At 68.7% G+C, this 54908-nt stretch carries 53 protein-coding genes (2 of these 53 only partly in view); 31 read left to right on the top strand and 22 right to left on the bottom strand.

The genetic code is table 11. The features are described 5' to 3' along the window. The 5 genes from AC5Y2S_RS15730 to AC5Y2S_RS15710 form a co-directional block, all read right to left on the bottom strand. On the bottom strand, window positions 1-1217 hold the 5' portion of the coding sequence (locus tag AC5Y2S_RS15730; protein ID WP_499956996.1) for a TetR/AcrR family transcriptional regulator. 88 nt of this gene lie to the left of the window's left edge; the window shows 1217 of its 1305 coding nt (coding positions 1-1217); it begins with the start codon at window positions 1215-1217; its stop codon lies beyond the left edge, outside the window. Between the two features lie 99 nt (window positions 1218-1316). Further along, entirely contained in the window at window positions 1317-1964 is a 648-nt protein-coding gene (locus AC5Y2S_RS15725; protein WP_499956995.1) for a nitroreductase family protein, read from the bottom strand. After that, complete coding sequence (locus AC5Y2S_RS15720; RefSeq protein WP_499956994.1) at window positions 1964-3049, bottom strand: acyl-CoA dehydrogenase family protein; 1086 nt, start codon at window positions 3047-3049, stop codon at window positions 1964-1966. The genes AC5Y2S_RS15725 and AC5Y2S_RS15720 overlap by 1 nt, the downstream gene beginning before the upstream one ends. After that, window positions 3046-4191, bottom strand: a complete 1146-nt coding sequence (locus tag AC5Y2S_RS15715; RefSeq protein WP_499956993.1) for an acyl-CoA dehydrogenase family protein — start codon at window positions 4189-4191, stop codon at window positions 3046-3048. The genes AC5Y2S_RS15720 and AC5Y2S_RS15715 overlap by 4 nt, the downstream gene beginning before the upstream one ends. A 45-nt stretch (window positions 4192-4236) precedes the next feature. Further along, a complete protein-coding gene (locus AC5Y2S_RS15710) occupies window positions 4237-5211 on the bottom strand; it encodes an SDR family NAD(P)-dependent oxidoreductase (RefSeq protein ID WP_499956992.1) in 975 nt (324 codons plus the stop codon). Between the two features lie 113 nt (window positions 5212-5324). Between AC5Y2S_RS15710 and AC5Y2S_RS15705 the strand changes: the two genes are divergently transcribed. The 7 genes from AC5Y2S_RS15705 to AC5Y2S_RS15675 all read left to right on the top strand — a co-directional run bounded on the left by AC5Y2S_RS15705 (window position 5325) and on the right by AC5Y2S_RS15675 (window position 14023). Continuing rightward, window positions 5325-7034, top strand: coding sequence for a nitric oxide reductase activation protein NorD (locus AC5Y2S_RS15705; protein ID WP_499956991.1), 1710 nt, complete (start codon window positions 5325-5327; stop codon window positions 7032-7034). Between the two features lie 27 nt (window positions 7035-7061). Then, window positions 7062-7913 carry a CbbQ/NirQ/NorQ/GpvN family protein gene (locus tag AC5Y2S_RS15700; RefSeq protein ID WP_499957072.1) on the top strand — a complete coding sequence of 284 codons (852 nt, stop codon included), beginning with the start codon at window positions 7062-7064 and terminating at the stop codon, window positions 7911-7913. An 83-nt stretch (window positions 7914-7996) separates the two neighbouring features. Then, window positions 7997-9115, top strand: coding sequence for an ABC transporter substrate-binding protein (locus tag AC5Y2S_RS15695; RefSeq protein WP_499956990.1), 1119 nt, complete (start codon window positions 7997-7999; stop codon window positions 9113-9115). Next, window positions 9115-10257, top strand: a complete 1143-nt coding sequence (locus AC5Y2S_RS15690) for a spirocyclase AveC family protein (RefSeq protein WP_499956989.1) — start codon at window positions 9115-9117, stop codon at window positions 10255-10257. Before AC5Y2S_RS15695 ends, AC5Y2S_RS15690 begins: the two co-directional genes overlap by 1 nt. After that, entirely contained in the window at window positions 10250-11221 is a 972-nt protein-coding gene (locus AC5Y2S_RS15685) for an SDR family NAD(P)-dependent oxidoreductase (RefSeq protein ID WP_499956988.1), read from the top strand. The genes AC5Y2S_RS15690 and AC5Y2S_RS15685 overlap by 8 nt, the downstream gene beginning before the upstream one ends. An 8-nt stretch (window positions 11222-11229) precedes the next feature. Beyond that, window positions 11230-12447 carry a cytochrome P450 gene (locus AC5Y2S_RS15680; protein WP_499956987.1) on the top strand — a complete coding sequence of 406 codons (1218 nt, stop codon included), beginning with the start codon at window positions 11230-11232 and terminating at the stop codon, window positions 12445-12447. Between the two features lie 91 nt (window positions 12448-12538). Then, window positions 12539-14023, top strand: coding sequence for an aldehyde dehydrogenase family protein (locus AC5Y2S_RS15675; protein ID WP_499956986.1), 1485 nt, complete (start codon window positions 12539-12541; stop codon window positions 14021-14023). Between the two features lie 9 nt (window positions 14024-14032). On the opposite strand, the gene AC5Y2S_RS15670 is transcribed toward AC5Y2S_RS15675, so the two are convergent. Beyond that, window positions 14033-15829, bottom strand: a complete 1797-nt coding sequence (locus tag AC5Y2S_RS15670) for a GH12 family glycosyl hydrolase domain-containing protein (RefSeq protein ID WP_499956985.1) — start codon at window positions 15827-15829, stop codon at window positions 14033-14035. Between AC5Y2S_RS15670 and AC5Y2S_RS15665 the strand changes: the two genes are divergently transcribed. Beyond that, window positions 15813-16958 (top strand): thiolase family protein, encoded by a 1146-nt coding sequence (locus AC5Y2S_RS15665; RefSeq protein WP_499956984.1) that lies wholly within the window; start codon window positions 15813-15815, stop codon window positions 16956-16958. The genes AC5Y2S_RS15670 and AC5Y2S_RS15665 overlap by 17 nt on opposite strands. Continuing rightward, on the top strand, window positions 16955-17758 hold the full coding sequence (locus AC5Y2S_RS15660; protein WP_499956983.1) for a crotonase/enoyl-CoA hydratase family protein: 804 nt from the start codon (window positions 16955-16957) through the stop codon (window positions 17756-17758). Before AC5Y2S_RS15665 ends, AC5Y2S_RS15660 begins: the two co-directional genes overlap by 4 nt. 5 nt (window positions 17759-17763) lie before the next feature. Here AC5Y2S_RS15660 and AC5Y2S_RS15655 read toward each other — a convergent pair whose 3' ends face one another. From AC5Y2S_RS15655 to AC5Y2S_RS15645, 3 genes are read right to left on the bottom strand one after another with little or no spacing between them, the layout of a single operon-like run. After that, the gene (locus AC5Y2S_RS15655) at window positions 17764-18780 is read right to left on the bottom strand and encodes an NAD(P)/FAD-dependent oxidoreductase (protein ID WP_499956982.1); all 1017 of its coding nucleotides are present in this window, start codon (window positions 18778-18780) and stop codon (window positions 17764-17766) included. After that, entirely contained in the window at window positions 18777-19295 is a 519-nt protein-coding gene (locus AC5Y2S_RS15650; protein ID WP_499957071.1) for an isoprenylcysteine carboxyl methyltransferase family protein, read from the bottom strand. Before AC5Y2S_RS15650 ends, AC5Y2S_RS15655 begins: the two co-directional genes overlap by 4 nt. Before the next feature lie 14 nt (window positions 19296-19309). Continuing rightward, window positions 19310-20413, bottom strand: coding sequence for a type III polyketide synthase (locus AC5Y2S_RS15645; RefSeq protein WP_499956981.1), 1104 nt, complete (start codon window positions 20411-20413; stop codon window positions 19310-19312). Window positions 20414-20869: 456 nt separating this feature from the next. Here AC5Y2S_RS15645 and AC5Y2S_RS15640 point away from each other — a divergent pair, with 456 nt between their 5' ends. Beyond that, window positions 20870-22018, top strand: coding sequence for an NAD(P)H-binding protein (locus AC5Y2S_RS15640; protein ID WP_499956980.1), 1149 nt, complete (start codon window positions 20870-20872; stop codon window positions 22016-22018). Then, window positions 22015-22737, top strand: a complete 723-nt coding sequence (locus AC5Y2S_RS15635; protein WP_499956979.1) for a CPBP family intramembrane glutamic endopeptidase — start codon at window positions 22015-22017, stop codon at window positions 22735-22737. Before AC5Y2S_RS15640 ends, AC5Y2S_RS15635 begins: the two co-directional genes overlap by 4 nt. Here the strand turns inward: AC5Y2S_RS15635 and AC5Y2S_RS15630 are convergent. Both AC5Y2S_RS15630 and AC5Y2S_RS15625 read right to left on the bottom strand, forming a co-directional pair. Beyond that, complete coding sequence (locus AC5Y2S_RS15630) at window positions 22700-24067, bottom strand: DUF2867 domain-containing protein (protein WP_499956978.1); 1368 nt, start codon at window positions 24065-24067, stop codon at window positions 22700-22702. The two genes, AC5Y2S_RS15635 and AC5Y2S_RS15630, sit on opposite strands and share 38 nt — an antisense overlap. 76 nt (window positions 24068-24143) lie before the next feature. Next, complete coding sequence (locus AC5Y2S_RS15625) at window positions 24144-24956, bottom strand: enoyl-CoA hydratase (RefSeq protein ID WP_499956977.1); 813 nt, start codon at window positions 24954-24956, stop codon at window positions 24144-24146. Between the two features lie 95 nt (window positions 24957-25051). Here AC5Y2S_RS15625 and AC5Y2S_RS15620 point away from each other — a divergent pair, with 95 nt between their 5' ends. Both AC5Y2S_RS15620 and AC5Y2S_RS15615 read left to right on the top strand, forming a co-directional pair. Further along, window positions 25052-26134 carry a CaiB/BaiF CoA transferase family protein gene (locus AC5Y2S_RS15620; protein WP_499956976.1) on the top strand — a complete coding sequence of 361 codons (1083 nt, stop codon included), beginning with the start codon at window positions 25052-25054 and terminating at the stop codon, window positions 26132-26134. A gap of 43 nt (window positions 26135-26177) precedes the next feature. Beyond that, complete coding sequence (locus AC5Y2S_RS15615) at window positions 26178-26930, top strand: 3-hydroxyacyl-CoA dehydrogenase (protein WP_499904756.1); 753 nt, start codon at window positions 26178-26180, stop codon at window positions 26928-26930. 131 nt (window positions 26931-27061) lie between these two features. Here AC5Y2S_RS15615 and AC5Y2S_RS15610 read toward each other — a convergent pair whose 3' ends face one another. Then, window positions 27062-27193 carry a hypothetical protein gene (locus AC5Y2S_RS15610; protein ID WP_142282293.1) on the bottom strand — a complete coding sequence of 44 codons (132 nt, stop codon included), beginning with the start codon at window positions 27191-27193 and terminating at the stop codon, window positions 27062-27064. A 253-nt stretch (window positions 27194-27446) separates the two neighbouring features. On the opposite strand from AC5Y2S_RS15610, the gene AC5Y2S_RS15605 reads away from it, so the two are divergent. Genes AC5Y2S_RS15605 through AC5Y2S_RS15595 form a run of 3 tightly spaced genes read left to right on the top strand, consistent with a single transcriptional unit; the run spans window position 27447 to window position 31109 of the window. Further along, on the top strand, window positions 27447-29771 hold the full coding sequence (locus tag AC5Y2S_RS15605) for an MMPL family transporter (protein WP_499956975.1): 2325 nt from the start codon (window positions 27447-27449) through the stop codon (window positions 29769-29771). Further along, complete coding sequence (locus AC5Y2S_RS15600) at window positions 29764-30471, top strand: TetR/AcrR family transcriptional regulator (protein WP_499956974.1); 708 nt, start codon at window positions 29764-29766, stop codon at window positions 30469-30471. Before AC5Y2S_RS15605 ends, AC5Y2S_RS15600 begins: the two co-directional genes overlap by 8 nt. Then, window positions 30468-31109 (top strand): class I SAM-dependent methyltransferase, encoded by a 642-nt coding sequence (locus AC5Y2S_RS15595; RefSeq protein WP_499956973.1) that lies wholly within the window; start codon window positions 30468-30470, stop codon window positions 31107-31109. Before AC5Y2S_RS15600 ends, AC5Y2S_RS15595 begins: the two co-directional genes overlap by 4 nt. Before the next feature lie 26 nt (window positions 31110-31135). Here AC5Y2S_RS15595 and AC5Y2S_RS15590 read toward each other — a convergent pair whose 3' ends face one another. Next, window positions 31136-31849, bottom strand: a complete 714-nt coding sequence (locus AC5Y2S_RS15590; RefSeq protein ID WP_499956972.1) for an NAD-dependent deacylase — start codon at window positions 31847-31849, stop codon at window positions 31136-31138. A gap of 37 nt (window positions 31850-31886) precedes the next feature. On the opposite strand from AC5Y2S_RS15590, the gene AC5Y2S_RS15585 reads away from it, so the two are divergent. Continuing rightward, window positions 31887-32252 (top strand): Rv1152 family transcriptional regulator, encoded by a 366-nt coding sequence (locus AC5Y2S_RS15585; protein WP_499956971.1) that lies wholly within the window; start codon window positions 31887-31889, stop codon window positions 32250-32252. Window positions 32253-32270: 18 nt separating this feature from the next. Here AC5Y2S_RS15585 and AC5Y2S_RS15580 read toward each other — a convergent pair whose 3' ends face one another. Further along, a complete protein-coding gene (locus tag AC5Y2S_RS15580) occupies window positions 32271-32786 on the bottom strand; it encodes a DUF1697 domain-containing protein (protein ID WP_499956970.1) in 516 nt (171 codons plus the stop codon). 32 nt (window positions 32787-32818) lie between these two features. Between AC5Y2S_RS15580 and AC5Y2S_RS15575 the strand changes: the two genes are divergently transcribed. Further along, the gene (locus AC5Y2S_RS15575; RefSeq protein WP_499956969.1) at window positions 32819-33262 is read left to right on the top strand and encodes a PPOX class F420-dependent oxidoreductase; all 444 of its coding nucleotides are present in this window, start codon (window positions 32819-32821) and stop codon (window positions 33260-33262) included. A gap of 41 nt (window positions 33263-33303) precedes the next feature. Beyond that, window positions 33304-33480: a DUF5302 domain-containing protein gene (locus AC5Y2S_RS15570; RefSeq protein ID WP_499883646.1), complete on the top strand. Its 177-nt coding sequence runs from the start codon at window positions 33304-33306 to the stop codon at window positions 33478-33480. On the opposite strand, the gene AC5Y2S_RS15565 is transcribed toward AC5Y2S_RS15570, so the two are convergent. Both AC5Y2S_RS15565 and AC5Y2S_RS15560 read right to left on the bottom strand, forming a co-directional pair. Next, on the bottom strand, window positions 33477-33629 hold the full coding sequence (locus tag AC5Y2S_RS15565) for a hypothetical protein (RefSeq protein ID WP_499956968.1): 153 nt from the start codon (window positions 33627-33629) through the stop codon (window positions 33477-33479). The genes AC5Y2S_RS15570 and AC5Y2S_RS15565 overlap by 4 nt on opposite strands. 235 nt (window positions 33630-33864) lie before the next feature. Beyond that, entirely contained in the window at window positions 33865-34392 is a 528-nt protein-coding gene (locus AC5Y2S_RS15560) for a nuclear transport factor 2 family protein (RefSeq protein WP_499956967.1), read from the bottom strand. A 31-nt stretch (window positions 34393-34423) separates the two neighbouring features. Between AC5Y2S_RS15560 and AC5Y2S_RS15555 the strand changes: the two genes are divergently transcribed. Together AC5Y2S_RS15555 and AC5Y2S_RS15550 are read left to right on the top strand one after the other, a co-directional pair. Then, complete coding sequence (locus AC5Y2S_RS15555; protein WP_499956966.1) at window positions 34424-35005, top strand: HhH-GPD-type base excision DNA repair protein; 582 nt, start codon at window positions 34424-34426, stop codon at window positions 35003-35005. Beyond that, window positions 35002-35148, top strand: coding sequence for a DUF1059 domain-containing protein (locus AC5Y2S_RS15550; RefSeq protein WP_068103058.1), 147 nt, complete (start codon window positions 35002-35004; stop codon window positions 35146-35148). The genes AC5Y2S_RS15555 and AC5Y2S_RS15550 overlap by 4 nt, the downstream gene beginning before the upstream one ends. On the opposite strand, the gene AC5Y2S_RS15545 is transcribed toward AC5Y2S_RS15550, so the two are convergent. Further along, window positions 35149-35577 (bottom strand): MarR family winged helix-turn-helix transcriptional regulator, encoded by a 429-nt coding sequence (locus AC5Y2S_RS15545; protein WP_499956965.1) that lies wholly within the window; start codon window positions 35575-35577, stop codon window positions 35149-35151. It lies immediately after the preceding gene. Between the two features lie 50 nt (window positions 35578-35627). Between AC5Y2S_RS15545 and AC5Y2S_RS15540 the strand changes: the two genes are divergently transcribed. Beyond that, window positions 35628-36242: a TIGR03086 family metal-binding protein gene (locus AC5Y2S_RS15540; RefSeq protein ID WP_499956964.1), complete on the top strand. Its 615-nt coding sequence runs from the start codon at window positions 35628-35630 to the stop codon at window positions 36240-36242. Here AC5Y2S_RS15540 and AC5Y2S_RS15535 read toward each other — a convergent pair. Next, on the bottom strand, window positions 36239-37273 hold the full coding sequence (locus AC5Y2S_RS15535) for an Rv1157c family protein (protein ID WP_499956963.1): 1035 nt from the start codon (window positions 37271-37273) through the stop codon (window positions 36239-36241). The two genes, AC5Y2S_RS15540 and AC5Y2S_RS15535, sit on opposite strands and share 4 nt — an antisense overlap. Window positions 37274-37319: 46 nt before the next feature. After that, window positions 37320-37985: a hypothetical protein gene (locus AC5Y2S_RS15530; RefSeq protein ID WP_499956962.1), complete on the bottom strand. Its 666-nt coding sequence runs from the start codon at window positions 37983-37985 to the stop codon at window positions 37320-37322. Between the two features lie 141 nt (window positions 37986-38126). Between AC5Y2S_RS15530 and AC5Y2S_RS15525 the strand changes: the two genes are divergently transcribed. Then, window positions 38127-39365, top strand: a complete 1239-nt coding sequence (locus AC5Y2S_RS15525) for a mannosyltransferase (protein ID WP_499956961.1) — start codon at window positions 38127-38129, stop codon at window positions 39363-39365. Here AC5Y2S_RS15525 and AC5Y2S_RS15520 read toward each other — a convergent pair. Both AC5Y2S_RS15520 and AC5Y2S_RS15515 read right to left on the bottom strand, forming a co-directional pair. Next, window positions 39362-39646, bottom strand: a complete 285-nt coding sequence (locus tag AC5Y2S_RS15520; protein WP_499904732.1) for a 4a-hydroxytetrahydrobiopterin dehydratase — start codon at window positions 39644-39646, stop codon at window positions 39362-39364. The genes AC5Y2S_RS15525 and AC5Y2S_RS15520 overlap by 4 nt on opposite strands. Before the next feature lie 36 nt (window positions 39647-39682). Then, window positions 39683-40459 carry a DivIVA domain-containing protein gene (locus tag AC5Y2S_RS15515; protein ID WP_499956960.1) on the bottom strand — a complete coding sequence of 259 codons (777 nt, stop codon included), beginning with the start codon at window positions 40457-40459 and terminating at the stop codon, window positions 39683-39685. A 200-nt stretch (window positions 40460-40659) separates the two neighbouring features. Between AC5Y2S_RS15515 and AC5Y2S_RS15510 the strand changes: the two genes are divergently transcribed. The 8 genes from AC5Y2S_RS15510 to AC5Y2S_RS15475 all read left to right on the top strand — a co-directional run bounded on the left by AC5Y2S_RS15510 (window position 40660) and on the right by AC5Y2S_RS15475 (window position 54574). Then, window positions 40660-41052: a (deoxy)nucleoside triphosphate pyrophosphohydrolase gene (locus AC5Y2S_RS15510; protein WP_499956959.1), complete on the top strand. Its 393-nt coding sequence runs from the start codon at window positions 40660-40662 to the stop codon at window positions 41050-41052. A gap of 300 nt (window positions 41053-41352) precedes the next feature. Continuing rightward, complete coding sequence (locus tag AC5Y2S_RS15505; protein WP_499956958.1) at window positions 41353-45003, top strand: nitrate reductase subunit alpha; 3651 nt, start codon at window positions 41353-41355, stop codon at window positions 45001-45003. A gap of 3 nt (window positions 45004-45006) precedes the next feature. Then, window positions 45007-46647, top strand: coding sequence for a nitrate reductase subunit beta (narH, locus tag AC5Y2S_RS15500; RefSeq protein ID WP_499956957.1), 1641 nt, complete (start codon window positions 45007-45009; stop codon window positions 46645-46647). After that, complete coding sequence (gene narJ, locus AC5Y2S_RS15495) at window positions 46644-47309, top strand: nitrate reductase molybdenum cofactor assembly chaperone (RefSeq protein WP_499956956.1); 666 nt, start codon at window positions 46644-46646, stop codon at window positions 47307-47309. Before narH ends, narJ begins: the two co-directional genes overlap by 4 nt. Window positions 47310-47311: 2 nt before the next feature. Then, window positions 47312-48052, top strand: a complete 741-nt coding sequence (narI, locus tag AC5Y2S_RS15490) for a respiratory nitrate reductase subunit gamma (protein WP_499904722.1) — start codon at window positions 47312-47314, stop codon at window positions 48050-48052. A gap of 164 nt (window positions 48053-48216) precedes the next feature. Then, the gene (typA, locus tag AC5Y2S_RS15485; protein ID WP_499956955.1) at window positions 48217-50106 is read left to right on the top strand and encodes a translational GTPase TypA; all 1890 of its coding nucleotides are present in this window, start codon (window positions 48217-48219) and stop codon (window positions 50104-50106) included. A gap of 67 nt (window positions 50107-50173) precedes the next feature. After that, entirely contained in the window at window positions 50174-52063 is a 1890-nt protein-coding gene (locus AC5Y2S_RS15480) for an ABC transporter family substrate-binding protein (protein WP_499956954.1), read from the top strand. A 234-nt stretch (window positions 52064-52297) separates the two neighbouring features. Next, window positions 52298-54574 carry a PE domain-containing protein gene (locus AC5Y2S_RS15475; RefSeq protein ID WP_499956953.1) on the top strand — a complete coding sequence of 759 codons (2277 nt, stop codon included), beginning with the start codon at window positions 52298-52300 and terminating at the stop codon, window positions 54572-54574. Here AC5Y2S_RS15475 and AC5Y2S_RS15470 read toward each other — a convergent pair. Beyond that, window positions 54571-54908 carry the 3' portion of a TetR/AcrR family transcriptional regulator gene (locus AC5Y2S_RS15470; RefSeq protein ID WP_499956952.1) on the bottom strand. The gene runs 274 nt beyond the window's last position, so only the last 338 of its 612 coding nucleotides appear in the window; its start codon lies off the right edge, out of view; it ends in the stop codon at window positions 54571-54573. The genes AC5Y2S_RS15475 and AC5Y2S_RS15470 overlap by 4 nt on opposite strands.

The following is a 54908-nucleotide window of genomic DNA, read 5'->3' as shown; positions in this document are numbered from 1 at the left end:
TCCGGTATCCACTGCAGGCCGATGACGCACCGCGCCAGCATCGCCGTGGACGGGGCGTCGATGCGGATTTGTCCCGACTGGATCCCCTCCGAGAGCAGCGATTTCATCTGCCGAAGCCGCGTGGCGTACAACCAGCCCGGGTTCGGCGTGTTCGGAGGCGACTGGCGCATCCACGCGAGCTGAATCCTGAACTCGTCGGAAAACCGATCGAGCGCGTTGACGTTGACCCAGGACAGCGCGTCCAGCTTCTCGACCGCCGTGGCGTCCGAGCGCAGGACGCTCACCCAGCCGGCCTCCACCTTCCTGCCGAAGGACTCCATGATCGACGCGAGGAGTTCGTCCTTGGACCCGATCACCCGATAGACGGTCCCGGTGCCCAGCCCCGCCGCGGATGCGATGTCCCGGATGGTGGTGACCTCATACCCCTTGCGGCCGAACTCCGTTCGCGCCACCGCGAGGACGTGGGCCGCCTTGTCGTCGGGATCCGCGTCGCCGTCGTCGGCCCACGTGTCGATGACGGCGTTTGCCGCCGCGAAGGCTTTGCTTTGATTCAACGCCGCGTCGGTGGGGGGCCGGGCCGCCAAGCCCTCCAAGATGATTCGGCACAACAGCCCGGCGACCTGGTCGGCCGGGGAATTGTGGCGCATGACGGCGAGCCCGACCTGCAGCATCGTCTGGCAGATTCGGTCGGCCAGCGTGGGCAGGTCGATGTCGGGTTTGATGTAGCCGCTCCACCTGCCGGCGCGCAGCGTTTGCAGCATCGCCTGCTGGACCGCCGTGGGCGCCTGCTGCGTCAGCTTCATCAGCTCGGGATCGTCGCCCGGGCCCTCGTAGAACGACATCTGCAGGGCGGCCCCGTGCCGCACCGCGCAGTTGGCGATCGCCGATCCCAGCTCGACGATCTGCTCCGCGGCCGGTCGCGAACCGGGCTCGTCCAGCCGGGCCTGGGCGGCCTGCCCGATCCGGGTCAGGTCCTCCTGATAGCGGCGGGTCAGCTCGACCAGGATCGCCTCTTTGGACTCGAAGTGGTGATAGAGGCTGCCGGGGAGAATGCCGGCCGCGTCCGCGATCTCCTGCAGCGAGGTTCGCAACCCCGAGGACGCGATCAACGACGCCGCGGTCTGCAGGATTTCGGTTCGGCGGGTGCCGGAGTCGTCGGCGCTCGGCCGCTCGGCCACGGGCGAGCGGGCTTTGGCCGGATTCGCGGCCCTGCGCATTCGTCCTCCCGCCCGAACCAAATCTTTGTTAGAGGTTATCAGACCGGGCAGGGCAAACGCGCTGCACAGAGCCCCGACGCTGCCCTCTAGGGGCCCATCCTAAAGCCGCGGGCCGTCCCACGCGTCGCGCGCAACCACCTCGTCGACGGGGCGCCGACGAGCCGGCCGGAAACTGTGGCCGGCCCGAAGGCGGCCCACCGGCAGCAGACACCCCTGCGTGTAGGTCGGGGGAATGCCCAGCAGCCGGCCGATCTCGGCCTCGCGGTGCAGGTGCAGCGTCGTGATGCAGGTTCCGTAACCGCGGGTGTGCAGCGCGAGCTGAAAGTTCCACACGGCCGGGAAGATCGAGCGGTACAGCGTGGCCCGGTGGAACGATTCGTCGCCGTCGATGAGGGGCAGGTAGGGCTGGTAGCACGGGATCACCAACACCGGCACCCGGGCCATGTTCTCGACCAGCCATTCCGTCGACGACATGAGCCGGCCCTCCGGTGTGCCGGCGGGCAGCAGGTCGGCCAGCAGCTGCCCGCCGACGCGAAGCAGGTACGACTCGCGGTACAGCTCGGTGATCTTGTCCCGCGTCGCGGGGTCGCTCACCACCAGCCACCGCCAGGACTGCTGATTCGAGCCGTTGGCGGCCTGCATGGCGATGCGCAGGCACTCCCGGATTTCTGCGAGGTCGACCGGCGCATCGAGGTCGAGCGACTTGCGGGCCGACCGGGTTGCGGTGAGCAGGTATTCGATGTCCATCACGGGCCTCGTTTGGCAAGGCGCGCACCGATTTCGGTCAGATAGCGGTCGGGCCCGCCCAGGAGTTCGCTCCAGCCCAGCAGGCGCTTGAGATAAAGATGGGCGTCGTGCTCCCACGTGTAGCCGATGCCGCCGAACACCTGGATGGCGGTGTCGCCCACGGTGGCCAGTCGCCCGGCGAACGCCTTGGCCCGCAGCGCGGCGAGATGGCGTTCCTCGACGCCGGCGTTGTCGGCGGCCCACAGCGCGTGGATCACGCCGCTGCGGGCCAGCTCAACGGACTCGTACATGTCGACGCACAGGTGTTGGACCGCCTGGAACGAGCCGATGACCTGACCGAATTGCTTTCTCACCTTTGCGTATTCGACGGCCAGCTGCATCACCGCCCGTGCGGCGCCCAGCGCGTCGGCGGCGGTGGCGATGAGGACGTCGTCGATCACCGCGCCAACGTCGTCCGGCGCGGCCGCGGCCAGCCGGTGCGCGGACGCCCCGTCCAGCTCGACGCGAAAACGTTTGCGGGTCGGGTCGATACCGCGCTCGGGTGTCACAGAAATCCCGGGCGAGCCGGTTTTCAGCGCGTAAAGACCGATGCCGGCCGGGTCCTCGGCGAGCACCAGCAAGGTGTCGGCCGCCGCGGCGTCGGGCACGCCGGCGATCTCGCCCCGCAGGACCTGCCCGGCCGCCTCGACCGGGGCGCCCTCGAACGGAAAGCCAACGGTGGCGACGGTGCTGCCGTCGGCGATGCCGGCCAAAATCGTTGCGGCAGGGCCGTTGCCGCCGAGCCGGGCCAGCGCGCGCGCCGCCGCCACCGCGCTGGACAACCACGGCCCCGGGTGCAGGGCCGCGCCGAGCTCCTCGGCGACCACGCCCGCCTCGACCATCGTCATCCCGGCCCCGCCGTGTTCGTCCGGCACCAGTAGGCCGGTCACGCCGAGGTCGGCCAGGCCGCGCCAGACCGCCTCGTCGACGCCGGTCGGGTCGTCGAGCAGCGCGCGCACGTGCCCCGAAATCGGTGCCTTCTCGGCGAGAAAGCGCCGCGTGGTGTCGCGCAGCGCGACCTGCTCGTCGGTGAATTCGAGGTTCATCGGCGCGGCAATCCCAGCACGCGCTGCGCGGTGATGTTCTTGTTGATCTGGGTCGTTCCGCCCGCGATGGTCAGCGAGCGCGACGTGAGGCGGTAGTTCGCCCACGGGGCGCCGGCGCCGTGGCTGCCGAGCACGTCGAAAGCCAGGGCGGCCATGTCCTGCCCGATCTCCCCCCATACCGTCTTGGCCAGGCTGGCCGACGCGAACGGGTCGCCGCCGTGCAGCGTCGCCGAGATCGACCGCTGGCAGAGCACCTCGAGATACTTGATGCGGACGGCGATTTCGCCGAGGCGCCGCAGTATCACCGGGTCTTCGAGCGCGTCGCTTTGCGCGGCGAAGTCGTCGACCAGCTCTTCCAGCCGCACCTGCATCTCGGCGTACAGCCGGGCCGCCCCGGCGCGTTCGTGGCTGAGCGTGGTGGTGGCCACCTGCCAGCCGGCGTTCAGCGGCCCGAGCAACGCGTCGGCCGGCACGCGGACGTCGCGAAAAAACACCTCGGCGAAATCGGCGTCTCCGTTGAGCGTTACGAGCGGGCGGACCTCGATGCCGGGCAGCGACATGTCGACGATGAGGCAGGAGATCCCCTTGTGCTTCGGGGCGTCGGGATCGGTGCGCACGTACAGCTGACACCAGTGGGCGCGATGCCCGAGCGAGGTCCAGATCTTCTGGCCGTTGACGACGAAGTCGTCGCCGTCGCGCACGGCGCGGGTACGCAGCGCGGCGAGATCGGATCCGGCTTCGGGCTCCGACATGCCCTGGCACCAGATGTCGTCGGCGCGCATCATGCGGGGGAGCAGCGTCCTCTTCTGCTCTTCGGTGCCATACTGCATGATCGCGGGGGCGATGTTGTTCATCCCAATGACGTTGAGCGGCATGGGCGCCCGCGCGCGGGTGGTTTCCTCGGTGTAGACCAGCTGCTCGAGAACGGTCGCACCGCGGCCACCGTATTCGCGCGGCCAGGACACGGCGGCCCACCCGGCGTCGGCCATCGTCGCGCTCCAGCCCCGCAACAACTCGATCCCCGCGTCGTCGCGCCCGGCCGGGCGGCGGGCCGCCACCAGCTCGTCGGTCAGATTCGCCGCCAGCCAGTCCCGCAGCTCGGTGCGGAACCGTTCCACTTCGGCGGGGTAGGAGAAGTCCATTTTTCCGGACACTACGTTGGAGCAGATATTAGGTCAACTATGCAGTCAGCCCCCGCGAGGTTCGGGGAACGCGACGTCGGCGTTGCCGGGCATCGCGCTGATGCCGCGCCGTTCACACACTTCCAGCACCTCGTCGACGATCGACGTGGGCACCATGAACCTATCCGTGGACGACATCTGCTCGAGGTGGGCCTCGACGTCCTCGGCGGTCGGTCGGCTCTCGGCGTCCGCCAGCCAGCCCTCGCTGAGGCCGACGAACACCCGCGCGTAGCGCCCGGCGGCGGCCGAATAGTTGCGGTGGGTGAACGTGCAGGCGGTGCTGGCGAGGAACGTCACCAGCGGCACGACGAGTTCGGGCCGGATGGCCCGCATGAAGCCGGACTCGGCGAGGAACCTCTCGTCGCCCACGGTCTCGGTGACCATGCGCGAGAAGCCGGTCGGCATAACGGAGTTGGCGAAGATTCCGTGCGCTGCGCCCTCGATGGCGATGACGTTGGTCAACCCGACCAGGCCGGCCTTCGCCGCGGCGTAGTGGGCCTCCATCGGCTGACCGAAGATGCCGGCGGAGGACGAGATGAACACGAATCGTCCGCCCCCGTTGTCCTTCATCACCCGATACGCGGGCTGGGACAGGTAGAAGCCGCCGTCGAGATGCACGCGCAGCATCCGCGTCCACTCTTCGGGGGAAAGGTCTTCGAACGGCACGGTCCCGAAGATTCCCGCGTTGCTGATGACCGCGTCGAGCCGCCCGAACGCGCCCACGGCGGCGTCGATGATCGCCTGCCCGCCCGCGGGACTGTCGACCGAGTCATGGGAGGCGGCGGCGGTCCCGCCCGCCGCGGTGATCTCGTCGACCACCTCGTCGGCGACCCGCGCGTCGGCCCCGTAACCACCCATCGAGCCACCGAGGTCGTTGACCACCACCGCGGCGCCGCGGCGCGCCAGGTCGAGCGCGTACAACCGGCCGAGCCCGCGCCCGGCGCCGGTGACCACCGCCACCCGGTCGGTGAAGTCAATCATGCTGCACTCCTTGATAAGTACGACCGACCGCCCGGCGTGATTGACCGCGGGCGGAACCGGACCCTACGCTGGAACAGATATTTGGTCAACAAGCTGCACCGATGCGGGGGTCGATGACAAACGACGCGCGTGGCGACCGATCGCAAGCCCTCGGCATGTTCGCTTCCGCACTCGCGGGCCGCCCCGTCGCGGTCGTAGAACAGCGGCCGGGTGAAGCGTCGTGGACGGACGGCCAGACGATCCACGTCGGAGCCGCCGGGGCCCTCGCAGCGATCGCCGTGCAGGCCTCGATGATCGCGGCCGGCAGCCTGGAGGTCGACGCGGTGCGGCCCCTGGTTCGGCATCCTCGGCTGGCCAGGCGCTATCTGGCCGTCGAGGGCCATCGCGCGCTGGCGGCCAATAGCGCGTTGCTGCCGGGCGGCCTGGCGGCACTGGGCAACCGCGACATCGCGAGCCGCACCGATTCGCCCGCCGGGTCGCTGACGATCGCCGGGGGACGAGAAGCCATCGACGATCCGCCGCCCGAGTTCGGCGTGCTCCGCCCGGGCAAGGTGCTGGCCTTGTCATCCCGGACGGCCCAACAAGACGAAGCCGATGCGCCGCACGTGCCGCGTGGCCAGGCGCGGCAACTCGCCGAACTGAACGACGCGCAGACCGACGATTCCGACGACCCGGACGTGTTCACCAGCCCCGTGGGCGGGGGAGGCTTCATCGGCAAGTGGCTGAAGAAGATGCTGTCGTCCGCGCGCAAGACCGGCAGCGGCGGCGGACCGCCCGGCGCGGATACGCCGACGCACCAGACGAATTCGGCGAAACGCGGGCCGCACGCCGTCGCCTCGCTGGCGTCCACGTCGCCCGATGACAGCGCCGACCACCGCGCCCCGACGCCCAAGGACGGCGTGACGTATCCCGAATGGGACTTTGTCCGCAGGAGCTACCGGCCCGCGTGGTGCACCGTGCGCGAGGTCGAGCCGACCATCAAGGCCCTGGCGACCCAATCGATCCCAGATAGGGGAGCCGCCGTCGGCGTGCGGCGCCCGCTGTCCCGCCTGGGGATGGGCCTGCACCGCCGCCACCGCCAGTCACAGGGCGACGACATCGACATCGACGCGGCGGTGGAGGCGCGCGTGGAGGTACTGGCCCGGTCGGTGCCCGACGAGGCGGTCTACCTCGATAGCCTGCGCCGCCGGCGCGACCTGTCGGTGTTGCTCCTGCTCGATGTGTCGGGATCGGCGGCGGAACCCGGAACGGTCGGGCGGACGGTGCACGAGCAACAGCGATCGGCGGTCGCCAACCTCGCCGTCGCGCTGCACGATCTGGGCGATCGCGTCGCGTTGTACGCCTACTACTCGCAGGGCCGGCGCGCGGTGAGCATGGTGCCCGTCAAGCGATTCGACGACCACCTCGACTCCCTGGTCATGCGGCGGCTGAACAGCCTGGAGCCCGGCGCCTTCTCCCGCCTCGGCGCGGCCATCCGGCACGGCTCGGCGGTCCTCGAGGCGCGCGGGGGCACGTCACGGCGGCTGCTGGTGGTGCTGTCCGACGGGCTCGCGTACGACCACGGATACGAGCGCCCCTACGGTGCCGCGGACGCACGCCGCGCCTTGACCGAAGCCCGCCGCCGCGGCACCGGCTGCGTGTGCCTGACGATCGGCGCGGGGACCGACGTGCGGTCGCTGCGCAGGGTATTCGGCAGCGTCGCGCACGCGACGATCGCGCGTCCGGATCAACTCGCCGGTGTGATCGGGCCCCTATTCCGGTCCGCGCTGCGCTCGGCCGAGGTCCGTCACCGGGTCGTTGAAACAAACATCTGTTCCAGATAGGCTCCGGTCAAGGTGGGAAGGGAAGCTATGGCCGAGGAGTCCGGGCTTGGATACCGGAACGGCGCGGTCCCCGAGGCTGAGATGGCACGGCCCTACTACAAGGCGATCGGCGGCGAAGAGGCCATCTTCAAGGCGGCGTACCGCCAGGGGCTGTCGCTCCTGCTGAAGGGGCCCACGGGTTGCGGCAAGACGCGATTCGTCGAGGCGATGGCCTATGATCTCGGCCGTCCGCTGATCACCGTCGCCTGCCATGACGACCTCACCACCGCGGACCTCGTCGGCCGGTACCTGTTGCAGGGCGACGAGACGGTGTGGGTGGACGGCCCGCTGACCCGCGCGGTGCGCGAGGGAGCGATCTGCTATCTCGACGAGGTGGTGGAAGCCCGACAGGACACCACCGTGGTGCTGCATCCGCTCGCCGACCACCGCCGCCAGCTGCCCATCGAGCGGCTCGGGGTCACGCTGGACGCGGCGCCCGGGTTCGGCCTGGTGGTGTCCTACAACCCGGGCTATCAAAGCGTGCTCAAGGACCTCAAGGACTCGACCCGTCAGCGGATGGTCGCCATCGAATTCGGCTTTCCCGCAGCTGATGTCGAGGAGTCGATCATTGCGCACGAGGCCGGCGTGGACGGCGCCACCGCGGCCGAGCTGGTGCGTTTCGGGCAGGCCATCCGCCGGCTGGAGACCGGCGGGCTGCGCGAGGTCGCGTCGACGCGCGTGCTCATTGCGGCGGCCAGGCTGGTGGTGGAGGGCCTGCCCATGTGGGAGGCGGCCCGGGCCGCGATCGCCGGGCCGCTCACCGACGACGTCGCGGTGGGGCAGGGCCTGGCCGAGATGATCGACATCTATCTGGGCGGGCCCGGCGGGCCCGGCGATTGACGCTACAAACGGCCGCCGCTAGGGTCAGAACAAATATTAGGTTTATGGAATCGGGCGCGTAGGTATGCCACCCGGGAGGTCAGATGTCCTACGAAAGCACCGCGGAACCGATCAAGGTCGGCTACCTGATGGACTTCAAGCTGCCACCGGGATTCCCCGAGGAACTGTTGGCGAGTTTCACGCGGTGCTTCGACCTGGTCTTCGAAGAAGCCCGCGAACAGGGCCTGATCGATCGCCCGGTGCAAATGATCTACCGCGAGGTGGAGGGGTTGCCGAAGGGATCGGTCAAAGCGGTGATCGACGCCTTCGGGGAACTCGTCGACGAGGGCTGCCTGGTGGTGTTCGGCCCGCACATCACCGACAACTGCGTGCCCACCCGTGAAGCGATCGAGGAGCGATTCAAGGTGCCCGCGATCAGCGTCACCGGCACCGACGACTGGTTGGGCGAATGGACGTTCTCCTTCCCGCAGGGTTCGTTGACCGACGAGCCGATCTTCATCGCCGACCTCGTCGCCAAACGCGGGCACGCCGAGATCGGGGTGCTCGTCGAGCAGAACCTGATCGGCGAGACCTACCTGAAGAATCTGCGAAGTGCCTGCCGGCGCAAGGGCATCCGCATCGTCGCGGAGGCGGCGATCGCGCAGACCGCGCAGGACATCAACGAGGCCGTGCGAACCCTGCACGACGCCAAGGCCGAAGCGATCGTGCACCTGGGTTTCGGTTTCGGGATCGTGTTCATCAACCCGGCGCTCGAGGCCGTCGATTGGGACCCGCCGCGCTTCACCACCACGGCTTTCCAGAACGCCTGGGTGAACCCGATCATGTGGAAAGCGTTCATGGGCTGGATCGGGGTCGATCAGTACGACGAGGCGAATCGGGTCGGCCAGGACTTCCTCGATCGCTACGCCGCCAAATACCAGGGCAGCCGTCCCGAATATTGCGTGCCGGTGGTCAACCGGGATGTCGCCGCCACGCTCGTGCGCGCATTTTCCGACGCCCACCCGCTCAGCCCGCGCGGCGTCAAGGAGGCGCTGGAGCGGGTGAAGATGATGCCCGCCGCCTCGGGCGCGCCCGGCACTCGGGTGTCGTTCGGCAAGTGGACGCGGCGGGCGTGGATGGGGGCCGGCTACCTGGTGGCGCGGACCCTCGACGCCGACGGCACCAACTCGCACCTGGTCGATCGCTTCGGAGAGGACGGCTGATGTCGACGGAACAGTCCACACCGCCCGTCGCGAACAAGCAGCCGCCGGCCGCACCGCGACGCGAAAAGCGCGGCTGGGGCGGCTGGATCGCCGGCGCGGCGCTGGCGGCGTTCGCGCTCTTCTTCATCGCGAACTGTCGTGTCGCCCTCGACCCGCGGGTGGCCAACCCGAACGTGCAGGGCAGGCCGCGGCCGGTGAGGTTCGTCTTCGGCCTGGACTACATCACGTTCCTGCACATCTCGACCGTGATCATGTTGCTGGTCCTGCTGGTGGTGTTCATCCGGGGCTGGCGCCGCAACCCGGGCAGCCCCGTCATGCTGATGTTCCTGTGCACCACGTTGATCGTGTGGCAGGACCCGATCATGAACTGGTCCCCGTTCGCGGTCTACAACCCCGACCTCATCCACTGGCCCGAGTCGTGGCCGCTGGTGTCGCTGTCGCCGACCGTCGAGCCGTTCGTCGTCTTCGGTTACGTCACTTTCTATTTCGGGCCCTATTTCCCGGCCATCTGGATCCTGCGCAAACTGCAGGCCAAGTACGGGCCGAGGGCCTTCGTGTCGCGGCACCCGCTGGTCAGCCTGGGCGTGCTGACCTGTGCGATCGGCTTCGTCTTCGATGCCTGGCTGGAGATCCAGCTGGTCCACATGGGCATGTACATCTACTCGCAGGTCATTCCGTGGGGCTCGGTGTTCACCGGCACCACCTTCCAGTTCCCGCTGATCTGGGAGTCGTTCTCGGTGACGTTCGTGATGGTGCCCGCGGCGATCCTCTGCTATCGCGACGACACCGGTAAATCTGTGGCGGAGAAGCTGGCCGCGAAGGCACGGATCTTCCCCGGCCGTCCGGTGCTCGGCACGTTCCTGGTGATGTTCGCCATCATCAACGTGTCCTACTTCGCCTACGGTGCGTGGTTCTGGGTCATCAAGGCCAGCCACGCCGCGACCTCGGTGGCCTGCCCGTGGCCGTACCCGGAAGCCAAAGTGTATGACCCACAAGGCTATTACGAGAAAGCCGGCGCCCAGGGCCCGTACTCGGTCGGCATCTGGTCGACGTGGGCGAGCGGGGAGCCGAACGGCCGGCCGCACGTCGACCCGCCACCGCCCGGTCAAGGCGCCTGTGCGACCCCGAGCAAGAATGGCTGAGCCCCGCACCGTCGTCATCACCGGCGCCTCCCGCGGTCTGGGGTTCGCCTCGGCCGTGCGCCTGTATGGCGAGGGGTGGCGCGTCGTCGCGGCCATGCGGACACCCGACAAAGGAATGCCGCTGCTGCGCGAGGCGACCGGCGCGACACCCGATGACGATCGGCTGATCGGCGTGCAGCTCGACCTGTTGGACGCCGCGTCGATCTCCGCGGCGGCCAAGGCGATCGAGGAAGCCGTCGGCGCCCCCTACGCGCTCGTGCACAACGCCGGGATCTCCGCCGCGGGCGTGGTGGAGGAGACCGATATGGCGTTGTGGCAGAGGATGTTCGCCACCAGCGTCATGGGGCCGGTCGCACTCACGCAGGCGCTGCTGCCGTCGATGCGGGCCGCGGGCGAGGGGCGCGTCATCCTGGTATCCAGCGCGGCCGGCGTGCGCGGCCAACCGGGCACCGCACCCTACGCCGCGGCCAAGGGGGCGCTGGAACGCTGGGGCGAGTCGATGGCGTGCGAGATCGCACCCTTCGGCCTCGGGGTCACCGTCTTGGTGGCCGGCATGTACGACACCGAGATCATCACCGACGCGGGCACCACCGACAATCGGGACTTCGGCGGCCCATACGCCCGGCTGCACAACACCATGAACACCCGCGGGCGCTTCGCGATCAGTTTCGCCCGGCCGCCCGAACGCTTCACCGACGGACTGCTCACCGCGCTCGACGACGGGCGTCCGTTCCGCCGCCGCGGCGTGGGGCGGGATGCGTCAATGCTGTTGGCCGCCAACAGGATTCTTCCCGCTTCCGGCATGCACCACTTGTCGCGGATCGTGCTGGGCATACCCAAACAGGGCTCGATGCGGGGCGGGGCGTGGCCGCTGACGGCGAGCCAAAAAGCGATGGTGCGCCTCGCGCGGGTCCTTCCGCAGCCTCTGCTGCGGCGGCTGGCCGCACGACGTCAAGGATCCTAAGGAGCACGATGGAACAGCTTTTCGACGACCTGGAGGACTTCGGCGCCTTCGACGACGCGATCTCCGGTGACGTGCGTGACCCGTACACCGAATTGGCGCGGCTGCGCCGCGAGGAGCCGGTGCAGCGACTCGAGACTTCTGGAGCGCTTCCACACGAGGAATCGCTGCCGATGTTCATCGTGTACCGCCACGAGGATGTCCAGCAGATGCTGCGCGACAACAAGACGTTCTCCTCGGCCGCCGTCATCGCCGCGTTCGGCCCGGTGCTGGGTGAAGGTGTGATGCTCGGCATGGACGAACCAATCCACGGCCGGCTGCGTTCGCTGGTGTCAAAGGCGTTCTCGCAGAAGTCATTGGCGCGCTGGCAGGACGAGTTGGTCGGTCGGGTGGCGAACAGCCTGATCGACAACTTCGCCCCGAATGGCAAGGCCGACCTGGTGAAGGAGTTCACCTTCGACTATCCGAGCCAGATCATCGCGGGCCTGTTGGGTCTGCCGGAAAAGGACTACCCACAGTTCCAGCGGTGGTCGATTTCGCTGCTGAGTTGGCTGATGAACCCAGAGCGCGGGCTTGCGGCCTCGGCCGCCCTGTGCGAGTACTTCGCCCCCATACTCGAGGCCCGCCGGGCCGAACCGAAGGACGATCTGATCAGCGCGCTCGGTGCGGCCGAGATCGACGGCGAGAAGCTGGCGGACGAGGAGATCTTCTCTTTCCTGCGGCTACTGCTGCCCGCCGGCGTGGAGACGACCTACCGCGCGCTGGGGAGCCTGCTCTTCGGGCTGCTGTCGGACCCCGCGCAGCTGGATGCCATCCGCGCGGACCGGTCGCTGCTGCCGCAGGCCATCGAGGAGGGCGTGCGGTGGGAGCCGCCCCTGCTCACCATCACCCGGGTCGCGACCCGCGACACCGAACTCGGCGGGGTGGCGATCCCGGCCGGTGCGACGGTGATGCCGATGCTGGGCTCCGCGAACCGGCAGGAAGATCGTTATCCCGACCCGGACACGTTCAACATCCACCGGCAGCAAAAGCCGAACCTCGCGTGGGGCCACGGCGTGCACGTGTGCCTCGGCATGCACCTGGCGCGGCTGGAGATGCGGACCGCCGTCAACCTTCTGCTCGACCGGCTGGGAAACCTCCGGCTGGATCCGGACGGGGACGACCCGCACATCCGCGGGCAGGTTTTCCGGTCGCCGACGTCGCTGCCGGTGCTCTTCGACCCCCATTGACCAGCCCGGCGGCGGTTGCACCTTGTCAATCGGCTAGTTTCCGGTAAGGCTCTCAGTAGCCCCTCAAACGACTCAGAAGAGAGTGACAAACATGACCGAGGCTGTAAAGGTCCGCTTCGAGCCCAAGATGATGATCGACGGCCAGCTCGTCGACGGCCGCGCCGGCACCTTCACCAACATCAACCCCGCGACCGAGGAGCCGCTCGGCGAGGTCGCGGACGCCTCGAAGGAGGACATGCACCGGGCAATCGACGCCGCCCGGCGCGCGTTCGACGAGTCCGACTGGTCGACCAACCGGGAGCTGCGCAAGCGCTGCCTGCTCCAGCTGCACGAGGCGATCGAATCCGAGAAGGAGGAGCTGCGCGAGGAGCTCATCCTGGAGGTCGGCTCGCCGCGGGCCATCACCTTCGGCCCCCAGCTGGACGCCCCGCTCCAGGACGGGCTGAAGTACCCCGCCCGGCTGATCGACGAGTACGCGTGGGAAACCGACCTCGGCGACCGGGTGATCAGCCTCACCGGCACGAACACCACCGTCAAGGTCTGGCGTGAGCCGGTGGGTGTGGTCGGCGCGATCGTGCCGTGGAATTTCCCGTTCGAGGTCACCATCAACAAACTCGGCCAGGCGCTGGGCACCGGCAACACCGTGGTGCTCAAGCCGGCGCCCAACACGCCGTTCAACGCGACCCGGCTGGGCCGGCTGATCGCCGAGAAGACCGACATCCCGGCGGGTGTCGTCAACGTCGTCACGGCGTCGGATCACTTTGTGGGCGAGGAGCTCACGCTTTCGCCCAAGGTCGACCTGATCTCGTTCACCGGTTCCACCGTGGTCGGCCAGCGGATCATGGAAAAGGGTGCGGCCACCATGAAGCGGCTGTTCCTGGAGCTCGGCGGCAAGTCGGCCACCATCGTCTTGGAGGACGCCGACTTCGGGATGGCCTGTGCGATCGGCATCGCGCCGTGCATGCACGCGGGCCAGGGTTGCGCGAACCCCACCCGGATGCTGCTGCCGCGGTCCCGCTACGACGAGGGTGTCGAGATCCTCAAGAGCATCTACGAGAACGTCACGTGCGGTGACCCGCAGGACCCGGGGACCCTGTGCGGCCCGGTGATCTCCGAGGTCCAGCGCAACCGGGTGATGGGCTACATCCGCAAGGGCGTCGAGGAGGGCGCCACCGCGCTGGTCGGCGGGCCGGACGCGCCCACCGGCTTCGACAAGGGATTCTTCGTCCGGCCAACGCTTTTCACCAACGTCGACAACTCCATGACGATCGCCCAGGAGGAGATCTTCGGGCCGGTGCTGTCCGTCATTCCGTTCGACGACGAGGAGGACGCGATCCGCATCGCCAACGACAGCCGCTACGGGTTGGCCGGCAACGTGATGTCGGGCTCGCTGGAGCGCTCGCTGGCGGTGGCCCGCCGGATCCGGGCGGGCTTCATGGGCGTCAACGGCGGAGCGCCCTACGGCGCCGACACCCCGTTCGGCGGTTACAAGTACAGCGGGGTGGGCCGCCAGAACGGCGTCGCCGGGTTCGACCAGTACACCGAGGTGAAGTCGGTGGGGTATCCCGCCGGCTAGGCCGGACCGCTAGCTGACGCCGTTGACGCTGGCGGAGAACGAGTCGACCGACGCCCCGACGCTGCCGGTCCAGGGCTCGAAGCCGGCCTGAATGCTGGTCAGGTACCACGAGTTGGTCACCGGCTCAAGCGTTTCCGTGTTGTCGATGAAGGCCAGCACGTCCATGTTGTTCCACGACGTGATCGGCGCGGTGGCGACATAGGAGACGACGTTGTTCTGGCCGTTGCCGCCTTCCCACACCACAAAGCTCCGCCCGTCGATCGTGGCGTTGCCGACCACGGAGCCGACCGGCTGGATAGGGCCGACGTGGTTGAACCAGATCATGATCTCCTGCTGGTTGACACCGGTCGTGATGGGTGTGGGATTCAGCCAGATGTCGTAGGAGGCGTCGTAGATTCCGCTGCCGGGATACGTGTAACTGATACTGCTCGTGGCCGTTTGGATCTGGGTCAGTTGCAGAGGCAGATTCGTCCCCGGCGAACCGGTGCCGTAATGCCAGCCGTCGTAGATCGACGGGTACCCCAAAGGGGCGCCGTTGGTGGGGGCCGAGCCGTTCTCGGTGGCGATGGAGAACCCGGTGGGGCTGACGCTGATCGATTGTCCGCCCGGGTTGTTCCACGCGTTGTTCTGCACCACGTAAGAGTTTTGGATCGTCGTCGTTCCGTACTGGGTGGAGATGACGGTCCCACCGGTCGCGCCGCCGGTGCCTGAGCCTGACCCAGTGCCGCCGGTGCTGCCCGTGCCGGCACCGCCGACGGTGACCGGTTGCCCGTTCACCAACAGATTTGTCGGCGGCGAGTAGGTGCCGGTCTGGCTCGCCTGGAATCCAATGGTGACCGAGCCGCCCGGCGCAATGGTCGCGTCATAACTGACGGGCGTGAGAGTGTATTGCGTCCCCGATTGGGCGACCTGTGCATTCCACGCACTGGTAATGGATTCGTTTGCCGGCAGGGTGAATTGGGCCTGCCAGTTGGCCAGCGGGGCCGCGCTCGAATTCGTGATCGTATAGCCGGCGGTGAAACCGTTGTTCCACTGCGACGTGAGCGCGTACGTCGCCGTCAGCCCGCCCCCGGTGGTGGTCCCCCCGGTGCCGGTGGTGGTTCCCCCGGTGCCGGTCGTGGTTCCGCCCCCACCGGTGCCGGGACTGCCGCCCGTGGCGTTGTCGCCTAAAGGCACATTCAAGAGGCCCAGCACTTCCCGGGCGAGGCTACGCAACGGCGATGCGTTGGCCGACTCCGCCAGCGCGTACAACCCCGTGCTTTGCACCAGAACCCGCAAGAACCAGGTGTGAAACTCCGCGGCTTGGGCGCTCAAGGCTTGAAATTCGTCACCGAACGCGCCGAACAACGCGGCGACGGCCGCGGACACCTCATCGCCGGCCGCCGCCGCGACCCCCGTCGTCGCACCGGCCGCCGCCGCGTTCGCGGTGGCTAGGTTCGAGCCGAGGTCCGCGATATCGCTCGCCGCCGCAGCGGATGCATCCGGTGCGAAACTCAGGTACGACACGCGCGATCCTTCGGCTGGCTTGCGGCAGTCCGTCATGACGGTCTTATCGTTCGATGCTAAAGGACGCTGAAAACATTTGGCGCGAAATTTGCGGGCTTGCAACGAATTCGCTTGATTTTTGGCGCCGATTTCGATTGAGGCAGGACGCATTTCAGCGTGATTCGTCAACAATTGCGACCGATTGATATCCGCTGTCCAGCTCGTTGACACCACCCCGCTCCTCGCCCGTCCAACCCCTTGGTTGACAATCGACGGAAGGGACCCAGTCAAAGGAGACACCACCATGCCTGAAGCCGTCATCGTCGAGGCCGTCCGCTCACCGCTCGGGAAGCGCAACGGCGGCCTGGCTGGGGTGCACCCGGCCGACCTATCCGCGCAGGTCCTCAACGGGCTGGTCGACAAGGCCGGCATCGACCCCGGAATCGTCGACGACGTCATCTGGGGCTGCGTGATGCAGGCCGGTGAGCAGGCCCTCGACATCGGCCGCACCGCGGTGCTGGCCGCTGGTTGGCCCGAGACCGTCACGGGCGTGACCGTCGACCGCCAGTGCGGGTCGAGCCAGCAGTCCATCCACTTCGCCGCGGCCGGCGTGGTGGCCGGGCACTACGACGTCGTCGTCGCCGGCGGCGTCGAGTCGATGTCGCGGACCCCGATGGGATCGTCGCTCGCCAACGGCGGCAACCCGTACCCGCGGGCGTTCAAGGACCGCTACGACCGCACGCCGAATCAGGGCATCGGCGCGGAGATGATCGCCGAGCAGTGGGGCTTCGACCGGCTGGCGCTCGACGAGTTCTCCCTGGGATCGCACGAAAAGGCCGCCGCCGCACAGGATTCCGGCGCGTTCGATGACCAGATTGTCGGCATCAAGGACCAGGACGGCAACGTGATCCTCAAGGACGAGGGCATCCGCCGGGGCACCCCGATGGAAAAGATGGCGTCGCTGAAGCCCGCGTTCAAGGAGGACGGCGTGATCCACGCCGGCAACTCCTCGCAGATCACCGACGGTTCGGCCGCTCTGCTGTTCATGTCGGCCGAGAAGGCCAAGGAACTGGGCCTCACGCCGATCGCCAAGGTGCACACCGCGGTACTGGCCGGCGCCGACCCGGTGATCATGCTGACCGCGCCCATTCCCGCGACCCAGAAGGCGCTGAAGAAATCCGGGCTCTCCATCGGCGACATCGGCGCCTACGAGGTCAACGAGGCGTTCGCGCCCGTCCCGCTGGCGTGGCTGAAAGACATTGGGGCCGACGAGAAGAAGCTCAATCCGAACGGCGGCGCGATCGCGCTCGGCCACCCGCTCGGCGGCTCGGGGGCGCGGTTGATGACCACGCTGCTCTACCACATGCGGGACAAGGGAATTCGCTACGGCCTGCAGACCATGTGCGAGGGCGGTGGCCAGGCCAACGCCACCATCGTCGAACTTCTGTGAGCCAAACCGAAGACGGCCAGCCGGGGGCTATCGCCGAGCTCCGCGGCAACGTGCTGGTGATAACCATCAACCGGCCGGAGGCCCGCAACGCGGTCAACGGGGCCGTGAGCGTCGGTGTCGGGGACGCCCTGGAGCAAGCGCAGCACGACCCGGACGTGCGGGCGGTGGTCATCACCGGCGCCGGCGACAAGTCGTTCTGCGCCGGGGCCGACCTCAAGGCGATCTCGCGCCGGGAGAACCTGTATCACCCCGACCACCCCGAGTGGGGCTTCGCCGGCTACGTGCACCACTTCATCGACAAGCCCACGATCGCCGCGGTCAACGGCACCGCGTTCGGCGGCGGCACCGAGCTCGCGTTGGCCAGCGACCTGGTGGTGGCCGACGAGCGGGCCAAATTCGGGTTGCCGGAGGTCAAGCGCGGGCTGATCGCGGCCGCCGGCGGCGTCTTCCGGATCATGGACCAGCTGCCCCGCAAGGTGGCGATGGAGCTGCTGCTGACCGGCGAACCGATCACCGCGGCCGACGCATTGGACTGGGGCCTGATCAACCAGGTGGTCGCCGAGGGCACCGTGCTGCAGGCCGCGCTGGCGCTGGCGGCGCGGGTGACCGCCAACGCGCCGCTGTCCGTGCAGGCCAGCAAGCGCATCGCCTACGGGGTCGACGACGGCGTCATTGTCGGCGACGAACCCGGTTGGGAGCGCACCATCCGCGAGATGCGGACCCTGATCCGATCCGAGGACGCCAAGGAAGGACCCCTGGCGTTCGCCGAGAAGCGGGAGCCCGTCTGGAAGGCACGTTAGCTTAGCTAGCGCGCGAGGGTGTTCACCGCGCGGTCGAATACCCCCGGCAGCAGCGTGCATGCCGGCACGATGGCGCGGCGGGCCACGCGGGGCGCGCTGCCCAGCACCAGCGCCCGGGTGAGCAGCCGGTAGTTGCGGGTGACCCGGTGCCAGGCGGCCTCGTACGACGACGGGGCGTCGTTGGCGATGGCCTCGACCGCCGCGGCCGCCTGCTTGACCGCGAGGCTGATGCCCTCGCCGGTCAGCGCGTCCTCGTATCCGGCCGCGTCACCCACCAGCAGCACCCGCCCCGCGACCCGGCGGGAGACCACCTGGCGCAGCGGGCCGCAGCCGCGGGGGTGCCCGCGCTCGGCGCCCTCCAGCTGACGGGTCAGCCACGGAAACCAGCCCAGGTCGGGCCGCCCACCGGACAGGATCGCCACGCCGACCAGGTCCGGCTCGACCGGCGTCACGTACGCCTCGCCCCACCGGGACCAGTGCACCTCGACGAACTCCGACCACGCCGGCACCTTGAAGTGCCACCGCACGCCGTGGCGCCGCGGCGTTCCGGCCGTGGCCTTGATCCCGACGGCGCGGCGCACCGGCGAATGCAGCCCGTCGGCGGCCACCAGCCATTTCGCGCGCACCCCCGCGGCCGTCACGCCGTGCGCGTCCTGCTGGAGGCTCGTCACGCGGGCCCGAATCCAATCGGTGTCTTCCTCTTTGGCCCGCGCGGCCATCGCCGCGTGCAGCGTCGTGCGGCGCACGCCCCTGCCCGGCCCGGTGCGAAACCGCGCCTCCGCCCGGCGTTGCTCGTTCACGTAGGCGATCCCGCGGAAGGGCATGCCGGCCGGGTCGACGCCGAGCGACGTCAGTTCGGCCAACCCCCCGGGCATCAGCCCCTCGCCGCACGCCTTGTCGATCGGGCCCTCGCGTGGCTCGGCCACGATCACCGAAAGCCCAAGACGTCGAGCGTGTAATGCCGTGGCGAGGCCGCCCGGGCCGCCGCCGACGACCAGCAGGTCGGCGTCGTAGTCGGTCATGCGTATCCCGGGGTCGTTTTGTATCCCAATGCCGAGTTCTCCACCCGCAGACGCACCCGCAGCAACGCCGCGTTGGCGAGCGTGAAGGTGATCGCCGTCAGCCACGCGGTGTGCACCAACGGCAGCGCGAACCCCTCGGCCACCACCGCGACGTAGTTGGGGTGGTGGAACCAGCGGTAGGGGCCCTTGACCACCAACGGCGCGTAAGGCAACACGATCACCCGGGTATTCCATCGCTTACCGAGAGTCGTGATGCACCACCAGCGCAGTATCTGGCTCAGGGCCGCCACGGCCACCATCGGCCAGCCCAGCCACGGGATGAACGGCCGGTGCAGCGCCCAGGGTTCGATGAGGCAACCGAGCAGCAGCGCGGTGTGCAGCGTCACCATCACCGGATAGTGGTCGTGGCCAAACTCCTTGCCGCCCTGGGCAAAAGCCCATCGCGCATTCCGTTTCGCCACCACCAGTTCGGCGAGTCGTTCGACGCCCACAGCGAGAATCAGCAAGTAATACATAGCCATATCGCGCCCTACCAGCTCAGCAGGACGAGTTCGGCGGAGAAGCCCGGCCCCATCGCGATCATCAGCCCGATGGAACCTGGCGGCGGTGGGTCGGCCATGGTGGCGTGCAGTATATCAAGGACCGAAACCGACGAGAGGTTTCCGTTGTCGCGCAACGAGTTTCTGGTGCGGTCGAACGCATCCGCCGGTAGGTCCAACGCTTTTCCGACGGCGTCGATCACCCTCGGTCCCGCGGCGTGCAACAGCCAGGTCGAGACGTCGGTGGTGCTCAACCCGTGGTCGGCGAGGAAATCGCGGATATCGTCGCCGAGGTACTTCTCGACGATGTCCGAGATCTCGACGGACAGGACGATCCGAAACCCGCTGCTGCCGATGTTCCAGCCCAGCACGTCTTCGGTGTCCGGGTAGGTCCGGCTGCGGGTCGCCAGCAGCCTCGGCCCGGCCCCCGATCCGGAAGCCCGGTCGGCGCCCGTGGCGACGACGACCCCGGCCGCGTCGCCAAACAGGCTGGACGCCACCAGGTTTGGGATCGAATGATCCTCTCGCTGAACGGTCAGCGAGCACAGTTCGACCGCCAGCAGCACCGCCACCTGATCGGGGTAGGCCCGCAGGTAGTCGTACACCCGCGCCAGGCCGGCCGCGCCGGCCACACAGCCCAGGCCGAACAGCGGGACGCGTTTGACGTCCTGGCGCAACCCAACCCGGGAGGCCAGCCGGGCCTCGAGGGACGGCACCGCGAGCCCGGTGACCGTCGTGGAAAACACCACGTCGACATCCGACGGCTTGACCTTCGCCTGGTCAAGCGCCGCACGTAGCGCCTGTTCGGCCAGGTCAAGGGCGATTTCGATATAGGCGTCGTTCGCCTCGGTAAAGCTGCTCAGCTCGCCGTATCGCGAGACGGGCAGCGCGATGTTCCGGAATTCGACCCCGCTGGTGCGGGCGAACTTCTGAAATTCCGGCCCGGCGAACTCGGTCAGCGCCCCGATGGTCTCATCCTGGCTGTACCGGTTTGGCGGGAACTTGACTGATACTGCTGCGACTGATGGATCCGCGTCGGCTGTGATCGTTCTCGAAGCTGTCCGTGCGGAATTGCCCCCGATTATTTCCTCCATGTGGGGAGTTACGTCACCGCCGCATGGCGGGTTCAATGTGTGGTGCGCCACAGCGCCGAGATGGCAGGTGATCGAGGCCTGCGCCGGCATCGACGCGGCTCTGTGAAAACGAGGGCCGAGGTTCGCCTCGGGATCCAAAGAGATAGTCGCGCAACGGTTCTACGTTGCCGCGCGCCGGAGACGGGTCGCGCTCTTATCAATGGAAGAACCGGAGCAAGACCCGGTGTTGAAGCCAACGGAGCCATTGTTGCAATCCCGGCCTTTTATACCCGAGTTGAATAGCACGTTATACCCGAGTCGAATAAGGATGCCGGCATTGGAAATACCGACACGGGTTTTCGGCCGACAGGCGAGTTTCATTTCGAGACCAACCATTCGGCAGAAAGCGGGATCGCCGCGATTGACCGTCGCGTGCGTGTCCCCGGCCCGGCCCGCATCGTCGGTAGTGTCGGGAGTATGCGGATTCTGGTCACCGGCGCCACCGGTTATGTCGGCTCGCGCCTGGTCACGGCGCTGCTGGCGGGTGGGCATCAGGTCGTGACCGCCACCCGAAACCCGGAGCGTCTCAAGCGTTTAGGGTGGTTCGACGACGTCACGCCGGTCACCCTCGACGCATCGGACCCGGAGTCGGTGTGGGCGGGCCTGGCCGCCGCCGGCCCGATCGACGTGCTGTATTACCTGGTGCACGCCATCGGTCAGCCCGGCTTCCGCGACGCCGACGAGGCCGCGGCCACCAACGTCGCGGGGGCCGCCCGGGACGCGGGTGTGCGGCGCATCGTCTATCTCGGCGGCTTCGTGCCGGCCGACGAAGCGCTGTCGGAGCACCTGACCAGCCGCGCCGAGGTCGCCGAGGCCCTGACGGTCGAGGGCGGTCCGGAGTTGGTGTGGCTGGGCGCGGCGATGATCATCGGGGCCGGCTCCACGTCGTTCGAGATGATGCGCTACGTGGGCGACCGCTTCCCGCTCATGCCGACACCGAACTGGATGGACAACCCGATCGATCCAATCTCCATCCGCGATGTCCTGCACTATCTCGTCGCCGCGGCGGACCCGGACGCGGTGTCCGCGGGCGCCTACGACATCTCCGGGCCCACCACGACCTCCTACCGCGAGCTGCTCAAGACGTATGCGCGCATCTCCGGCAGGTGGCACGCGGCCGTGCCCGTCGGCAGGGTCGACACCGGGCTGGCGTCGCTGGTCACAGGGGTCGCGCTGCCGGTGCCCCCGGGGCTGGCGGCGGACCTGGTCGAGTCGCTGGACCATCCGATGGTCGCGTCCGTCAGCGGCCTGCGCGATCGGGTGCCCGACCCGCCGGGGGGACTGCTCGGGGTCGAGGACGCCATTGCCCTGGCGTTGGCGGACCGGTCCAACCGCCGGCCCAAACCCGTCAACGCGCTGACCGATCCCCATCAGCTGGCCGACAGCGACCCCGCCTGGGCCGGCGGCGATGCCCTGCGCATCCGGCGGGTCGCCCGCGCGATCACGCCGCCCATCGCGCGACCCACGCTGCGGTTGGTCAACCGCGTGCCCGGCCCGCTGGCCGGGGCGCTGCGCACCGGCCTCGACATCCTGTTCGCCCTCAACGCGAAGGTTCGCCCCGCATGAGCCAGTCGACCGCTCCGTACCGCGCCGGCGTCGCCGCCGAATTGCGCCGGGCGATCACCAATGTCGCTGTGCCCCATAACGAACCGCCTGGTGTGGTGCGACGCCGGCGCGTCGTCGTCGCGATCACGCTGGCGATCGGCGCCGCGGTGCTCGGATTCTCCATGCGCCGCCATCCGGGCGAGTCGAGCTTCTACTGGCTGACCCTGGTGCTGGCCGCGGTGTGGATCGCCGGCGGATTCGTCTCGGGTCCATTGCATCTGGGCGGCATCTGCTGGCGCGGGCGCAACCAGCGGCCCGTGATCACCGGCACGACCGTCGGCCTGCTGCTCGGCGGCGTTTTCCTGGCCGGCGGGCTGATCGCGCGGGAGATACCGCCCGTGGCGGCCTTGATCACCCGGGTGCTGCTGTACGCCCACCACGGTTGGTATCCGGTGATCGTAGCGATCACGCTCATCAACGGCATCGCCGAGGAGGTCTTCTTCCGGGGCGCGCTCTACACGGCGCTCGGGCGGTACCACCCGGTGATCATCTCGACCGTCTTGTATACCTGCGCCACCCTGGTCAGCGGCAACCCGATGCTGGGATTCGCTGCGGTCATCCTGGGCACGGTGTGCGCGCTGGAACGCCGGGCCAGCGGCGGGGTGCTGGCGCCGGTGCTGACCCACTTCGTGTGGGGCCTGATCATGGTGCTCGCTCTGCCCCCGCTGTTCGGCGTCTGAGGCGTCCCGACGCATCGCGCGCCAACGCGCGCAACGCGGCAATCCGCAACGGCCGCAACCCGATCCAATACAGCCGTCCCGGTAGGCCGCGCGGCACGAAGATCGCCCGCAGCGTGTAGCGGCTGCCCCCGCCGTCCCGGGGCGCGACGCCGATCTCCAGCCACTCCTGACCGACCGCGCGCGCCCGGGAGCGCAACCGCAGCGCGCCGCGGGGCTCGCGGTGCTCCACGACCCAACCCTTGAACGGCCGGCGCCGGGCGATCCCCTCCTCGATCGCCCGCCAAACCTCGCCGGGCTCGGCGGGGATCTCGGTGGTCCGAACCTCGGAGTGGATGATCTCGCCGGCCCAGTCCGGGTCGCTGGGCAGCGGCTCGGCGGGGTCCGAGCCCAGCGAGGCCCAGGTGGCCTTGGTCAGGCCGCGCGTTCCGCGGTCGAGCGCGAGTTCGACGGCGCGGCGGTAGCCCGTGAGGCCGCCCGCCGGCGGCGCGATGATGGAGTCGATGTCCGAATTGCGCATCACCGCATCGCATTCCAGCGATTCGATCAGCGGTCGGGCCAGTCCGGGCGGGATCGGGGTGACGGTGCCGATCCAGAGGCTCGCGATCGTGGGTGTGAGGAACGGCAGCACGATCAGATAGCGCTTCCCGAGCCCCGCGACGTCGGCGTAGATGCGCATCATGTCGCCGTACTCGAGGACGTCGGGTCCGCCGATGTCCCACGTCCGAGACCCCGGCACCGGCGCCGTCGCCGCCGCGACCAGGTAGTGGAGCACGTCGCGGACCGCGATGGGCTGGATCTTGTTGTGCACCCACTTCGGCGTGGTCATCACCGGCAAGCGGTCGGTGAGGTGCCGGATCAGCTCGAACGACGCGGATCCCGACCCGACGACCACCCCTGCCTGCAGCACCAAAGTCTCGATGCCGGAGTCGATCAGGGCGTCGCCCACGGCCGCACGGGACTCCAGGTGCTCGGACAGCTTGCGGCCCTCGGGATGCAGCCCGCTCAGGTACACCACCCGGCGCACGCCGGCGCGACGGGCGGCGGTCACCACATTGCGCGCGGCGCGGTCTTCCTCGGCGGCGAAATTCTTCGACGTGCCCATCGAATGGACCAGGTAATAGACGACGTCGATGCCGTCGAACGCCGCGGTCAGCGACTCGACGTCGCCGAGATCGCCGCGCGCCACCTCCGCCCGGTCGCGCCACGGCACGCCGGCCAGCTTGCCCGGGTCGCGGGCCAGGGCGCGAACATGGTGGCCGTCGTCCAGCAGTCGCGGCACCAGCCGGGCCCCGATGTAGCCGGTCGCCCCGGTGACCAGGCAGCGCGCCATCGTCTCTCCGTTCCTCGTCTGTGTATTCGGAACCAACCCGAGGAAGGATTGCCGGTTCTGGCCGAGTGTAAGCCCGTCAGCGGTCGGTGAAGCCGGGAGCGCGGCGCTCCTGGAAAGCCGTTGTGCCCTCCTTGAAGTCGTGCGACACCAGCAGGCGCGACTGCCCCTCGTATTCGCACTGCAGGGCGGGATCCAGCTCGGTGAGCGTGGCCGCGTTGATCGCCTGCTTGGTCTTGGCGAACGCGACCGCCGGGCCCGCCAACAACCTCTCGATCACCTTGTCCGCCTCGGCGTCGAAGTCGTCCGCGGGATAGACGGCGGTGACAAGTCCCCAGGACAGGGCCTCGGTGGCCGGCAATCGTTCGGGCAGCAACGCCATCTGCATCGCCCGGGTCCGGCCGATCGCGGCCGCGATCAACGCCGACGCGCCGCCGTCGGGCATCAACCCGATCTTGGTGAACGCGAGCATGAAAAACGCTTTCTCGGAGGCCAATACGACGTCACATGCCAGCGCGAGGGACACGCCCACGCCGGCCGCCGGACCCTGGACGACGGCGACGACCGGGTGCGGCACCGCGACGACGGCCCGCACCAGCCGGTTGATCTCCAGGACGATTTCGTCCGGCGGGACCCCGCCGCTGCCCGACATGTCGTCGGCGCTGATGCCCGCCCCGGAGCAGAAGCCGCGGCCAGCTCCGCCGAGGCGCACCACGCGGACGTCGGGGTCGGTGGCCGCCCGTTCCATCGCGTCGGCGATGCCGGTGATCACCGGGATCGTCAGGGAATTCAGGCTGTCGGGGCGGTTGATGGTCACCGACAGCACCCCGTCGGTCAGCGTGACGTCGAGACCCGCGACGGGTGCGAGCGTGGCGATCCCAGAATCCGGCATGGGCCCCAGACTAGGTGACCGGGCTGCGCGGGCGTTCGGCGCGGCTGCGAAGATGCGAACAACCGGTTGTTCGACGACGAAAGGTCGGTGCGCCAATGGCGGGACCGCTGCGGGGATTGCGTGTTGTCGAGTTGTCCGGCATCGGGCCCGGCCCGCATGCCGCGATGATTCTGGGGGATCTCGGTGCGGATGTGGTGCGCATCGACCGGCCGTCGGGGGCGCCCGGCGGGGTCGTGAAGGACTCCATGAGTCGCAACCGGCGCGTGGTCACGGCCGACCTCAAGTCCGACGAAGGACGCGACCTGGTGCTGCGGCTCGTCGCCAAAGCCGACGTGCTGATCGAGGGCTACCGGCCCGGGGTCACCGAGCGGCTCGGCCTGGGCCCCGAGGACTGCGCGAAGGTCAACGACCGCCTGGTCTACGCCCGCATGACCGGCTGGGGCCAGACCGGCCCGCGCAGCCAGCAGGCGGGCCACGACATCAACTACATCTCGCTGAACGGGATCCTGCACGCCATCGGCCGGGCCAACGAGCGGCCGGTGCCGCCGCTCAACCTGGTCGGCGACTTCGGCGGTGGCTCGATGTTCCTGCTGGTCGGCATCCTGTCCGCGCTGTGGGAGCGGCAGAGCTCCGGCAAGGGGCAGGTCGTCGACGCCGCCATGGTCGACGGGTCCAGCGTGCTGATCCAGATGATGTGGCAGATGCGCTCCTCCGGCATGTGGACCGACGTGCGCGGCACCAACATGCTCGACGGCGGCGCTCCCTATTACGACACCTACGAGTGCGCCGACGGCCGCTACGTCGCCGTCGGCGCCATCGAGCCCCAGTTCTACGCGGCGATGCTGGCCGGGCTGGGCCTGGACGCCGCCAACCTGCCGCCGCAGAACGACACCGCCCGCTGGCCCGAGCTGCGGGCGGTGCTCACCGAGACGTTCGCCAGCCGCGATCGTGACCACTGGGCCAAGGTGTTCGCCGACTCGGACGCCTGCGTGACGCCGGTGCTGGCCTTCGGGGAGGTGCAGACCGAGCCGCACATCACCGAACGCAACACCTTCTACGAGGTGAACGGGGGCCTGCAGCCGTTGCCGGCGCCGCGGTTCTCCCGCACGTCACCGGACACCCCGCGCCCGGCGGAGCCGACGGCCGACATCGAGTCGGTGCTCAGGGACTGGGTATAGTCGCCAACCAACTGGTTGGCTGAACAAGAGTGGAAGGACCCGCATGGAGATCAAGGACGCCGTAGCCGTCGTCACCGGGGGAGCGTCGGGGCTGGGCCTGGCGACCACCAAGCGGCTGCTCGACGCCGGGGCGCAGGTGGTGGTGCTGGACCTCAGGGGCGAGGAGGCCGTCCGCGAGCTGGGGGAGCGCGCCCGATTCGTGGAGGCCGACGTCACCGACGAGGCCGCCGTCGCCAAGGTGCTCGATGTGGCCGAATCGCTTGGGCCGCTGCGCATCAACGTCAACTGTGCGGGCATCGGCAACGCCATCAAGACGCTGTCCAAGGACGGCCCGTTCCCGCTGGCCGGCTTCAAGAAGGTGGTCGAAGTCAACCTGATCGGCACCTTCAATGTGTTGCGGCTCGCCGCCGAGCGCATCGCGAAAACCGAACCCCTCGGTGAGGAGCGCGGCGTCATCGTCAACACCGCCTCCGTCGCCGCGTTCGACGGCCAGATCGGCCAGGCCGCCTACTCGGCGTCCAAGGGCGGCGTGGTCGGCATGACGCTGCCGATCGCGCGCGACCTGGCCCGCGAGCTCATCCGCGTGGTGACCATCGCGCCCGGGCTGTTCAAGACCCCGCTGCTGGGATCGCTGCCCGAGGAGGCGCAGAAGTCGCTGGGCAAGCAGGTGCCGCATCCGGCCCGGCTCGGTGACCCCGACGAGTACGGGGCGCTCGCGGTGCACATCATCGAGAACCCGATGCTCAACGGGGAGGTCATCCGCCTGGACGGCGCCATTCGCATGGCGCCCCGCTAAGGCGGGGAAACGAAAACCCCCCGCGGTGCGCGGGGGGTTTTCGTCTCAAGCAAGATCGATCGCTATCGACGGAACCATCGGGTGATGGCGGGTTCGGCCATCAGCAGCCGTGCTAGCACGCTCATGGGCGGTCAGCTTGCCGTAGGCAGCGTGTGCTGGTCTTCGAACTGCTCGGAGGTCTCGCCTTCCACCAGCACGTCGCCGTGGTAGAGAGCCTCGAAGTCAGCCTTGATGACGTCGGCACTCGAGTCGTCGATCCACATGACTATGAGCGTATGGGTCACCTCTAAGGAATCGGTGAGTCACGATTCGGAAAATAATGGCAATTTACCGGCGGGTAGGTTTCCGGTGGGTAGCTGCCGGTTGGAACCGGTTCCGGACGGTTTGAACCATCCGCCCGCGGGGAGCCGTATTTATCGATAGTGTTGTTTGACACCTGTTAGTTATCGCTGATAAGTTACCGCCGGGTCAGTTGCGGTCCAGCGTGACCGGCACGGCGGTGGGAGGACCGGGGACATGCTGCAAGCGATCGCTCGATTGGCCATAGCGGCACCACGACGAATAATCGCGATCGCAGTCCTGGTCTTCATCGGCGCGGCGGTCTTCGGCATCCCCGTCGCCAAGAGCCTGGCACCCGGGGGCTTCCAGGATCCGAACTCGGAATCGGCGCATGCCATCCAAATCCTCACCGACAAGTTCGGGCAGAGCGGCCAGCAGATGCTGGTCATGGTGACCTCGCCCGCGGGCGCCCAGAGCGACCAGGCGCGCAAGGTGGGCACCGACCTCGTCCGCGATCTGCAGGGTTCGACGTTGGTCTACAACGTGACCTCGGCCTGGACCGCGCCGCCGCAGGCGGCCGCCGATCTGGTCAGCAAGGACGGCAAGTCGGGGCTGATCGTAATCAACCTCAAGGGCGGCGAGAACTTCGCACAGAGCAACGCCCAAACCCTGGCGGACCAATTCGTCCACGACCGTGACGGTGTCACCGTCCGCGCCGGCGGCCCGGCGATGCAGTACGCCCAGATCAACAAGCAGAACCAGGAAGACCTCGTCGTCATGGAGATCATCGCGCTGCCGCTGAGCTTCCTGGTGCTGATCTGGGTATTCGGTGGGCTGCTCGCGGCGGCGCTGCCGATGGCCCTCGGCGCGCTGGCGGTGGTGGGTTCGATGACGGTGTTGCGGCTCATCACCTTCACCACCGAGGTGTCGATCTTCGCCCTGAACCTCAGCACCGCGCTGGGCCTCGCGCTGGCGATCGACTACACCTTGCTGATCGTCAGCCGATACCGCGACGAACTGGCCGAGGGCAGCGACCGCCACGAGGCGCTGATCCGAACGATGGCCACCTCCGGCCGCACCGTGCTGTTCTCCGCCGTCACCGTGGCGTTGTCGATGTCGGCGACGGTGGCGTTCCCGATGTACTTCCTCAAGTCGTTCGCGTACGCCGGTGTGGCCACCGTGGCCTTCGTCGCCACCGCGTCCATCGTGGTGACCCCGGCCGCGATCGTGCTGCTGGGGGACCGGCTGGACGCGCTGGACGTGCGCCGGCTGATCCGCCACGCCCTGCGCCGGCCTGACCCGCTGCACCGGCCGGTCGAGCAGTGGTTCTGGTACCGGTCGAGCAAGTTCGTGATGCGGCGCTGGGCCCCGGTCGGACTGTCCGTCATGGCGCTGCTGATGTTGCTGGGGCTGCCGTTCTTCTCGGTAAAGTGGGGCTTCCCCGACGACCGGGTGCTGCCGCGTTCGGCGTCGTCGCATCAGGTCGGCGACGAGTTGCGCACCGGGTTCGCGCACGACTCCGCGACGGCGGTGCCCGTCGTCGTCCGTGACGTCCGCGGGCTCAACCCGGCGGATCTGGACAAGTACGCCGCCGAACTGTCCCGGGTCCCCGAAGTGTCGGGCGTATCGGCGCCGGGCGGGACCTTCGTGAACGGAAACCCGGTGGGGCCGCCCGCCGCGGCCACCGGGCTGGTCGACGGCAGCGCCTTCTTGACGGTCAACAGCACGGCCCCGCTTTTCACCCAGGCCAATGACACTCAGCTCAAACGGTTGCACGAGGTGCCCGGGCCGGGCGGCCGAGCCGTTGAAATGGGTGGTGTCGCACAAATCAACCGGGACAGCGTCGACGCGGTGACCGACCGGCTTCCGCTGGTGCTGGGACTGATGGCCGCCGTCACGTTCGTGTTGCTGTTCTTGCTCACCGGAAGCGTGGTGCTGCCGCTGAAGGCATTGGTGTGCAACGTGCTGTCGCTTAGCGCGGCGTTCGGGGCGCTGGTGTGGATCTTCCAGGACGGCCACCTCGGCGCGCTCGGCACCACCCCCAGCGGAACGCTGGTGGCCAACATGCCAGTGCTGTTGTTCTGCATAGCCTTTGGGTTGTCGATGGATTACGAGGTGTTCCTAATATCCCGCATCCGGGAGTACTGGCTGGAGTACCGACCGGCGAATCCGACCGCAAGAGAGGCGCACGCCGCCAACGACGAAGCGGTGGCGCACGGCGTCGCCCGCACCGGACGGGTGATCACCGCGGCCGCGCTGGTGATGTCGATGTCGTTCGCCGCGCTGATCGCCGCACACGTGTCGTTCATGCGGATGTTCGGCCTCGGGCTGGTGCTCGCCGTGTTCGCGGATGCGACGCTGGTGCGGATGGTCCTGGTCCCCGCGTTCATGCACGTGATGGGCCGCTGGAACTGGTGGGCGCCAAGGCCTTTGGTGTGGCTGCACGAGCGGTTCGGCATCAGCGAGGCGCCGTCGGAGATCGCTCGGCACGCCGAGCCGACCGAGGGGCCGGTGCAGCACAACGGGCGCCCGATCGAGGAGTCGGTGACCCACATTGGTTGACGTATCGGCCGAAGGTCTGCGTCGCGCGAGGGCGCCTCGCGGCTCCGGTGAGCGCCTGCGCGACGAGATCCTGGATGCGACAACCCAGCTGCTGCTGGAAACCGGGCACGCCCGGTCGGTGTCGATCCGTTCGGTGGCACAACGCGTCGGCGTCACGCCGCCGTCGATCTATCTGCATTTCTCCGACAAAGACGCCCTGCTCGACGCGGTGTGCGCGCGCTACTTCGAAAAGCTGGACCCCGAAATGCGGCGCCTGGCGGCCGAACACACCTCCCCGGTGGCGGTGCTGCGTGCGCAGGGGCTGGCCTATGTCCGGCTCGCGGTCCAGATCCCGGAGTTGTACCGGATCGCCACGATGGGTGAGTGGCGGTCCGGGAGCAGCGTCGACGCCACGCTGAGCAACTCCGCGTTCGAGCACATCCGCGCCACCGTGCAGCGGCTGATGGACGACGGCACCTACCGCCCCGTCGACCCGACCACCCTCGCGCTGGAGTTGTGGACGGCGCTGCACGGCGTCGCGGCCATGTTGATCGCCAAGCCGCACCTGCCGTTCGGCGACGCCGAGGCGTTCGCCGACCGGGTGCTGTCCTCGGTGTTCTGCGGACAATTGGTAATGGGATACTGCGGCCGGGACGCCACACCCCAGATGTTGGCGTCATGGGTGGCGGCACATCGGCCGCAGGAGGAGTCGCGGAGATGACGCAGGCAGCCGAGCGCGCGATCGACAATCCGTTCTTCGCGCGCGTTTGGCCCGTCGTCGCCGCCCACGAGGCCGAGGCGGTTCGGGCGCTTCGCCGGGAGAACGTGGCGGGCCTGTCGGGCCGGGTGCTGGAAATCGGCGCGGGTGTCGGGACGAACTTCGCCAACTACCCGCCGGGGGTCGAGCAGGTGGTCGCGGTCGAGCCCGAGCCGCGGCTGAGGACCCATGCCCGCGCCGCGGCCGAGGGGGCGCCCGTGCCCGTCGTCGTGATCGGGGAGACCGCCGAGGCGTTCAGCGACGGCGAGCTCTTCGATGCCGTGGTGTGCTCGCTGGTGTTGTGCTCGGTTCGCGACGTCCCCGGCGTGCTGCGGCACATGTATTCGCTCCTGCGGCCCGGTGGGGAGCTGCGGTATCTCGAGCATGTGGCCAGCGCCGGCGGGCGCGGCCGCCTGCAGCGGTTCGCCGACGCGACGCTGTGGCCCAGGCTGTTCGGCAACTGCCACACGCATCGCGACACCGAGCGCGCGATCGTCGACGCCGGTTTCGAGGTGGACACGTCGCGGCGGGAGTGGACGTTGCCGGTGTGGGCGCCGTTGCCGGTATCGGAACTGGCACTGGGCCGGGCGCGGCGGCCGTAGGTCTTTTCGCCGAGACTGCGCGAGACCTACCTCAGCAGGGCAGGCAGCCGCTGCAGCAGCTCCGGCAACGCCTGGCTCGCACTCTCGCGGATGCTGACCGTGGCGTTCCGGGTGAGCGGCGTCGGCTCGGGGTTGACCTCCACGACGACGGTGCCGCGGGACAGCGCCAGGTCCGGCAGCCCGGCCGCCGGGTAGACGATCGCCGAGGTACCCACCACGACCATCACGTCGGCGGACTGCGTCGCGTCGACCGCCCGCTGCCACGGCTCATCGGGTAGCGGCTCGCCGAACCAGACGATGTCCGGCCGGATCAGGCCACCGCAGTGGCACACCGGAGGCTCGACCTCCACCGCCGGTTCGGCCATACGGGGCAGCGGCCCGGTGTAGTCCATATCGCAACGGTCGCAACGGAATTCAAAAAGGCTGCCGTGCAAGTGGTGGACCGGTGTGCTGCCGGCGCGCTCGTGCAGGTCGTCGACGTTCTGGGTGACGACGGTGACCTCGGCGTGGTCCTGCCACGCGGCGATGGCGAGGTGGCCGGCGTTGGGTTCGACGTCGGCCACCAGGTAGTGGCGCCACAGATACCAGCCCCACACCCGTTCGGGGTTCTTGCGCCACCCTTGCGTGCTGGACAGCTCGTAGGGATCGAAGCGGGCCCACAATCCGTTCTTGTCATCCCGGAATGTCGGCACGCCGCTCTCCGCGGAGATCCCCGCGCCGCTGAGCACAGTTACTCGCATCCCACAAAGATAGTCGTGCTTGGGACATACTGAGGAAGTGGAGCTGCGGGATTGGCTGAAGGTCGATGTCAAGGCGGGCAAACCGCTGTTCGACCAGCTCAGAACCCAGGTCATCGACGGGGTCCGGGCGGGTGCGTTGCCCCCTGGGTCCCGGCTCCCGACCGTGCGTGACCTGGCGGGCCAGCTCGGGGTCGCGGCAAACACCGTGGCGCGGGCCTACCGCGAACTCGAGTCGGCGGCGGTCGTCGAAACGCGCGGGCGCTTCGGCACTTTCATCTCCCGCTTCGATCCGACCGACGCCGCGATGGCCGCGGCCGCCAAGGAGTATGTCGAGGTGGCCAAGGCGCTGGGCCTGACCAAGTCCGACGCGATGCGCTACCTGACCAACGTGCCCGACGACTGACGTTGGCGCGCAAGGCAATCAACGCAACACTTTGTCCAGGGTGCGCAGGTTGCGGGTGGTCGTCGAGGACTTGTAGCGGGGCTTGCCCATCGTCTTGCCGATCGTGCTGTCCAGCGTGCTGCCCTTGGGAACCTGCCAGTAGACGACGCCGTCTCCGCGGCTGATCTTCTCGTCGGGGCCCTCGCTCAATTTGGCCAGTTCGTCGAGCACCGCCTCGTTGGCGACGAACGTGACGTAGGACTGGTACCCCTCGACCTCGCGCTCGAACGGGTAGGCGTCGACGACGGCGCGCAGCATATCGATGTCGTACGCCAGCACCCACGCGTCATAGCCGAACCGCTCGCGCAGCGTGGCCTCGGCCTTCTTGCGCACCGCGGCCGCCCGGCCGGACGACTCCAGCAGCACGTTGCCGCTGGCCAAGATCGTGCGGACATTGGCGAACCCGGCTCCGGTCAACGCGGCGGCCACCTCGGCCATTTTGAGGTTGACGCCGCCGACGTTCACGCCGCGCAAGAACGCCGCGTATTTGGTCATGCCTCGATTTCACCACGACGTAGGCTCGGTGCATGGGACGCCAAGTCTTCGACGACAAGCTGTTGGCCGTGATCAGCGGGAACTCTCTCGGGGTGCTGGCCACCATCAAGCGCGACGGGCGGCCCCAACTGTCGAACGTGAGCTATCACTTCGACCCGCGCGAGTTGGTGGTGCGCGTGTCGATCACCGAGCCGCGGGCAAAGACGCGCAACCTGCGCCGCGATCCGCGTGCCTCGATCCTGGTCGACGCCGACGACGGATGGTCGTATGCCGTCGCCGAGGGGACAGCCGAGCTGACGCCCCCGGCCGCCGCGCCCGGCGACGAGACCGTCGAGGCGCTGATTTCCTTGTATCGCAACATCGCCGGCGAGCACCCGGACTGGGATGAATTCCGGGAGGCGATGGTCACCGACCGGCGGGTGCTGATGACGCTGCGGATCTCGCACGTCTACGGCATGCCGCCGGGTAAGCGGTAAAACCAGGAGCCACGCGCGCCCGTCCAGGCTAGGCTGCCGGTATGGCCGAATCGAACTCCGAACACGAGGACGACACGAAGCGCAAGTTCCGCGAAGCCCTCGACCGCAAGAAGGCCAAGTCGGCGGGCGCATCCGATCACAAAGACGGCGGCGACAAGCACTCGCGGGCACACGGTCCGGTGGAGAGCCGCCGCGAATTCCGCCGCAAGAGCGGTTAATTCGTGTGGGCCCTGTCCAGCAGCTGCGGGGTCAAGCCGAATTTGTCGACGAGCAACAACCAATCGCCGGCGGCGACGGAGTAGTCGGCCGGCCGGTTCACTCGATCCGGGACGGTGCCGCGCCACGCGAACCGCGATGAGTACTCCATGGGGCCGCGGTACTCCTGACATCCGATGGGCATGGGCTCCACGCCGGGAACGCACAGCACGACAACGGGCGACGGCTTGCCACCCCCATGACGATGAAGTAGATCCAGTTGGGCCGCGCCTCGTCGGTGATCATTCGGGACATCGCCTTGGACATCGGGAACGGGAGCTTGGCCACGAACTGCCGCCCGGCGGTCGACTCGTCCCGCACGCTCATCCCGAAAGGATGTCACCGGTTCAGTCGACTGTGAATAGGCCGATCGACGGGTCGGCCTGGCCGGGTTGGCCGCGCAGGCTGCCCCGGGTGCTCGGGTGCCCGAAGTTCACTTCCGACGGGTCCTTCTGGTACGCCCAATCCGCCACGATCGTGCGGTGGCTGAACTTCCAGGCGCCGTCGTGTTTGCGGTACCGGTCCAGATACCGGCCGCCGATGATGACGTCGATGTCGTGCTCGGGACCGGCGAACGTGTGAAACACCAGGCAGTAGATCTCACCGCGGGCCGTGTCGCCGTCGATCACGAAATTCGTTGTGGTGACGTTGTGTTGGGAGACGCGCACATACGGTTCCGCGGCCCGTAGTTGTCCGATGAACTGTTCGACGCCGCCCGTCGCGAAGGAACCGTGCGAGTCGGTCGCGTCGGGGTGGTACAGGTTCCGCAGCGCTGCATAGTCAGCGCGGTCCACGGCCCGGCAGTAGGCGGTGACGAGCTGATGCAACTCGTCCCGGGCCAGCATCAGTTCCAACTTGGCCTCATCCACCACCACGCCACGATAGCCCGGGCGCTAAAGTCGGCGTATGTCGAAGCTCTGCCTGGCGCAGGAGCCCGGGGCCGATGCGCTGCTGGAAGATGACCCGTTCGCGTTGCTGGTCGGCATGCTCCTGGACCAACAGGTGCCGTTCGAGACGGCGTTCGCCGGCCCGAAGAAGATCGCGGACCGGATGGGCGGCCTGGACGCGGCCAAGATCGCCGACTACGACCCGGACAAGTTCGCTGCCTTGTGCTCGGAAAGACCTGCGGTGCACCGCTTCCCGGGATCGATGGCCAAGCGCATCCAGGCCCTGGCGCAGATCATCGTGGACCGCTACGACGGCGACGCCGCCGGGTTGTGGAAGGCCGGCAAGCCCGACGGGCAAGAGCTGCTGCGCCGGCTCAAGGGGCTACCCGGTTTCGGCGAGCAGAAGGCGAAGATCTTCCTGGCGCTGCTCGGCAAGCAGTACGGCGTGACGCCGACGGGCTGGCGGGAGGCGGCCGGCGACTTCGGCAAGGCGGGCGCGCACCTGTCCGTCGCCGATATCGTCGACGCGCAGTCCCTCGGGAAGGTGCGATCGTATAAAAAGCAGATGAAGGCAGCAGCGAAGGGAAAGGCGGCAACGTGAAGACACACATAACGTGTCCGTGCGGCGAAGCCATCACCGGCAAGGACGAGGACGAGCTGGTCGAGCTCACCCAGGCTCACCTCGCCAGCGCCCATCCGGGCCTCGAGTACGACCGCGACGCCATCCTCTTCATGGCGTACTAGCTACACGCCACCCCCGGCGGCCGACAGCTGACGCAGGACGCGCAGGAACGCGCGGCGATCGTCGGCCGGCAGCCGCCCCAGCCAGCGCTCTTCGCCGCGCTGGATATCTTCCTGCGCACCATCTTTCGCGGCCCGCCCCGCCTCGGTAAGCGCCAGTAGTCGCACGCGCCGGTCGTCCGGGTCGGGCCGGCGTTCGATGTAGCCCCGCTCCTGCAAGTCGTCGAGGGTGGGGATGATGCGGGTCTTGTCGGCGCCGATCGCCTCCGCGAGGGCGGCCTGGCTGCGTACCGGCGAGCGATCCAGCGCGCTCAGCACCACGTAGCCCCACATCGACAATCCGTGCGCCTGCAGCACGGGGACCTCGGCCGCCATCATCTCGCGAACCAGCGGCGCCATCATCGCCGCGAGATCGGGACGCCTGGTCGCCATGCTGGAAGCGTAGCGTTGACAGACGATATGCGAGTGCATACGATCTGCTTATGCATACGGTATCTGACGTTCGACCGTTCCACCGCGCGGCCGTGCAGGCGTCCGTCGACGTCGTCGCGGCCGTCACCCGGGACGATCTCCACCGACCCACACCCTGCGCGGGCTGGAACCTGCTGGACCTGCTCGCCCACATGACCGCGCAGCACCACGGGTTCGCCGCCGCGGCGCGTGGCGGCGCCGCCAGCGAGACGGTTTGGGCGACCGACCGCGTGGTCGACGCCGTCGGGGCCGATCCCGGCGGCAGCTACGCCGCGGCCGCCGCCGACGTGCTCGACGCGTTCGCCGCCGACGGGGTGCTCGAGGCGAGTTTCTCGTTGCCCGAATTCGGCCCCGGGGCGGCGTTCCCCGGCGCGATCGCGATCGGCTTCCACTTCGTGGACTACGTGGTGCACGGCTGGGACGTCGCGCGGAGCATCGGTGCGCCCCTTGCGCTTTCGGACGACGTGGTGGCCGCCGTGCTACCGCTGACGTTCGTCGTTCCGGACGGCGACTACCGGACGACGGAGGGTGCCCCGTTCGGCCCGGCCGTCACCGCGCCCGACGGCGCGAGCGACCTCGACCGCATTCTCAGCCATCTCGGTCGCTTGCCCGGCTGGAAACCCTAGGGCACGACCGTCGAGCCGATCGTGGGCATGAACTGGCACTGCTTTTCCTTGGTGGTGACCTGCCCGAAGATCGTCGACATGATGCTGCCCGAGCCGGTGTCGACGATCGCCGTCAGCGTCGTCGGCCCGTCCCCGTTGATGTCGGTGCGCGGCTTGAGCGCCACCGTGCCCGACTTGCCCGTGGTCAGGTTGACCCAGGTGACGTTCAACGGCAGCTTCTGCACCTCGGCGGGCCCCGGCGTGCCGACCGCGGTGAACACATAGGCGGTCTGGCCCGGCCCGGGTCCCGGCGTCGGGATCTTGGCCGGCCCCGCCACCGATAGCGCGGTCGCGATCGAACTACTCCCGTCGGCAAGGCAATTCGTGCCGATCGAGGGATACATGAAGTCCTGCGTGGGCGGGGCGTCAGGGCCCAGACCCGGCGCGGGGGCCGGCGCGGGCGCGGGTGCGGCGTCCGGGGCGGGAGCCGGCGCGGGTGCCGGTGCCGCGGCGGGTGCCGGCGGCGGCACGGCGGCCGCGACGGGCTCGGTGCCCGGCGTGGCGGCCGGCGGCGTGGCCGCGGAGGGGGCGGCCTGGGGTGCCGTAACGGGCCCCGGGCCCGCCGCGCGAGCCGGATCGATTCCCGGCGGCAGGTGAGACTGCAGCCCGGGCTCGATGCCCAACGGCGGCACGTGCTGCACCGGTGCGGTCTCCGGCGCCCCGGAAACCGGCGCACCCGGCTCGGCCACGAACTTATTCACGGACGCCGCAACGTTTTTGGATTCGTCGGGCGCCGTCGGGTTGTGCGTGAACGCTTGAGCGGCCGCCATCAGCAGCTGGGTAGCCTGCCCGGGATTGCTGGCCGCCTGCTGGATTATCGGGCTCAGCTCCGACAGCGCCGGCAGGCCGGGCAGCTGCTGGGTCGAGTTCGCCTGCGGTGTCGGCTGCGGCGCCGCCGGGTCGGCCGCCGCGCTCGGGCAGAACCCGAACGCGGCAGCCGACGCCGTGACGACAGCGGCCAAACCCTTGGACAGATTCCGAGTGGTTGCCACGATGTCCTCCGGTCGTTGGTGGCGGTTTAGTCGGCTAACGAACTGCTCAGGGCAGGGCCGAAAGCAGCGGCGACATCGGGCTGACCGGCGCCGGTGCGGCCGGTGCGGCCGGTGCCGCCGGAGCCTGTCCCGTGGCCAGCGCCTGCAGATCCTGCGGAATCGTCAGCTGCGCGGGCACGTTGACCGGCAGGCCCGACGGCAGCGCCGGCATGTCCACCTTCGCCTGCGGGATCTGCGGGGTGGCCGGCGCGGCCGGAGCCGCCGGCGAGGACAGGCCCGGGATGGCGGGCAGCCCCGGAATCGACGGAGCGGCCGGGACGGCGGGTGCCGCCGGCGCCTGGGCGAGGCCCGGGATCTGGCCAAGGCCCGGGATGGTCGGCGTCGCCGCCGGGGCCGTGGCCGCAGCGGGCGGGGTGAGCCCCGGAATCGACGGGAAGCCCGCCGAAGGCGAGACGGGCGAGGCCGCCGAGGGCATCCCCGGGAAGGTGATGCCGGGGGACGCCGGCGCCGCGGGCGGCGTGGCGCCGAGCGCGGTAGCGAGGTTCTGCAGGATTTGAGGCGCGTTGGCCGCAGAGCTGATCAGCTGCTGCGGAATGTTCGGCACCGGCGGGGCGGGGACGGGGTCGGCGTGGGCGATACCGCCCGTCAGTAGCGCTGCGGACGAACCGACCACGACGGCGGCCGCTCGCAAATAGGTCCAGATGGTTGGCATGACTCTCCCTGGTTGTCGATGACGGGTCCGGGGCCGAAGTTACTTTGATGCTGGTGTGACTCAAGTGACACGTGTGGCATTTATTCGATCGTTACCGATACGAGTGACGGCGGTGACCGAGCGGCCACAGAACACCGGGTGATGGCTAAAGTCAGGCGGATAGACACCATCCCCGCCGCCCCGGCGGCGCCCCGCACCCGGCGGCTGGCCAGCCCCCTTCAGGCGGCCGCCCCGGCGCTGCTGATCGCGAGCGTCGCCGCGCGACTCGCCTGGACATACCTGGCGCCGAACGGCGCGAACTTCGTCGACCTGCACGTCTACCTCGGCGGCGCCGCCGCCATCGACCATCCGGGCACCCTGTACAGCTACGTCTACGCCGACCAGACGCCGGACTTCCCGCTGCCGTTCACGTATCCGCCGTTCGCGGCGGTCGTGTTCTACCCGCTGCACCTGCTGCCGTTTGGGCTGGTGGCGTTCCTGTGGCAGGTCGCGACGATGGCCGCGCTGTACGGCGCGATCCGGATCGCCCAGCGCCTGATGGGCGTGCCGGCCGGGGCCGGTCACCGCGTCGCGATGCTGTGGACGGCGATCGCCATCTGGATCGAGCCGCTGCGCAGCACCTTCGACTACGGCCAGGTGAATGTCCTGCTCATGCTGATGGTGCTGTGGGCGGCCTGGACGACCCGCTGGTGGTTATCGGGCCTGCTGGTCGGCGTGGCGGCCGGGATCAAGCTGACGCCGGCGATCGCCGGGGTCTACCTGCTCGGCGCCCGGCGCTGGGGTGCCGCCGTGTTCTCGGCGGTGGTCTTCCTGGTGACCGTCGGCGTGTCGGTCCTGGTCGTCGGCGATCAGGCCCGCTACTACTTCACCGATCTGCTGGGCGACGCGCACCGGGTCGGGCCGATCGCCACGTCGTTCAATCAATCCTGGCGCGGCGGCATCTCGCGGATCCTCGGCCACGACGCCGGCTTCGGTCCGCTGGTGGTGGGCGCCCTCGCGGTGACGGCGGCGCTGGCCGTCCTGGCCTGGCGGGCGCTGGACCCGACCGACCGGCTCGGCAGGTTGCTGGTGGTCGAGCTGTTCGGGCTGCTGCTCTCGCCGATCTCGTGGACCCACCACTGGGTGTGGCTGGTGCCGCTGATGATCTGGGCGATTCACGGGCCGCCGCGCGGGTGGTCCGGCGCCCGCATCGTCGGCTGGGGCTGGTTGGCACTCACGATCGTCGGGGTGCCCTGGTTGCTGAGCTTCGCGCAACCGACGATCTGGCAGATCAGCCGACCGTGGTACCTGGCCTGGGCCGGGCTGATCTACATCGTGGCGGCGATGGCGACGCTGATCTGGATGGCGGTCGCCGGCCGACGGGACGCCTCGAGGGCCTAGCCTCCGACGATCCCGTCGATGTCACGCGCCATGTCGACGTCGTTCTGGGTGATGCCGCCCTCGGAATGGGTGACCAACGCGAAAGTCACCGTCCGCCAACGGATGTCGATGTCGGGGTGATGATCCTTGCTCTCGGCGTGCTCGCCCACCCGCCGCACGGCGTCGATGCCGTCGAGAAACGCGGGGAACTTGATCGACCGGCGCAGGGTGCCGTCGACACGCTCCCATCCGTTGAGTTCGGGCAGTGCGGCGTCTACTTGCTCATCCGTTAACACAGCCATGCCGAAGGTATCCTCTCATCTGGGATAGGCGGTCACCTACGAGGCTACGGCGGGACCGGCCGGCGCTTGACTTCTCTGGTCCAGGGGCACCACGACGCTCGCCTCCGGCAGGTTCTTCAGTTGCTGGTATGCGGACTCAAGGCTGGCCGGAACCGCTTGCAGGTCGCGGGCAACACCCATCAGTTCTTCGAGGATCATGATGCGCTGCTGGTTCGCCTCGGCCACCGCTTGCCGGGCCTGCTCATGGAATAGCCGAGCTTGCTGCTTTGCGTCGGCGAGGAGCTGCTCACGCTGGTGCTGGGCTTCCTCCCACGCGCGATCGATCGACGATTGGGCTTCAGCGCGCCTCCCGGCGACTTCGGCGTCGACATTTCTCTTGGTTTCCGCACACTGCGTTTCCAGCGCCTTTTGCTGTAAGGCTATGTCCGCCAACAGTTCTCGGTGCTCTCGCTGCGCGGCCTCGGCCTCGGCCTCCGCCGCCGCGACCAGGGTGTCGGCCTCGGCTCGCGCCTCGACCTGCATCCGGGACGCCTCATCGAGCGCCCGCCGCAGCATCTTCGCCATCCGGTGTTGCATCGCGTAGGGCGACGGCGAGGTGTCCGACAGCATGGCGACCTCATCACTGAGGCAGGCGACTTCGATCCGCAGGGCGGCTGCCTCGTCGCTGAATTCCTTGCGCTCGGCTCTTAGGTTCTGAACCTCGTCGATCAGCAACTTCTGCTTGGCGAACGACACCTCGAGGTAGGCATCGACCGCTGCCGTGTCGTAGCCCCTGAACGTGCGGGAGAACGTCTTTGCGGGTTCGGTGATCATTGCCAACCCCGATTCTGGAAAGTCCCCGGTAGAGATCGTGACCGACAGGGTCAAGTATTCCACGATGGCGCTCAAACTGTAATAGAGGCATTGTGCCCCAATGGAATTCGATGCCGAGCGGCTCCCTTGGTGCATGAAACCGTTCTCGGGACGATGGCCGCCCCCGGCGAGCCGCGCCCCGACGGTATACCGTCCTGGCCATGCCGACCCAGATCGTCGTCGCCGCAGCGGTCATCTCCGGCGGCAGGCTCTTGGTCGCGCAACGGGTCCGGCCGCCGGAATTGGCCGGCCGCTGGGAGCTCCCCGGCGGGAAGGTCGCTCCCGGCGAAACCGAGCGCGCAGCGCTCGCCCGCGAGCTGGCCGAAGAGCTCGGCCTGGTGGCGAACAACATCGAGGTGGGTGAGCGCCTCGGCGCCGACATTCCGCTGGGCGACACGATGACGCTGCGGGCGTACCGCGTGCGACTGCTCGACGGCGAGCCGCACCCGCGCGACCATCGGGCGCTGCGTTGGGTGACCGCCGCCGAACTGCACGACGTCGACTGGGTGCCGGCCGATCGCGGCTGGCTGCCGGACCTGACCCGGGCGCTGTGAGCAGGCTCATAACAAGTCCACAGCCTGCATGCAGGCAACGTACAGCGCTATCGCAGCTGACACGCGTGAAATCGGAAGGTAATAGTCCCGAAACACCGTAACCTGCGATTTGCATGCCAGTAGCGATCCCGATGGTTGTTCGAACGGTGTGGCCACACCTGCCACGCCGCGTCTCGACGGATTTTTTTGTCCTGTAAACCTATGTGCCACAATGGATTTCGCTAACACGCCCGTCATCGCCCGGCCGGCATTCGAACCCGACGGCGAAGTTCAACGTGGACCTACTAGGAGGCTTTTCTCTTGACCGTGACACCTCACGTTGGTGGACCGCTCGAGGAGCTACTGGAACGGAGTGGGCGTTTTTTCACCCCGGGCGAGTTCTCCGCCGATCTGCGCACCGTCACCCGGCGGGGCGGGCGCGAAGGCGACGTCTTTTACCGGGACCGGTGGAGCCACGACAAGGTGGTGCGCTCCACCCACGGGGTGAACTGCACCGGGTCCTGCTCCTGGAAGATCTACGTCAAGGACGGGATCATCACCTGGGAAACCCAGCAGACCGACTACCCCTCGGTGGGTCCGGACCGGCCCGAATACGAGCCGCGCGGGTGCCCGCGGGGTGCGTCGTTCTCCTGGTACAGCTACTCGCCCACCCGGGTGCGCTACCCGTACGCCCGCGGCGTGCTGATCGAGATGTTCCGCGAGGCCAAGGCGCGGCTGGGTGATCCCGTGCTGGCGTGGGCCGACATCCAGGCCGACCCCGAGCGCCGGCGCCGCTACCAGCGGGCGCGGGGCAGGGGCGGTCTGGTGCGGATCGGCTGGGCCGAAGCGACCGAACTGATCGCGGCCGCCCACGTGCACACCATCAAGGCCTACGGCCCGGACCGGGTCGCCGGGTTCTCGCCGATCCCGGCGATGTCGATGGTGTCGTACTCGGCCGGTTCGCGGTTCGTCGAGCTGATCGGCGGCGCCATGACGTCGTTCTACGACTGGTACGCCGACCTGCCGGTGGCCTCGCCGCAGGTGTTCGGCGACCAGACCGACGTGCCGGAGTCGGGCGACTGGTGGGACGCGGCATACCTGATGATGTGGGGCTCCAACGTCCCGATCACCCGGACCCCCGACGCGCACTGGATGGCGGAGGCCCGCTACCGCGGCACCAAGGTGGTGACCGTCAGCCCCGACTACGCCGACAACACGAAGTTCGCCGACGAGTGGATGCCGTGCGCCGCCGGCACCGACGGTGCGCTGGCCATGGCGATGGGCCACGTGATCCTGTCGGAATGCTATGTGCGCAAGCCGGTTCCGTTCTTCGTCGACTTCGCGCGCCGCTACACCGACCTGCCGTTCCTGATCAAGCTGGAACGGCGCGGCGAGATGCTGGTGCCGGGCAAGAACCTGACCGCGGCCGACATCGGAGACGCCGTCGAAAACGCCGCGCTCAAGCCGGCCGCGTTCGACGAGGCGACGAATTCCGTTGCGGTGCCCCAGGGCTCGCTGGGGTTCCGGTACGGCGAGGACGGCGTCGGGAAGTGGAACCTGGACCTCGGCGAGATGAAGCCGGCGCTCAGCGTCCTGGGGTCGGGCGACGCCGCGCCGGTGCACCTGCCCAGCTTCGACACCGTCAACGGCGAGGGCGGCACGGTGGCGCGCGGCGTCCCGGTGCGCCGCGTCGGTGACCACCTGGTGTGCACGGTGTTCGACTTGATGCTCGCCCAGTACGGGGTGGCCCGCCCGGGGCTGCCCGGCGACTGGCCCACCGGCTACGACGACCCGAGCCGGCCGAACACCCCGGCATGGCAGGAGCCGATCACCGGAGTGTCCGCGGCTCAGGCGATCCGGGTGGCCCGGGAATTCGCCCGCAGCGCGGAGGAATCCGGTGGCCGGTCGATGATCATCATGGGTGGCGGCATCTGCCACTGGTTCCACAGCGACGCCATCTACCGCGCCGTGCTGGCGCTGCTGATGCTGACCGGGTCGATGGGCCGCAACGGCGGGGGATGGGCGCACTACGTCGGCCAGGAAAAGGTCCGTCCGCTCACCGGATTTCAGACGATGGCGATGGCCACCGACTGGTCGCGCCCGCCGCGGCAGGTGCCCGGCGCCTCCTACTGGTACGCCCACACCGACCAATGGCGCTACGACGGCCACGTTGCCGACAAGCTGGCCAGCCCGGTTGGGCGGGGCAGGTTCGCGGGCAGGCACACGATGGACCTGCTGGCCTCGTCGGTGGCGATGGGGTGGAGCCCGTTCTATCCCCAGTTCGACCGGTCCAGCCTCGAGGTCGCCGACGAGGCCCGCGCCACCGGTCGCGACGTCGCCGAGTACGTCGCCGAGCAGCTGGGGGAGCGCACGCTCAAGCTGGCCGTGACCGACCCGGACAACCCGGCCAACTGGCCGCGGGTGCTCAGCGTTTGGCGTGCCAACCTGATTGGCTCGTCGGGCAAGGGCGGCGAGTATTTCCTGCGGCATCTGCTGGGCACGGACTCCAACGCACAGGCCGAGCCGGCGAGCCACGGCGACATCCCGGAAGGCAAGCTCGACCTGCTGATGTCGATCGACTTCCGGATGACCTCCACCACATTGGTGTCCGACGTGGTGCTTCCGGCGGCCACCTGGTACGAGAAGGCCGACCTGTCCAGCACCGACATGCACCCGTACGTGCACGCCTTCAGCGCCGCCACCGACCCGCCCTGGGAAACCCGTTCGGACTTCGACGCTTTCGGCGCCATCGCCCGCGCCTTCAGCGCGATGGCCAAGGACCACCTGGGCACTCGCAACGACGTGGTGCTCACCGCGCTGCAGCACGACACCCCCGACGCGATGGCGTATCCCGATGGCACCGAACGGGATTGGCTGCACGAGGGCGGCACTCCCGTGCCGGGGTGGACGATGGCCAAAGTCAGCGTGGTGGAACGCGACTACGCCGCCGTCTACGACAAGTGGCTGACCCTGGGCCCGCTCGTCGACACGTTCGGCGTGACCACCAAGGGCATCACGGTGCAGCCGTTCCGTGAGGTGGAGGAACTGGCCGCCAAGTTCGGCGTGATGAATTCCGGTGTGGCGGCGGGCCGTCCGGCCGTCACCAGCGCGGAGCGGATGGCGGACGTGCTGTTGCTGCTGTCCGGGACGACGAACGGCCGGCTCGCCGTCGAGGGCTTCCGGGAGCTGGAAAAGCGCACCGGCCAGCGGCTGACACACCTGGCCGAGGGCAGCGAGGAGCGCCGCATCACCTATGCCGACACCCAGGCGCGTCCGGTGCCGGTGATCACCAGCCCGGAATGGTCGGGCAGCGAAACCGGCGGGCGGCGCTACGCCCCCTTCACCATCAACATCGAGAATCTCAAACCGTTCCACACGCTGACCGGGCGGATGCACTTCTACCTGGCCCATGACTGGGTCGAGGAGCTCGGCGAGCACCTGCCGGTCTTCCGTCCGCCGCTGGACATGACGCGGCTGTTCGGCCAGCCGGAGCTCGGCCCGACGGGGGACGGCGTGGGGCTCACCGTCCGGTATCTGACGCCGCACTCGAAGTGGTCGTTCCATTCCACCTATCAGGACAACCTCTACATGCTGTCGCTGTCCCGCGGTGGCCCGACGATGTGGATGAGCCCCGGGGACGCGGCGAAAATCGGGGTGCGCGACAACGATTGGGTCGAGGCGGCCAACGCCAACGGCATCTACGTGTGCCGGGCGATCGTGTCGCACCGGATGCCCGACGGCGTGGTGTACGTCTATCACGTCCAGGAGCGCACGGTGGACACCCCGCGCACCGAGACCAACAACAAGCGCGGCGGCAACCACAACGCGCTGACCCGGGTGCGGATCAAGCCCAGTCATCTGGCCGGCGGCTACGGCCAGCACGCCTTCGCGTTCAACTACCTGGGCCCGACCGGCAACCAACGCGACGAGGTGACGGTGGTGCGCCGCCGCAACCAGGAAGTGACGTACTGACCGATGAAAGTCATGGCGCAGCTCGCGATGGTGATGAACCTCGACAAGTGCATCGGCTGCCACACCTGCTCGGTCACCTGTAAGCAGGCCTGGACCAACCGCAGCGGCACTGAGTACGTGTGGTTCAACAACGTCGAAACCCGCCCGGGGCAAGGCTATCCGCGCACCTACGAGGACCAGGAGCGCTGGCGCGGCGGCTGGATCCGCGACAAGAAGGGTCGGCTGCGGCTGCGTGACGGCGGCCGCATCCGCAAGCTGCTGCGGATCTTCGCCAACCCCAAGCTGCCCACCATCGACGAGTACTACGAGCCGTGGACCTACGACTACGAAAACCTGACCACGGCGCCGGCGGGTGACACGTTCCCCACGGCCGCGCCGAGGAGCGTGATCAGCGGCGAGCCGATGAAGGTGTCGTGGGGACCGAACTGGGACGACAACCTGGCCGGGTCACCCGAGATCCTTTCCGGCGACCCGATATTGAAGAAGGTCAGCGACGAGATCAAGCTGAAGCTCGAAGAGACCTTCATGTTCTACCTGCCCCGCATCTGCGAGCACTGCCTCAACCCGTCCTGCGTGGCGTCGTGCCCGTCCGGCGCGATGTACAAGCGCAGCGAGGACGGCATCGTGCTGGTCGACCAGGACCGCTGCCGCGGCTGGCGGATGTGCGTGTCCGGATGCCCTTACAAGAAGGTCTATTTCAACCACCGGACGGGTAAGGCCGAAAAGTGCACGCTGTGCTACCCGCGCATCGAGGTCGGCCTGCCGACGATCTGCTCGGAGACGTGCGTGGGCCGGCTGCGCTACCTCGGGCTGGTGCTCTACGACGTCGACCGCGTGCTGGAGGCGGCGTCGGTGGAAAACGACACCGACCTCTACGAGGCGCAGCGCCGGATCCTGTTGGATCCCAACGACCCCGACGTGATCGCCGCCGCGCGGGCCGACGGGATCTCCGACGAGTGGATCGACGCGGCGCAACGATCACCGGTGTACGCGCTGATCAACACCTACCGGGTGGCGCTGCCGCTGCACCCGGAGTACCGGACGATGCCGATGGTCTGGTACATCCCGCCGCTGTCGCCGGTCGTCGACGCGGTCAGCCGCGATGGTCACGACGGCGAGGACTTGGGCAACCTGTTCGGCGCGCTGGACGCGCTGCGCATCCCCATGCAATACCTGGCCGAGTTGTTCACCGCCGGCGACACGAAGGTCGTCGAGGGCGTGCTGCGGCGGCTGGCGGCCATGCGTTCCTACATGCGCGACATCAACCTCGGGCGCGAGACGCAGCCGCACATCCCGCAGTCCGTCGGGATGACCGAGGAGCAGATCTACAAGATGTACCGTCTGCTCGCCATCGCGAAATACGAAGAGCGGTATGTCATTCCGACCGCCGTCAGCGCGCAGGCGCGTGATCTCGAGGAGATGGGCTGCTCGTTGTCGGGCGAGGGTGGCCCGGGAATGTACGAATCCGGTCCGTTCGGCGGGGGCAGCGGTGCTCACCCCGTCCCGGTCGCCGTGGAGACGTTTCACGCCCTCAAACAGCGGCAGCGTGGCGAGAGCAGCAACGGGAACGGGCGGGTGAACTTGCTCAACTGGGACGGCCGCCAGGTGCTGTCCGGGATGTTTCCCGAGGGGCAGCAGCGATGAGGCTGCTGGCCCGGGTCCGGGAACGGTCGAGCGATCGGGTGATGGCCGACCGGCTGGTGTGGCAGGCGGCGTCGCTGCTGCTGGCTTACCCGGATGACGGCCTGGCCGATCGGCTGGACACCGTCGACGAATTGTTGAGCCACATCGGCGAACCCGCGGCCGCGCTGCTCGGTGGGACGGTCGCGGCCCTGCGCGCCCTCGAGCCGATGTCCGCCGCCACGCGCTACGTCGAGACCTTCGACATGCGCCGGCGCACCACCATGTACCTGACGTACTGGACCGCCGGGGACACCCGCAACCGCGGCCGGGAGATGTTGGCGTTCGCCACCGCCTACCGCGCCGCGGGCGTCGAACCGCCCCGCTCCGAGGCGCCGGACCACCTGCCCGTCGTGCTCGAATTCGCCGCCACCGTCGACCCCGACGCCGGGCGCAGATTGCTGACGGCACACCGGATTCCGATCGATGTGCTGCGCGGCGCCCTGGCGGAGATCGAGTCGTCCTACGAACACGCCGTCGCGGCTGTCTGCGCGACGCTGCCGGCCGCGACCGACCAGGAGGCGCGCCGGGCCGAACGCCTCGCGCAGGCCGGTCCTCCCACGGAAGCCGTTGGGCTGCAACCGTTCACCCTGACCGTCCCGCCGAAGCGCAGCAAGGGGGCGTGACGATGGTTCACATGAAGCTGATCGAGATCTTCTGGGACGACGTGCCCTACGTCGTGCTGGCATCCGCCGCCGTGGGCACCTGGTGGCGGTACCGCTACGACAAGTTCGGCTGGACCACGCGGTCGTCGCAGCTCTACGAGTCGAAACTGCTCTCGATCGGCAGCCCGCTGTTCCACTTCGGCAGCCTGCTGGTCATCATGGGCCACGTCATGGGCCTGTTCGTCCCGGAATCCTGGACGCGGGCGCTCGGCATGAGCGACCACCTCTATCACCTGCAGGCGCTGCTGCTGGGCGTGCCGGCCGGCTTCGCCACCATCGTCGGCATCGGGCTGCTGATCTACCGGCGGCGCACCCACGGGCCGGTCTTCGCGGCCACCACCCGCAACGACAAGCTGATGTACGCGGTGCTGGGGTGCGCGTTGGTGGCGGGGCTGTGCTGCACCCTGGCGGGCGCCACCCACTTCGGCGAGCTGCACGACTACCGCCAGAGGGTGTCGGTCTGGTTCCGGTCGATCTGGATCCTCGACCCGCGGGGCGATCTGATGGCGCACGCGGCGTTCTACTACCAGATTCACGTGGCGATCGCGCTGGCGCTGTTCGCCCTGTGGCCGTTCACGCGGCTGGTGCACGCGTTCAGCGCCCCGATCGGCTACCTGTTCCGGCCGTACATCGTGTACCGCACCCGTGACGCGGTGGACACCCACGAGTTGATCGGGTCGGCGCCGCGCCGTCGCGGCTGGTAGGACCGTGTGCGTCCTGGGCATTGGGTGTGAATTCTGGGCCGCGACACGCCGGGCCGGCGCGCCGCCACTGCACAATGGACGCCGCCACCGCACACACAACGCCGTCGGGCCCCCGAGAGTCCGCCGGTTCGCTATCTGAGGCCCCCGCTGCCAGAATCACCGACGTGCCATTCCGCAATGTCGCCATCGTCGCCCACGTCGACCACGGCAAGACGACCCTGGTCGACGCGATGCTGCGGCAGTCCGGCGCCCTGACGCACCGGGGCGACGACACCCAGGAACGCATCATGGACAGCGGTGACCTGGAAAAGGAAAAGGGCATCACCATCCTGGCGAAGAACACCGCCGTGCACCGCCATCACCCGGATGGGACGGTGACCGTGATCAACGTCATCGACACCCCGGGCCACGCCGACTTCGGTGGGGAGGTCGAGCGCGGACTGTCCATGGTGGACGGGGTGCTGCTGCTGGTCGACGCCTCCGAGGGCCCGTTGCCGCAGACCCGGTTCGTCCTGCGCAAGGCGCTGACCGCGCATCTTCCGGTCATCCTGGTCGTCAACAAGACGGACCGGCCCGACGCGCGCATCGCCGAGGTCGTGGACGCCAGCCACGACCTGCTGCTCGACGTCGCGTCGGACCTCGACGACGAGGCGGCCAAGGCCGCCGAGCACGCCCTTGGGCTGCCGACGCTGTACGCGTCCGGGCGGGCGGGCATCGCGAGCACCGAACAGCCGGCCGACGGCGAGGCGCCCGCCGGCGACAACCTCGACCCACTGTTCGACGTGTTGATGGAGCACATCCCGCCGCCCTCGGGCGACGCCGAGGCGCCGCTGCAGGCGCTGGTGACCAACCTCGACGCGTCGGCCTTCCTCGGGCGGCTCGCGCTGATCCGCATCTACAACGGCAAGCTGCGCAAGGGCCAGCAGGTCGCCTGGATGCGCGAGGTCGACGGGGTGCCGGTGATCACCAGCGCCAAGATCACCGAGCTGCTCGCCACCGAGGGCGTCGAGCGCAGTCCTACCGACGAGGCGGTCGCCGGCGACATCGTGGCGGTGGCGGGCATCCCCGAGATCATGATCGGTGACACGCTGGCCGATCCCGACCACGCCCACGCGCTGCCGCGCATCACCGTCGACGAGCCGGCGATCTCGGTGACGGTCGGCACCAACACGTCGCCGCTGGCGGGCAAGGTGTCCGGTCACAAGCTGACCGCGCGGATGGTCCGCAGCCGGCTGGACACCGAGCTGGTCGGAAACGTGTCGATCCGGGTGGTCGACATCGGCCGGCCCGACGCCTGGGAGGTGCAGGGCCGCGGCGAGCTCGCCCTGGCCGTGCTGGTCGAACAGATGCGCCGCGAGGGCTTCGAATTGACCGTCGGCAAGCCGCAGGTGGTCACCAAGACCATCGACGGCCAGCTGCACGAGCCGTTCGAGGCGATGACGATCGACTGCCCGGAGGAATTCGTCGGTGCGATCACCCAATTGATGGCCGGCCGCAAGGGCCGCATGGAGGAGATGGCCAACCACGCGGCCGGCTGGGTCCGGATGGATTTCGTCGTGCCCAGCCGCGGCCTGATCGGTTTCCGCACCGACTTCCTCACGATCACGCGCGGGACCGGCATCGCCAACGCCGTGTTCGACGGCTACCGCCCGTGGGCGGGGGAGATCCGGGCCCGCCACACCGGCTCGCTGGTTTCCGACCGGTCGGGCGCCATCACGCCGTTCGCCCTCATCCAGCTCGCCGACCGGGGCCAGTTCTTCGTCGAGCCCGGACAGGACACCTACGAGGGCATGGTCGTCGGAATCAACCCGCGCGCAGAGGATCTCGACGTCAACGTGACCCGCGAGAAGAAGCTGACCAACATGCGGTCGTCGACTGCGGACGTCATCGAGACGCTGGCGAAGCCGCTCGAGCTCGACCTGGAACAGGCGATGGAGTTCTGCGCGCAGGACGAATGCGTCGAGGTGACCCCCGAGATCGTGCGGGTGCGCAAGGTCGAGCTCGACGCCACCTCCCGGGCCCGCAGCCGGGCGCGGGCCAAGGCCCGGGGCTAGCGGCTTGGCGCCGGGCCGCGTCGAGGGCGTGGTTGGGCGGGCTGCTGAGCGGCTGCTCGATACCCTGATGGGCGTGCCGAGACGAGCCAGCCGCCTGTTCCTGAGGGTCGGCGTGCTGGTCTCGCTGGTCGGGCTGGTGCTGGCGGCGTGCACGGTCAACCCGCCGCCGGCGCCGCAGAGCACCGACACGCCGCACAACTCGGCGCCGCCGCCGCAGCGGCCCACCCAGATCATCATGGGCATCGACTCGATCGGCGCCGGGTTCAACCCGCACCTGCTGTCGGACCTGTCGCCGGTGAACGCGGCGATCAGCGCGCTGGTGTTGCCCAGCGCGTTCCGGCCGGTGCCGGACCCCGCCACGCCGACGGGTTCGCGCTGGGAGATGGATCCCACCCTGTTGGTGTCCGCGGACGTGACCAACCAAAACCCGTTCACGGTGACCTACAAGATCCGGCCCGAGGCGCAGTGGACCGACAACGCGCCGATCGCCGCCGATGACTTCTGGTACCTGTGGCGGCAGATGGTCAGCCAGCCCGGTGTGGTCGATCCGGCCGGCTACGACCTGATCACCGGGGTGCAGTCGCTCGAGGGTGGCAAGCAGGCGGTCGTCACCTTCGCGCAACCGTATCCGGCGTGGAAAGAGCTGTTCAGCAACATATTGCCGGCCCACATCGTCAAGGACGTGCCGGGCGGATTCGGGGCCGGGCTGGCGCGGGCCCTGCCGGTCACCGGCGGCCAGTTCCGGGTGGAGAGCATCGACCCGCAGCGCGACGAGATCCTGATCGCCCGCAACGACCGTTACTGGGGCCCGCCCGCCAAACCCGCCCTGATCCTGTTCCGCCGGGCCGGCGCGCCGGCCGCGCTGGCGGATTCGGTGCGCAACGGCGACACCCAGGTGGCCCAGGTGCACGGCGGCTCCGCGGCCTTCGCGCAGCTGTCGGCCATCCCGGACGTGCGCACCGCCCGGATCGTGACGCCGCGGGTCATGCAGCTCACGCTGCGTGCCAACGAGTCCAAGCTGTCCGACTCCCAGGTCCGCAAGGCGATCCTGGGCCTGCTCGACGTCGACCTGCTGGCGGCCGTGGGCGCGGGCAGCGACAACACGGTCACGCTGGACCAGGCCCAGATCCGCTCGCCCAGCGACCCGGGCTACGAGCCGACCGCGCCGCCCGCGATGACGACGCCCGCAGCGCTGGCGTTGCTGGAGAGCTCCGGATACAAGGTCGAACCCAACACGACGGCGTCGCCGACGCCGAGCCCCGCGAGCACCGGGCCGCCGGAAGTCACCCGCGGCCGCATCAGCAAGGACGGCCAGCAGCTGTCGCTGGTCATCGGGGTGGCGACGAACGACCCGACCTCGGTCGCGGTGGCCAACACCGCCGCCGACCAGCTGCGCAACGTCGGCATCGGCGCGACCGTGCTGGCACTGGACCCGGTGACGCTGTATCGCGACGCGCTGGCGAACAACCAGGTGGACGCGATCGTCGGCTGGCATCGGGCCGGGGGAAACCTGGCGACGCTGCTGGCCTCGCGCTACGGCTGCCCCGCGCTGCAGACGACGACGGTCCCGACGTCGAACGTGGCAACGACGACCCCCGCGGCCGGGCCCACACCGTCCACCGGGCCGGCCGCCACCGCCACGACGACGCCCACCCAGACGCCGCCCAGCCGCCCGCCCGAGCCCGGCGCCCTGGTGCAGGCGCCGTCGAACCTCACCGGAATCTGCGACCGCAGCATTCAGTCGAACATCGATGCCGCGCTCAACGGCGCCAAGAGCATCAACGACGTGATCACCGCGGTCGAACCGCGGCTATGGAACATGTCCACGGTGTTGCCGATCTTGCAGGACACGACGATCGTCGCGGCCGGGCCCAGCGTGCAAAACGTCAGCCTGACGGGCGCGGTCCCCGTCGGCATCGTCGGAGACGCCGGCCAATGGATCAAAACGGGGCCGTAAGCGCCCGTTCCAGATAATGAAAACGACCATTTTCTAGAAATGGTCGCGACGCCGCCCCGGGCGAACCAAAAGTAACGAATTCACTACGAATCAATCGGTGTCAATACCCACAAAATTCATTAGTGCAAACACGCGTTTTCGCTGCGCCATTTCGATACGCTCCGGCCATCGCGAAGCGACTGCGCGGGAAACAGTCGGATAGCGATCGTCGTGGGGTGAACCGGGGAGGTCATAGTGTCGTTTCTCATTGCAGCGCCAGAGCTGATTGCCGACGCGGCAACGGATTTGGCGAACCTTGCTGCCGTCATCGGTTCGGCCAACAGCGCAGCGGCCGTCGCGACCATGGGCCTGCTGCCCGCCGCCGCCGATGAGGTTTCGGCGGAAATTGCCGCATTGTTTTCCTCGCACGCCTCGGGCTACCAGCAACTCAGCGCGCAGGCCGCGCTATTTCATCAGCAGTTCGTTCAAACTTTGAGCGCTGGCGCGGGCAGCTACGCGGCCGCCGAGGTAAACGTTGTGCAGACACTGGCGAGCGCGGTGCCCGCGCTCGGCATCGACCTGAGCGGCGGGATCTCGGGGCTGGCGGCCAGCCTGAGCGCCGACCTCAACGCGATCGGGGTTTCGCTCAACGCCGCGGTATCGGGAAGCCTTGGCGCCAACGTCCTCGGGCTGGCGCCGCTCGGTGCGTCGATCGCGACGAACGTGAACAGCGGGCTGACGGCGCTGGCCCAGACCGGCGGGGCGATCGCCACGAACGTCGGCACCGGGCTGTCGGGGCTGGCGGGCGGCTTCAACGCCGCGCTGCCAGGCCTGCAGGGCAGCCTGAGCGGCGGGCTGTCGGGGCTGAACGCCTCCCTCAACGGCGCGCTGTCGGGCACCTTGGGTGCCGGCTTTGGCGGGTTCGGGCCCCTCGTGGCGACGTTCGCCACGGACTTCGGCAATGAGTTGGGCGGCTTCATCCAGGCCGCCAACACGCTCGCTGCGAACCTCGGCGCCGGGCTGGCCGGCGGACTGAGCCTCGCGTTGCCGGGCCTCGCCGCCAGCCTCAGCGGCGGCCTCGGGGGCCTGAGCGCCTCGATCAATGCCGCGCTGTCGGGCGGCCTCGGCGGCAGCCTTTCGGGGTTGGGGCCCCTCGGCGCCACCCTGGCGGCGGACATCAGCAGTGGGCTGTCGGGATTGGCCCAGACCGGTAATGCGCTGGTGACAAGCCTGACCGCCGGGTTCCCGGGGCTGCAGGCCAGCCTCACCGGTGGGCTCGCCGGGCTGAACGGTGCGATCAACGCCGCGCTCTCGGGCGGCTTCGGTGGCAGCCTGTCCGGCCTCGGCACGGCACTGTCCGGTGCCTTGCAGACCGGTGGGTCGCTGATCGGCAACCTGACCGCCGGCCTGCCGGCCCTGTCGGGCGGCATCACCCTGCCGGCCAACCTGACCGCCGCGCTGAACATGCTGGGCGGCGCCCTCGGCTTGAGCCCCAGCCTGGGCGTGAACATCATGGCCGGGCTCAACGGGCTCAACGCCCAGCTGAACGCCGCATTGAACGGGGGCATCAGCCTCGGGATCGCCGGGCTTCCCACGCTGTTCGCCAACCTGGTCGCGCCCTGGCAGGTGCTGTTGACGGCACCGAACGTGCCCGCGTTCCTCACCCAGCTGCAGGCGATGGAGGTCGGCTTCAACACGGCGCTGATCACCAACGAGCTCGGTCTCAACACGGCCCTGGTCGCCCAGGAGACCGCGCTGGAGACGGCGCTCTTCGGCGGCACCGGCGCCTTGGGCGGTTCGATCGACAGCTTCTTCAACTTCTGGAACACGGTGCTGGGCACCGGAGAGGTGACCTTCGACAGCCTGCTGGGCGCGCAGCTGCCCACCGGCGGCGCCATCCTGGCCAGCCTTGCCGTCGGCACCCCGGCCAACCTGATCGCCGGCGGCACCCTCGGCGGGTTCCTGGGCGCCCTGGACACCAAGTTCCTATGGGACCTCAACGCCATCAGCGGAGTCGCGACCTCGGCGACCGGCAATGGGTCCCTTCAGGCCGCGTTGACGGCGGGGATCAACGCGGCAGGCTTGCAGGCCTCGCTGAACGGGGGCCTGAACGGGTCGCTGCTCGCCGGGGCGCCCAACCTCGGGGTGGCGCTGGTGGCGGCGCCCACCGCGGGGTTGCAGGGCCTGGCTTCGGGTCAGCTCAACTTCCTGTCCAACATGATCCCCGCGGAGGTCAACTTCAACACCAACCTGTTGAACAGCGAATTGGCTTGGGAAACAGCAACATTCGGGACCAACACCGCGTTGAACGGCGGGCTGAACCGGCTCTTCAACATCCCCAACATGTTCCTGCTCACCGGCGAGCAAACGCTCAACAGCTTTGTCGGCGGTGTGCAGTTCCCGGCGGCCGGCACGGTCCTGACCGGCACCGGTGCGCAGGTCTTCAACGGCGGCAACATCGGCGGCATCGAGGGCATCTTCGACCAGACCCTGGCCGCGGGTGCCGACTTCGCCGGCCTGTTCGTGGCCTAGCTGCCGGCCGCCGCGGGCGACCGCGGCGGGATCACGGTGTCGACCACCAGCGCCAGTTCCCGCCGGTTCGGCGGCTCGCCGGTGAGCAGGAAGTGGTGGTTGAGCAACGCGGGTCCGACTCGGGCGGTCAGCGGCGTGATCGTGGCCGGATCCAGGTCACCGCACTCGACGGCGGCCTGCAGGATCGATTCGACGATCTTGAGGCGAGGGGCGACCACGGCGTCGGCGAAGATGGTGCGCATCTCCGGTTCGTGCAGCAGCTGCTGGACGACGTAGAGGCCGGGGAACGTGGTCTTACCGGCCAGCATGTCGCGGTGCGCGGTGAACAGCGTCA

The sequence above is a fragment of the Mycobacterium sp. NGS69 genome, assembly GCF_059812165.1.
The sequence above is the reverse complement of the archived record's forward strand: the minus strand, read 5'-3'. Positions and strand labels throughout refer to the sequence as shown.

What these genes read in the sequence shown, in the direction of transcription:
- AC5Y2S_RS15725 (WP_499956995.1), bottom strand. Translation starts at nt 1,964, where the DNA reads ATGGACATCGAATACCTGCTCACCGCAACCCGGTCGGCCCGCAAGTCG.
- AC5Y2S_RS15720 (WP_499956994.1), bottom strand. Translation starts at nt 3,049, where the DNA reads ATGAACCTCGAATTCACCGACGAGCAGGTCGCGCTGCGCGACACCACG.
- AC5Y2S_RS15715 (WP_499956993.1), bottom strand. Translation starts at nt 4,191, where the DNA reads ATGGACTTCTCCTACCCCGCCGAAGTGGAACGGTTCCGCACCGAGCTG.
- AC5Y2S_RS15710 (WP_499956992.1), bottom strand. Translation starts at nt 5,211, where the DNA reads ATGATTGACTTCACCGACCGGGTGGCGGTGGTCACCGGCGCCGGGCGC.
- AC5Y2S_RS15705 (WP_499956991.1), top strand. Translation starts at nt 5,325, where the DNA reads ATGACAAACGACGCGCGTGGCGACCGATCGCAAGCCCTCGGCATGTTC.
- AC5Y2S_RS15700 (WP_499957072.1), top strand. Translation starts at nt 7,062, where the DNA reads ATGGCCGAGGAGTCCGGGCTTGGATACCGGAACGGCGCGGTCCCCGAG.
- AC5Y2S_RS15695 (WP_499956990.1), top strand. Translation starts at nt 7,997, where the DNA reads ATGTCCTACGAAAGCACCGCGGAACCGATCAAGGTCGGCTACCTGATG.
- AC5Y2S_RS15690 (WP_499956989.1), top strand. Translation starts at nt 9,115, where the DNA reads ATGTCGACGGAACAGTCCACACCGCCCGTCGCGAACAAGCAGCCGCCG.
- AC5Y2S_RS15685 (WP_499956988.1), top strand. Translation starts at nt 10,250, where the DNA reads ATGGCTGAGCCCCGCACCGTCGTCATCACCGGCGCCTCCCGCGGTCTG.
- AC5Y2S_RS15680 (WP_499956987.1), top strand. Translation starts at nt 11,230, where the DNA reads ATGGAACAGCTTTTCGACGACCTGGAGGACTTCGGCGCCTTCGACGAC.
- AC5Y2S_RS15675 (WP_499956986.1), top strand. Translation starts at nt 12,539, where the DNA reads ATGACCGAGGCTGTAAAGGTCCGCTTCGAGCCCAAGATGATGATCGAC.
- AC5Y2S_RS15665 (WP_499956984.1), top strand. Translation starts at nt 15,813, where the DNA reads ATGCCTGAAGCCGTCATCGTCGAGGCCGTCCGCTCACCGCTCGGGAAG.
- AC5Y2S_RS15670 (WP_499956985.1), bottom strand. Translation starts at nt 15,829, where the DNA reads ATGACGGCTTCAGGCATGGTGGTGTCTCCTTTGACTGGGTCCCTTCCG.
- AC5Y2S_RS15655 (WP_499956982.1), bottom strand. Translation starts at nt 18,780, where the DNA reads ATGACCGACTACGACGCCGACCTGCTGGTCGTCGGCGGCGGCCCGGGC.
- AC5Y2S_RS15650 (WP_499957071.1), bottom strand. Translation starts at nt 19,295, where the DNA reads ATGTATTACTTGCTGATTCTCGCTGTGGGCGTCGAACGACTCGCCGAA.
- AC5Y2S_RS15645 (WP_499956981.1), bottom strand. Translation starts at nt 20,413, where the DNA reads ATGGAGGAAATAATCGGGGGCAATTCCGCACGGACAGCTTCGAGAACG.
- AC5Y2S_RS15640 (WP_499956980.1), top strand. Translation starts at nt 20,870, where the DNA reads ATGCGGATTCTGGTCACCGGCGCCACCGGTTATGTCGGCTCGCGCCTG.
- AC5Y2S_RS15635 (WP_499956979.1), top strand. Translation starts at nt 22,015, where the DNA reads ATGAGCCAGTCGACCGCTCCGTACCGCGCCGGCGTCGCCGCCGAATTG.
- AC5Y2S_RS15630 (WP_499956978.1), bottom strand. Translation starts at nt 24,067, where the DNA reads ATGGCGCGCTGCCTGGTCACCGGGGCGACCGGCTACATCGGGGCCCGG.
- AC5Y2S_RS15625 (WP_499956977.1), bottom strand. Translation starts at nt 24,956, where the DNA reads ATGCCGGATTCTGGGATCGCCACGCTCGCACCCGTCGCGGGTCTCGAC.
- AC5Y2S_RS15620 (WP_499956976.1), top strand. Translation starts at nt 25,052, where the DNA reads ATGGCGGGACCGCTGCGGGGATTGCGTGTTGTCGAGTTGTCCGGCATC.
- AC5Y2S_RS15615 (WP_499904756.1), top strand. Translation starts at nt 26,178, where the DNA reads ATGGAGATCAAGGACGCCGTAGCCGTCGTCACCGGGGGAGCGTCGGGG.
- AC5Y2S_RS15610 (WP_142282293.1), bottom strand. Translation starts at nt 27,193, where the DNA reads ATGTGGATCGACGACTCGAGTGCCGACGTCATCAAGGCTGACTTCGAG.
- AC5Y2S_RS15605 (WP_499956975.1), top strand. Translation starts at nt 27,447, where the DNA reads ATGCTGCAAGCGATCGCTCGATTGGCCATAGCGGCACCACGACGAATA.
- AC5Y2S_RS15595 (WP_499956973.1), top strand. Translation starts at nt 30,468, where the DNA reads ATGACGCAGGCAGCCGAGCGCGCGATCGACAATCCGTTCTTCGCGCGC.
- AC5Y2S_RS15590 (WP_499956972.1), bottom strand. Translation starts at nt 31,849, where the DNA reads ATGCGAGTAACTGTGCTCAGCGGCGCGGGGATCTCCGCGGAGAGCGGC.
- AC5Y2S_RS15580 (WP_499956970.1), bottom strand. Translation starts at nt 32,786, where the DNA reads ATGACCAAATACGCGGCGTTCTTGCGCGGCGTGAACGTCGGCGGCGTC.
- AC5Y2S_RS15575 (WP_499956969.1), top strand. Translation starts at nt 32,819, where the DNA reads ATGGGACGCCAAGTCTTCGACGACAAGCTGTTGGCCGTGATCAGCGGG.
- AC5Y2S_RS15570 (WP_499883646.1), top strand. Translation starts at nt 33,304, where the DNA reads ATGGCCGAATCGAACTCCGAACACGAGGACGACACGAAGCGCAAGTTC.
- AC5Y2S_RS15565 (WP_499956968.1), bottom strand. Translation starts at nt 33,629, where the DNA reads ATGGAGTACTCATCGCGGTTCGCGTGGCGCGGCACCGTCCCGGATCGA.
- AC5Y2S_RS15555 (WP_499956966.1), top strand. Translation starts at nt 34,424, where the DNA reads ATGTCGAAGCTCTGCCTGGCGCAGGAGCCCGGGGCCGATGCGCTGCTG.
- AC5Y2S_RS15545 (WP_499956965.1), bottom strand. Translation starts at nt 35,577, where the DNA reads ATGGCGACCAGGCGTCCCGATCTCGCGGCGATGATGGCGCCGCTGGTT.
- AC5Y2S_RS15540 (WP_499956964.1), top strand. Translation starts at nt 35,628, where the DNA reads ATGCATACGGTATCTGACGTTCGACCGTTCCACCGCGCGGCCGTGCAG.
- AC5Y2S_RS15530 (WP_499956962.1), bottom strand. Translation starts at nt 37,985, where the DNA reads ATGCCAACCATCTGGACCTATTTGCGAGCGGCCGCCGTCGTGGTCGGT.
- AC5Y2S_RS15525 (WP_499956961.1), top strand. Translation starts at nt 38,127, where the DNA reads ATGGCTAAAGTCAGGCGGATAGACACCATCCCCGCCGCCCCGGCGGCG.
- AC5Y2S_RS15520 (WP_499904732.1), bottom strand. Translation starts at nt 39,646, where the DNA reads ATGGCTGTGTTAACGGATGAGCAAGTAGACGCCGCACTGCCCGAACTC.
- AC5Y2S_RS15515 (WP_499956960.1), bottom strand. Translation starts at nt 40,459, where the DNA reads ATGATCACCGAACCCGCAAAGACGTTCTCCCGCACGTTCAGGGGCTAC.
- AC5Y2S_RS15510 (WP_499956959.1), top strand. Translation starts at nt 40,660, where the DNA reads ATGCCGACCCAGATCGTCGTCGCCGCAGCGGTCATCTCCGGCGGCAGG.
- narH (WP_499956957.1), top strand. Translation starts at nt 45,007, where the DNA reads ATGAAAGTCATGGCGCAGCTCGCGATGGTGATGAACCTCGACAAGTGC.
- narJ (WP_499956956.1), top strand. Translation starts at nt 46,644, where the DNA reads ATGAGGCTGCTGGCCCGGGTCCGGGAACGGTCGAGCGATCGGGTGATG.
- narI (WP_499904722.1), top strand. Translation starts at nt 47,312, where the DNA reads ATGGTTCACATGAAGCTGATCGAGATCTTCTGGGACGACGTGCCCTAC.
- AC5Y2S_RS15480 (WP_499956954.1), top strand. Translation starts at nt 50,174, where the DNA reads ATGGGCGTGCCGAGACGAGCCAGCCGCCTGTTCCTGAGGGTCGGCGTG.